This window comes from Haloglomus halophilum, from assembly GCF_024298885.1.
Lineage (GTDB): Archaea > Halobacteriota > Halobacteria > Halobacteriales > Haloarculaceae > Haloglomus > Haloglomus halophilum.
Genome location: NZ_CP101166.1, coordinates 840436 through 896151, shown reverse-complemented (window position 1 = coordinate 896151; position 55716 = coordinate 840436). Strand labels below are relative to the sequence as shown.

The 55716-nt window shown below is 69.8% G+C and carries 55 protein-coding genes (1 of these 55 only partly in view); 35 read left to right on the top strand and 20 right to left on the bottom strand.

Going from position 1 to position 55716, the window contains the following annotated elements; all coding sequences use genetic code 11:
* Together NL114_RS04490 and NL114_RS04485 are read left to right on the top strand one after the other, a co-directional pair.
* Positions 1 to 1118, top strand: partial view of a replication factor C large subunit gene (locus tag NL114_RS04490; RefSeq protein ID WP_254823603.1) — the 3' portion only. The gene continues 352 nt to the left of window position 1, outside the view; only the last 1118 of its 1470 coding nucleotides appear in the window; its start codon lies off the left edge, out of view; its stop codon occupies positions 1116 to 1118.
* A 493-nt stretch (positions 1119 to 1611) separates the two neighbouring features.
* The gene (locus NL114_RS04485) at positions 1612 to 2082 is read left to right on the top strand and encodes a hypothetical protein (RefSeq protein WP_254823602.1); all 471 of its coding nucleotides are present in this window, start codon (positions 1612 to 1614) and stop codon (positions 2080 to 2082) included.
* 9 nt (positions 2083 to 2091) lie between these two features.
* Here NL114_RS04485 and NL114_RS04480 read toward each other — a convergent pair whose 3' ends face one another.
* Together NL114_RS04480 and crtID are read right to left on the bottom strand one after the other, a co-directional pair.
* Complete coding sequence (locus tag NL114_RS04480; protein WP_254823601.1) at positions 2092 to 2988, bottom strand: prenyltransferase; 897 nt, start codon at positions 2986 to 2988, stop codon at positions 2092 to 2094.
* A 1-nt stretch (position 2989) separates the two neighbouring features.
* Positions 2990 to 4609, bottom strand: a complete 1620-nt coding sequence (gene crtID / locus NL114_RS04475) for a bifunctional phytoene desaturase/3,4-desaturase (RefSeq protein WP_254823600.1) — start codon at positions 4607 to 4609, stop codon at positions 2990 to 2992.
* A gap of 115 nt (positions 4610 to 4724) precedes the next feature.
* On the opposite strand from crtID, the gene NL114_RS04470 reads away from it, so the two are divergent.
* From NL114_RS04470 to NL114_RS04455, 4 genes are all read left to right on the top strand, one after another.
* Entirely contained in the window at positions 4725 to 5573 is an 849-nt protein-coding gene (locus NL114_RS04470) for an SDR family NAD(P)-dependent oxidoreductase (RefSeq protein WP_254823599.1), read from the top strand.
* Between the two features lie 89 nt (positions 5574 to 5662).
* Entirely contained in the window at positions 5663 to 6100 is a 438-nt protein-coding gene (locus NL114_RS04465; protein WP_254823598.1) for a Rieske (2Fe-2S) protein, read from the top strand.
* Positions 6101 to 6215: 115 nt separating this feature from the next.
* Positions 6216 to 6590, top strand: coding sequence for a translation initiation factor IF-5A (locus tag NL114_RS04460; protein WP_254823597.1), 375 nt, complete (start codon positions 6216 to 6218; stop codon positions 6588 to 6590).
* A 34-nt stretch (positions 6591 to 6624) separates the two neighbouring features.
* A complete protein-coding gene (locus NL114_RS04455; protein WP_254823596.1) occupies positions 6625 to 7437 on the top strand; it encodes an arginase family protein in 813 nt (270 codons plus the stop codon).
* Between the two features lie 85 nt (positions 7438 to 7522).
* On the opposite strand, the gene NL114_RS04450 is transcribed toward NL114_RS04455, so the two are convergent.
* The 3 genes from NL114_RS04450 to NL114_RS04440 are packed head-to-tail and all read right to left on the bottom strand — an operon-like array spanning position 7523 to position 9130.
* Positions 7523 to 7978 (bottom strand): DUF7993 family protein, encoded by a 456-nt coding sequence (locus NL114_RS04450; protein ID WP_254823595.1) that lies wholly within the window; start codon positions 7976 to 7978, stop codon positions 7523 to 7525.
* Positions 7978 to 8418 (bottom strand): DUF2240 family protein, encoded by a 441-nt coding sequence (locus tag NL114_RS04445; RefSeq protein WP_254823594.1) that lies wholly within the window; start codon positions 8416 to 8418, stop codon positions 7978 to 7980. The genes NL114_RS04450 and NL114_RS04445 overlap by 1 nt, the downstream gene beginning before the upstream one ends.
* A gap of 55 nt (positions 8419 to 8473) precedes the next feature.
* Positions 8474 to 9130 carry a helix-turn-helix domain-containing protein gene (locus NL114_RS04440; protein ID WP_254823593.1) on the bottom strand — a complete coding sequence of 219 codons (657 nt, stop codon included), beginning with the start codon at positions 9128 to 9130 and terminating at the stop codon, positions 8474 to 8476.
* Between the two features lie 171 nt (positions 9131 to 9301).
* Here NL114_RS04440 and NL114_RS04435 point away from each other — a divergent pair, with 171 nt between their 5' ends.
* Complete coding sequence (locus NL114_RS04435) at positions 9302 to 10126, top strand: cytochrome b family protein (protein ID WP_254823592.1); 825 nt, start codon at positions 9302 to 9304, stop codon at positions 10124 to 10126.
* Between the two features lie 17 nt (positions 10127 to 10143).
* Here the strand turns inward: NL114_RS04435 and uppS are convergent, their stop codons facing one another.
* Positions 10144 to 11070: a polyprenyl diphosphate synthase gene (gene uppS / locus NL114_RS04430; protein WP_254823591.1), complete on the bottom strand. Its 927-nt coding sequence runs from the start codon at positions 11068 to 11070 to the stop codon at positions 10144 to 10146.
* A gap of 130 nt (positions 11071 to 11200) precedes the next feature.
* Between uppS and NL114_RS04425 the strand changes: the two genes are divergently transcribed.
* From NL114_RS04425 to NL114_RS04400, 6 genes are all read left to right on the top strand, one after another.
* On the top strand, positions 11201 to 11395 hold the full coding sequence (locus NL114_RS04425) for a cold-shock protein (protein WP_254823590.1): 195 nt from the start codon (positions 11201 to 11203) through the stop codon (positions 11393 to 11395).
* A gap of 297 nt (positions 11396 to 11692) precedes the next feature.
* Positions 11693 to 12109, top strand: a complete 417-nt coding sequence (locus NL114_RS04420; RefSeq protein WP_254823589.1) for a DUF5778 family protein — start codon at positions 11693 to 11695, stop codon at positions 12107 to 12109.
* Positions 12110 to 12304: 195 nt separating this feature from the next.
* Entirely contained in the window at positions 12305 to 13411 is a 1107-nt protein-coding gene (gene ahbB, locus NL114_RS04415; RefSeq protein WP_254823588.1) for a siroheme decarboxylase subunit beta, read from the top strand.
* Positions 13412 to 14095 carry a precorrin-2 dehydrogenase/sirohydrochlorin ferrochelatase family protein gene (locus NL114_RS04410; protein WP_254823587.1) on the top strand — a complete coding sequence of 228 codons (684 nt, stop codon included), beginning with the start codon at positions 13412 to 13414 and terminating at the stop codon, positions 14093 to 14095.
* Positions 14092 to 15519, top strand: coding sequence for a glutamyl-tRNA reductase (hemA, locus tag NL114_RS04405; RefSeq protein ID WP_254823586.1), 1428 nt, complete (start codon positions 14092 to 14094; stop codon positions 15517 to 15519). Before NL114_RS04410 ends, hemA begins: the two co-directional genes overlap by 4 nt.
* 83 nt (positions 15520 to 15602) lie before the next feature.
* Entirely contained in the window at positions 15603 to 15761 is a 159-nt protein-coding gene (locus NL114_RS04400) for a DUF7550 family protein (RefSeq protein ID WP_254823585.1), read from the top strand.
* A gap of 6 nt (positions 15762 to 15767) precedes the next feature.
* On the opposite strand, the gene NL114_RS04395 is transcribed toward NL114_RS04400, so the two are convergent.
* Positions 15768 to 17222, bottom strand: a complete 1455-nt coding sequence (locus NL114_RS04395) for a M48 family metalloprotease (protein ID WP_254823584.1) — start codon at positions 17220 to 17222, stop codon at positions 15768 to 15770.
* A gap of 197 nt (positions 17223 to 17419) precedes the next feature.
* Here NL114_RS04395 and NL114_RS04390 point away from each other — a divergent pair, with 197 nt between their 5' ends.
* The 5 genes from NL114_RS04390 to NL114_RS04370 all read left to right on the top strand — a co-directional run bounded on the left by NL114_RS04390 (position 17420) and on the right by NL114_RS04370 (position 21056).
* Positions 17420 to 17803, top strand: a complete 384-nt coding sequence (locus tag NL114_RS04390) for a DUF192 domain-containing protein (protein ID WP_254823583.1) — start codon at positions 17420 to 17422, stop codon at positions 17801 to 17803.
* 76 nt (positions 17804 to 17879) lie between these two features.
* Positions 17880 to 18380 (top strand): MOSC domain-containing protein, encoded by a 501-nt coding sequence (locus tag NL114_RS04385; protein ID WP_254823582.1) that lies wholly within the window; start codon positions 17880 to 17882, stop codon positions 18378 to 18380.
* 25 nt (positions 18381 to 18405) lie between these two features.
* A complete protein-coding gene (locus NL114_RS04380; RefSeq protein WP_254823581.1) occupies positions 18406 to 19230 on the top strand; it encodes a YqcI/YcgG family protein in 825 nt (274 codons plus the stop codon).
* A gap of 25 nt (positions 19231 to 19255) precedes the next feature.
* Positions 19256 to 19828, top strand: a complete 573-nt coding sequence (locus NL114_RS04375; protein WP_254823580.1) for a cysteine hydrolase family protein — start codon at positions 19256 to 19258, stop codon at positions 19826 to 19828.
* A gap of 52 nt (positions 19829 to 19880) precedes the next feature.
* Entirely contained in the window at positions 19881 to 21056 is a 1176-nt protein-coding gene (locus NL114_RS04370; RefSeq protein ID WP_254823579.1) for a nicotinate phosphoribosyltransferase, read from the top strand.
* A gap of 7 nt (positions 21057 to 21063) precedes the next feature.
* On the opposite strand, the gene NL114_RS04365 is transcribed toward NL114_RS04370, so the two are convergent.
* Positions 21064 to 21420, bottom strand: coding sequence for a winged helix-turn-helix transcriptional regulator (locus NL114_RS04365; protein ID WP_254823578.1), 357 nt, complete (start codon positions 21418 to 21420; stop codon positions 21064 to 21066).
* Between the two features lie 105 nt (positions 21421 to 21525).
* On the opposite strand from NL114_RS04365, the gene NL114_RS04360 reads away from it, so the two are divergent.
* Complete coding sequence (locus NL114_RS04360; protein ID WP_254823577.1) at positions 21526 to 21768, top strand: Rdx family protein; 243 nt, start codon at positions 21526 to 21528, stop codon at positions 21766 to 21768.
* 37 nt (positions 21769 to 21805) lie between these two features.
* Positions 21806 to 22723 carry a bile acid:sodium symporter family protein gene (locus tag NL114_RS04355; protein ID WP_254823576.1) on the top strand — a complete coding sequence of 306 codons (918 nt, stop codon included), beginning with the start codon at positions 21806 to 21808 and terminating at the stop codon, positions 22721 to 22723.
* A 92-nt stretch (positions 22724 to 22815) separates the two neighbouring features.
* On the opposite strand, the gene NL114_RS04350 is transcribed toward NL114_RS04355, so the two are convergent.
* The gene (locus NL114_RS04350; RefSeq protein WP_254823575.1) at positions 22816 to 25068 is read right to left on the bottom strand and encodes an NADP-dependent malic enzyme; all 2253 of its coding nucleotides are present in this window, start codon (positions 25066 to 25068) and stop codon (positions 22816 to 22818) included.
* A 187-nt stretch (positions 25069 to 25255) separates the two neighbouring features.
* Between NL114_RS04350 and srp19 the strand changes: the two genes are divergently transcribed.
* From srp19 to NL114_RS04335, 3 genes are all read left to right on the top strand, one after another.
* Positions 25256 to 25534 carry a signal recognition particle subunit SRP19 gene (gene srp19, locus NL114_RS04345; protein WP_254823574.1) on the top strand — a complete coding sequence of 93 codons (279 nt, stop codon included), beginning with the start codon at positions 25256 to 25258 and terminating at the stop codon, positions 25532 to 25534.
* A 28-nt stretch (positions 25535 to 25562) separates the two neighbouring features.
* Entirely contained in the window at positions 25563 to 25790 is a 228-nt protein-coding gene (locus NL114_RS04340; protein WP_254823573.1) for an H/ACA ribonucleoprotein complex subunit GAR1, read from the top strand.
* Positions 25791 to 25869: 79 nt separating this feature from the next.
* Positions 25870 to 26265, top strand: a complete 396-nt coding sequence (locus NL114_RS04335; RefSeq protein WP_254823572.1) for a DUF8147 domain-containing protein — start codon at positions 25870 to 25872, stop codon at positions 26263 to 26265.
* Between the two features lie 126 nt (positions 26266 to 26391).
* Here NL114_RS04335 and NL114_RS04330 read toward each other — a convergent pair whose 3' ends face one another.
* From NL114_RS04330 to NL114_RS04320, 3 genes are all read right to left on the bottom strand, one after another.
* Positions 26392 to 26730 (bottom strand): hypothetical protein, encoded by a 339-nt coding sequence (locus NL114_RS04330; RefSeq protein WP_254823571.1) that lies wholly within the window; start codon positions 26728 to 26730, stop codon positions 26392 to 26394.
* Positions 26731 to 26876: 146 nt separating this feature from the next.
* Positions 26877 to 28235, bottom strand: a complete 1359-nt coding sequence (locus NL114_RS04325) for a ribonuclease catalytic domain-containing protein (RefSeq protein WP_254823570.1) — start codon at positions 28233 to 28235, stop codon at positions 26877 to 26879.
* Between the two features lie 57 nt (positions 28236 to 28292).
* Complete coding sequence (locus NL114_RS04320) at positions 28293 to 28604, bottom strand: DUF7562 family protein (protein ID WP_254823569.1); 312 nt, start codon at positions 28602 to 28604, stop codon at positions 28293 to 28295.
* 126 nt (positions 28605 to 28730) lie between these two features.
* Here NL114_RS04320 and NL114_RS04315 point away from each other — a divergent pair, with 126 nt between their 5' ends.
* From NL114_RS04315 to NL114_RS04305, 3 genes are all read left to right on the top strand, one after another.
* Positions 28731 to 29102 carry a hypothetical protein gene (locus tag NL114_RS04315; RefSeq protein WP_254823568.1) on the top strand — a complete coding sequence of 124 codons (372 nt, stop codon included), beginning with the start codon at positions 28731 to 28733 and terminating at the stop codon, positions 29100 to 29102.
* Between the two features lie 139 nt (positions 29103 to 29241).
* Complete coding sequence (locus tag NL114_RS04310) at positions 29242 to 30474, top strand: PGF-CTERM sorting domain-containing protein (protein ID WP_254823567.1); 1233 nt, start codon at positions 29242 to 29244, stop codon at positions 30472 to 30474.
* A gap of 204 nt (positions 30475 to 30678) precedes the next feature.
* Entirely contained in the window at positions 30679 to 34386 is a 3708-nt protein-coding gene (locus NL114_RS04305; protein WP_254823566.1) for a PAS domain S-box protein, read from the top strand.
* Positions 34387 to 34398: 12 nt separating this feature from the next.
* On the opposite strand, the gene NL114_RS04300 is transcribed toward NL114_RS04305, so the two are convergent.
* The 3 genes from NL114_RS04300 to NL114_RS04290 all read right to left on the bottom strand — a co-directional run bounded on the left by NL114_RS04300 (position 34399) and on the right by NL114_RS04290 (position 37014).
* Entirely contained in the window at positions 34399 to 34692 is a 294-nt protein-coding gene (locus NL114_RS04300) for an SUI1 family translation initiation factor (RefSeq protein WP_350355398.1), read from the bottom strand.
* A 95-nt stretch (positions 34693 to 34787) separates the two neighbouring features.
* A complete protein-coding gene (locus tag NL114_RS04295) occupies positions 34788 to 35870 on the bottom strand; it encodes a geranylgeranyl reductase family protein (protein ID WP_254823565.1) in 1083 nt (360 codons plus the stop codon).
* Between the two features lie 160 nt (positions 35871 to 36030).
* Positions 36031 to 37014: a WD40/YVTN/BNR-like repeat-containing protein gene (locus NL114_RS04290; RefSeq protein WP_254823564.1), complete on the bottom strand. Its 984-nt coding sequence runs from the start codon at positions 37012 to 37014 to the stop codon at positions 36031 to 36033.
* 187 nt (positions 37015 to 37201) lie between these two features.
* On the opposite strand from NL114_RS04290, the gene NL114_RS04285 reads away from it, so the two are divergent.
* Together NL114_RS04285 and NL114_RS04280 are read left to right on the top strand one after the other, a co-directional pair.
* Positions 37202 to 38662: an ATPase domain-containing protein gene (locus tag NL114_RS04285; RefSeq protein WP_254823563.1), complete on the top strand. Its 1461-nt coding sequence runs from the start codon at positions 37202 to 37204 to the stop codon at positions 38660 to 38662.
* 23 nt (positions 38663 to 38685) lie between these two features.
* A complete protein-coding gene (locus tag NL114_RS04280) occupies positions 38686 to 41628 on the top strand; it encodes a PAS domain S-box protein (protein ID WP_254823562.1) in 2943 nt (980 codons plus the stop codon).
* 113 nt (positions 41629 to 41741) lie between these two features.
* Here NL114_RS04280 and uvrA read toward each other — a convergent pair whose 3' ends face one another.
* On the bottom strand, positions 41742 to 44771 hold the full coding sequence (gene uvrA, locus NL114_RS04275; RefSeq protein ID WP_254823561.1) for an excinuclease ABC subunit UvrA: 3030 nt from the start codon (positions 44769 to 44771) through the stop codon (positions 41742 to 41744).
* Between the two features lie 116 nt (positions 44772 to 44887).
* On the opposite strand from uvrA, the gene NL114_RS04270 reads away from it, so the two are divergent.
* The gene (locus NL114_RS04270) at positions 44888 to 45475 is read left to right on the top strand and encodes an LURP-one-related/scramblase family protein (protein ID WP_254823560.1); all 588 of its coding nucleotides are present in this window, start codon (positions 44888 to 44890) and stop codon (positions 45473 to 45475) included.
* 59 nt (positions 45476 to 45534) lie between these two features.
* On the opposite strand, the gene NL114_RS04265 is transcribed toward NL114_RS04270, so the two are convergent.
* Together NL114_RS04265 and NL114_RS04260 are read right to left on the bottom strand one after the other, a co-directional pair.
* Positions 45535 to 46002, bottom strand: coding sequence for a MaoC family dehydratase (locus NL114_RS04265; protein WP_254823559.1), 468 nt, complete (start codon positions 46000 to 46002; stop codon positions 45535 to 45537).
* A 179-nt stretch (positions 46003 to 46181) separates the two neighbouring features.
* A complete protein-coding gene (locus NL114_RS04260; protein WP_254823558.1) occupies positions 46182 to 46949 on the bottom strand; it encodes an SDR family NAD(P)-dependent oxidoreductase in 768 nt (255 codons plus the stop codon).
* Positions 46950 to 47076: 127 nt separating this feature from the next.
* On the opposite strand from NL114_RS04260, the gene NL114_RS04255 reads away from it, so the two are divergent.
* The 5 genes from NL114_RS04255 to NL114_RS04235 all read left to right on the top strand — a co-directional run bounded on the left by NL114_RS04255 (position 47077) and on the right by NL114_RS04235 (position 52378).
* Complete coding sequence (locus NL114_RS04255) at positions 47077 to 47838, top strand: TIGR00266 family protein (protein WP_254823557.1); 762 nt, start codon at positions 47077 to 47079, stop codon at positions 47836 to 47838.
* A gap of 109 nt (positions 47839 to 47947) precedes the next feature.
* Positions 47948 to 48106, top strand: coding sequence for a hypothetical protein (locus NL114_RS04250; RefSeq protein WP_254823556.1), 159 nt, complete (start codon positions 47948 to 47950; stop codon positions 48104 to 48106).
* A 211-nt stretch (positions 48107 to 48317) separates the two neighbouring features.
* Positions 48318 to 49298 (top strand): ROK family protein, encoded by a 981-nt coding sequence (locus NL114_RS04245; RefSeq protein ID WP_254823555.1) that lies wholly within the window; start codon positions 48318 to 48320, stop codon positions 49296 to 49298.
* A gap of 62 nt (positions 49299 to 49360) precedes the next feature.
* A complete protein-coding gene (locus NL114_RS04240; RefSeq protein ID WP_254823554.1) occupies positions 49361 to 50824 on the top strand; it encodes an LVIVD repeat-containing protein in 1464 nt (487 codons plus the stop codon).
* Positions 50825 to 50848: 24 nt separating this feature from the next.
* A complete protein-coding gene (locus tag NL114_RS04235; protein WP_254823553.1) occupies positions 50849 to 52378 on the top strand; it encodes an LVIVD repeat-containing protein in 1530 nt (509 codons plus the stop codon).
* A gap of 68 nt (positions 52379 to 52446) precedes the next feature.
* On the opposite strand, the gene NL114_RS04230 is transcribed toward NL114_RS04235, so the two are convergent.
* A complete protein-coding gene (locus tag NL114_RS04230) occupies positions 52447 to 53907 on the bottom strand; it encodes a ribonuclease FAU-1 family protein (protein ID WP_254823552.1) in 1461 nt (486 codons plus the stop codon).
* Positions 53904 to 54281 (bottom strand): DUF7532 family protein, encoded by a 378-nt coding sequence (locus NL114_RS04225; RefSeq protein ID WP_254823551.1) that lies wholly within the window; start codon positions 54279 to 54281, stop codon positions 53904 to 53906. Before NL114_RS04225 ends, NL114_RS04230 begins: the two co-directional genes overlap by 4 nt.
* A gap of 255 nt (positions 54282 to 54536) precedes the next feature.
* Between NL114_RS04225 and NL114_RS04220 the strand changes: the two genes are divergently transcribed.
* On the top strand, positions 54537 to 55694 hold the full coding sequence (locus NL114_RS04220; protein WP_254823550.1) for a PrsW family intramembrane metalloprotease: 1158 nt from the start codon (positions 54537 to 54539) through the stop codon (positions 55692 to 55694).
* The last annotated feature ends 22 nt before the right edge of the window (positions 55695 to 55716 follow it).

The window sequence follows — 55716 nt, the reverse complement described above, 5'->3', positions numbered from 1 at the left end:
CGATGACCGACCTCGTGAAGGAGGCCAACCAGCCGGTCGTCCTCATCGCCAACGACTTCTACGAGATGTCGCGTGGCCTCCGGAACGCCTGCAAGGACATCGAGTTCAGGGACGTGGGCAAACGCTCCATCCTGCCGGTGCTGCGCGACATCTGCCGGAAGGAGGACATCCAGTACGAGGACGCCGCGCTGGACCGCATCGCGAGCACCAACGACGGCGACCTGCGCGGCGCCATCAAGGACCTCCAGGCCGCCGCCGAGGGCCGGGACCGCATCACCGTCGACGACGTGTCGACGGGCGACCGCGACCGCACGCAGGACATCTTCTCGCTGCTGGACGCCGTCCTCAAGGAGCAGTCGCCCGAAGAGGCGCTGCAGACGGCCTACGACACGGACGAGACGCCGGACGACCTGCTCCAGTGGGTCGAGGACAAGGTCCCGACGGTGTACGAGGGCGACGAGGTGGCCGACGCGTACGGCTACCTCGCGAAGGCGGACCGCTGGCTCGGACGCGTGCGTGCGACGCAGAACTACACGTACTGGCGCTACGCGACCGACAACATCGCGGCGGGTGTCGCGGCCGCCCGGACCCGCGACCGCGGCGGCTGGACGCGCTACGGCGGCGCGCCCTACCGGTCGTACCGGGACTCGACGCGGGACTACATCGCCGAGCGCATCGCCGAGTCCGCCGGGGTGTCGACGGCGACCGCTCGGCGTGAGATCATGCCGTTCCTCGCGGTGATGACCCACCACTGCAAGAATCGCGAATTGACGGTGTTGATGGCCGCGCGCTACGAACTCGACGCCGAACACGTCTCCTTCATCACGGGCAGCGGCGAGTCGACGAACAAGGTGCAGGACATCGTCGCCGACGCCGAGGAACTGCGCGAGCAGGAGGCCGTGGAGCATTCGGGCGGGGCCTTTGCGGGTGGCGTGGCGGAGTCGGAGATGGACGGGGAGGAGGGTGACGATGCCGACGGCGAAGACGAGGAAGTCGCGCAGGCGACGCTCGGTGGCGGTGACGATGGCTCGGGCGACGGGGAGGAGGAGGGCCGCGAGGCCGACGCGGAGGCCGCCGAGGACGACGACCAGCAGTCCGGGCTAGGCGATTTCATGTAGAGACTGGAATTAAAGTGCTAATTAGCGACATTCAACGATTGGGCCGAATATTTTACTCTAAAATCTCCAATATATCGCTAATTCGGGACATGCGAAGTCTTTGTGTTCTCTGCCAACAATTTCAGCGACAACAACTACGAAGCCCTCGCGCTCTCGGGTCGAGGGCCTCGCTGCGCTCCTCGGGCGCCGGAGGCGCCTGCGGTGCTTGCGTCGGCCGTCTTCCCCGAGAGCGCTCGCCCTTCGAGTCCGCCAGGGGGTTGGTTTCGGATCGAGCGACGCTCGTGGTGGTTCCAGCGGAGTGCTGGTGCCCCCACACCTCCCCGCGCGAGCGCCGTGGTGGCTCCGGCACGCTCGCTAGCGCTCGCGGCCTCCGCCGTGTGGCGCTCGCGCGCTTCCTGTTGTCGGAACCGACGGGAGACTCAGCTTCCCTGCAACGACGAATCGCGTCTCCCCCCGAACAAAGCTTATCCGCAGCGGCCCGCTGGGCGCTCGCATGGACGTGGCGAGGACGAGGCGACTGCTCTCTGGCCGGAGCGAGTTGTCTGGAACGCAACTCGCCGTCGCCGCCTCGCTCCTGTTCTTGACAGGGCTCGCCGTTCATCGGCTCTGGGCTGTCTCCACCCTGTACCTGAGTATCGCGATCGTCCCCATCATCGGCGCTGGCATCGCAGCGTCCTTCGGCTACCGGTCTCGTAGCCCACTCCGGGCGACACTCCTCGGACTGGCACCCTTCCTCGGCTTCGTGAGCCTGGAGACGTACTACGCGCTGTTCGGCACCCCGTTCGTCACCGTCTACGGTGGCCCCGCGCCCGCGAGACCTGGTGCTGGAGACCTGCAACCCATGATGACGAGTTTCGGCTATCCGGGCCATCTCACTCTCGGCGTCGGTCTGGTAGTTGTCCTGCTCGGCTACCTCCTCGGCCGGGTCCGGCGCGCATCCGGGACATCCACCGGGGATGCCTGAGTTCCGTCGTCACCCCACGAACGGGTTCCCGTAGACCAGCACGTACAGCCCGCCCATCGTGATGACCATCCCGGCGAGCGAGTTGATGATGGGATACCACCAGTAGGCCTCGTCCACGTCCACGCGGGCGAAGGTGATGCCGAACACGAGCAGCGGGTACAGCATCAGAATCACGGTAAAGAACGGATGTACGTAGACGAACGCCACCGCCGCCAGGAGCCACATCAGCGCGCAGTAGAGGAAGGTGTTGAACCGCCCGAGGTAGGTCGCGGTCGTCTCGATGCCGGCGGCGCGGTCGGGTTCGATGTCCGGAATCGCGGAGAACGTGTGCATCCCCATCGTCCAGAGCCAGCCGCCGACGATGGCGCCCAGTGGGGGCAGTTGCCCGGCAAGCGCCGTGTACGCCACGACGCCGGGGAGGATGTAGAGGCCGTTCGAGAGCGAATCGAGGAACGGCGTCGTCTTGAAGCGGAGCGGCGGCGCCGAGTACTCCGTGGCGAGGAAGCCGAACAGGGCGAGCACGCCGACCGCGGCGAGCGGCAGGAACGGGACGAACGCCAGCCCCAGCAGCCCCGACACCACCACCGCCGCCACGACGAGTCGAGAGCCCCGATAGCGGACCTCGCGGCCCTCCTTCTTCGGGTTCTCGGCGTCGATGTCCGCGTCGAAGATGTCGTTGACGCCGTAGAGGAAGACGTTCGCCGGGAGCAGGAAGTACGCGAACAGCGCCAGCGCGAGCGGGGCGAACAGCTCACCGACGCTCGTGGCGGCGTACGCCACCCCGACGACGACAGGGCCCGCCAGGTACAGCCAGAACCGGGGGCGCGAGAGCCGCAGCAGGTAGCCGACGGCCGTGTCCTCGGGCGGCAGCACCCGCTCCAGCGCCAGCGATTCCTGCTCGCTCATGCTATCGGTCGGGAACGCTCCCCGCGAGGTCCTCGATGACGCAGTCGGCGGTGTGCTGGCCACTCACCAGACACATCGGGACGCCGATGCCGGGCGTGGTGTACGACCCCGTGAAGTAGAGGCCGTCGACCTCCTTCGAGCGGTGGGGCGGCCGGAGGAACGCGGTCTGGCGGAGCGTGTGGGCCATCCCGAGCGCCGTGCCCTGCATCGAGTTGTAGCGGTCGGCGAACTCCGAGACGGAGAACGACTCCTCGAAGACGATGCGGTCGCGCAACTCGACGCCCGTGTTCTCGGCGAGGTCGTCCAGCACGAGTTCGCGGTACTTTTCGCGGGTCTCCGGGCCGTCCTCCAGGTCGGGCGCGATAGGAACGAGGACGAACAGGTTGCTGTGGCCCTCCGGCGCGACCGTCGGGTCCGTCTCGGAGGGGACACAGACGTAGTACGCGGGGTCGTCGGGCCACGCCGGGTCGTCGAAGATGGTCTCGAAGTGCTCGTCCCAGTCGGTCGGCAGGACGAGCGTGTGGTGCTCGAGTGGGTCCACGTCGCCCTCGACGCCCATGTACAGCAGGAACGCCGACGGGGCGTAGGTGCGAGAGTCCCAGTAGTCCGCGTCGTAACCCCGCTCGTGTTCGGGAAGCAGCTCCTGCTCGGTGTGGGCGTAGTCGGCGTCGCTCACGACGTAGTCGAAGCGCTCGCGGCGCTCGGTCGTCGCACCGCCGTCGGGCGTCGCCTCGACCGCGTCACCGTCGCCGTCGTCGACGGCCGTCGCCGCGTCGCTCCCCGTCTCGGTCCGCGTGGGGAGGCCCGTGTCGGCCGTCTCGCCGACGACGAGTTCGAACCCCTCGCGGCGCGTGATAATCTCCTCGATGGGTGCGCCGGTCTCGTAGGTCACGCCGAGTTCGCCGCCCAGCTCCACCAGCGCGTCGACGACGGCCCCGATGCCGCCGTCGGGGTAGTAGACGCCGAGATTGAAGTCGACGTGGCTCATGATGTTGTAGAGCGCGGGCGTGTTCTTCGGCGCCCCCCCGAGGAACACCAGCGTGTACTGCATGATCTGCTGGAGCTTCGGGTGGTCGAAGTGGTTCGAGACGTAGCCGTCCATCGTCCCGAGCAACTTGAGGCCGACCGGCGCGGCCTTCATCACGTCGAGGTCAACGAAATCCCGGAGCGAGGAGCGGTCCTCGTAGACGAAGTTGTCCATCGCGGTCTCGTAGTGGTACTCCGAGGTATCGAGGTACTCCTGGAACGTCTCGCCCGCGCCCTCGGCGTAGGACTCGAACGTCTCGGCGTTGGCGTCGCGGTCCGGGACCATGTCGACCCGGTCGCCGTCCTTGAAGAAGATGCGGTAGTGCGGGTCGAGCCGCGTCAGCGAGTAGTAGTCCTCGGGCGCTCGCCCGAAGTGGCCGAAGAACCGCTCGAAGACGTCCGGCATCAGGTACCACGAGGGCCCCATGTCGAATTTGAATCCCTCGGCCTCCAGCCGGGAGGCACGCCCTCCGAGCTGCTCGTTCTTCTCGAAGACGGTCACGTCCGCCCCCGCGTCCGCGAGATAACAGGCCGTCGAGAGGCCGCCGAAGCCGCCACCGATCACGGCGATCCGTTCGCCGCCGAGCCCTTGCATAGCTCCGTATTCGGCTGGAGCGGACAAAAGGGGCCCGGTGGCGGCGGTCCGCGACCGACTCCCGCTGGACGGTACTGGGGATACGGTTAACTGACTGGTCGACGGGCCATCGAGGATGAAGGGACTGACCGACAGGACGGCACTCGTGACCGGGGCCGGGTCGGGAATCGGCCGGGCGTCGGCGCTCCGGTTCGCCGAGGAGGGCGCGAACGTCGTCGTCGCGGACATCGTCGAGGGCCCCGGTCGCGAAACGGTCGACCTGATCGAGGATGGCGGCGGGAGCGCGACCTTCGTCGAGGTCGATGTCTCCTCGCTCGAGTCCACCCGCCGGATGGTCGACACCGTGGTCGAGACGTACGGCGGGCTCGACTTCGCGCACAACAACGCGGGCATCCTCACCGACTTCGTGGAGGTGACGGGGATCGCCGAGGAACAGTGGGACCGGCTGATCGATGTCAACCTGAAGGGCGTCTGGGCGTGCCTGAAGGCCGAAATACCGGCGATGCGGCGCCAGGGCGGCGGTGCCATCGTCAACACCGCCTCCGAGGCCGGGCTGGTCGGGATGGGTGGGCTCTCCAGCTACTCCGCCAGCAAGCACGGCGTCGTCGGGCTGACGAAGTCGGTCGCGCTCGAGTACGCCGACCGGGACATCCGGATCAACGCGGTCGCCCCTGGCCCGACGCGGACGAACATCCAGTCCGGCCTGCTGGGGGAGTCCGGCGCGGTCGGCGGCGGCGATTCCCCGTCGCTCCTGGACCGGCTCTGCCGGGCGGTCCAGTTGCTCCGGCTGACGATTCGCACGCTCCGGGCCGACTTCGACACCTCGGCGATGCGGGACGTTCCGATGGACCGGGTCGCCGACCCGGAGGAGATCGCCGGCGTGGTGGCGTTCCTCTGCTCGACCGACGCCTCGTACATCACCGGACACACGATTCCGGTCGACGGCGGCCAGGCGGCCGACTGACCCCCCGCGGGGCATCCCCCGGGGCCGCAGCCGCGAACCCGTCGATATCCGTCGGCGGAGTTTTGTCGATCCCCCCGCAACGCGGCCCCGTGTCCCCCCGCACGCACCTGACGAGCGCCGACGACGTGCCCGAGCAGGGCGGCTGGCTGTTCACCGTCGAGGAGCCGGATGGCTCCCTTCGAGAGGTCTTCCTCGTCGAACTCGACGACGGTATCGCGGCATGGAAGAACTACTGCCAGCACGAGACGGACCAGGAACTCTACCGCGAGGACATCGGCGCCGTGATGCGCGACGGCGGCATCGTCTGTCCGAAGCACGGCTCCGTCTTCGACGCCGCGACGGGCTACTGCGACAACGGCAAGGCCGCAGGTTCGACGCTCGCCGAGGTCGACGTGACCGAGGAACTCGGCCAGGTGTATCTGACCGACGAGGACGTGGCGTTCAGCCACGCCGGACCCGCCGATGCCGGGTCCGAGGACGACGATGACGACGATATGCCCGGCTCCACTTCGCATATGACGTTCTGACCGCCGGAACTCGGGGCCGGTGTTGCTCGTGCTGGCCGCACTCCCTGGGTGAGTGGCGCCAGCCCCGCTCACCCGTTCCGTACCGTTTATACCGGCGCAACCGGAACGCCAGAGCATGGCGCGAGAGCAGACGGAGGTTCGCGAACTACAGGAGGGGAACTACGTGATGATCGAGGACACCCCCTCGAAGATCACGGCGTACAGCACGTCCAAGCCCGGCAAACACGGCAGCGCGAAGGCCCGTGTCGAGGGGACGGGCGTCTTCGACGGGCAGAAGCGCAACTTCACCCAGCCCGTCGACGCGAAGGTGTGGGTCCCCATCATCGAGCGCAAGCAGGGGCAGGTCGTCTCCGCGTCCGACGGTGAGATGCAGGTGATGGACCTCGAGACGTACGAGACCATCACGATGCGTATCCCCGGTAGCGAGGATATCACGGCCGACGACGAGATCGAGTACCTCGAGTACGAGGGCAACCGCAAGCTGGTCTGAGGCCGCCCCGCCGAGCAGTTCCTCTCCTCACACCGTGACCCAGTTCCCCGGCGCGAACGCTGCCCGTTCGGCCGCCGACTACGTCCTCGTCGGCGCGCCGCTGGACCGCTCGACCTCCTTCCAGCCCGGAACCAGATTCGGCCCCGACGAGGTCCGGCGCTACGCCCGGGGCTTCGAGGACTACGACCACCACACGGACGCACACTTCACCGACCGTGCGGTCCACGACGCCGGCGACATCGAGCCGTGGGCCGACACCGACGACTATCTCGGCTTCCTCGCCGACCAGTTGGGTGATGGCCGGGCGGACGGGGCTGTCCCGCTGCTCGTCGGCGGCGAGCACACCGTCTCGGTGGCGGGCGTCCGGGCCGTCGAGCCGGACGTGTTCGTCTGCCTGGATGCGCATCTCGACCTGCGCGAGGACCTTGGTGGCGACCCCCTCTCGCACAGCACCGTCACCCGGCACGCGCTCGACACCGCGGACCGCGCGGTCGTGCTGGGCGCGCGGGCGGGCAGCGAGGCCGAGTGGGACCGGGCAAGCGAGGCGGACGTGACGGTCGTGGTGCCCGAGGACGTATCCGACTGGTCGCCCGACTTCGGGGACGAGTCGGTCTACCTGAGCGTCGACATCGACGCCGCGGACCCGGGCGTCGCGCCCGGGACGGGCACCCCGGAGCCGTTCGGGCTGTCGAGCCGCGAGATGCGCGATGTGGTGCGGGCGGTCGCTCCGCACGCCGAGGGGTTCGACCTCGTGGAGGTCAACGACCGCGACGACGGGCAGGCCGCGGTGCTGGGGGCGAAACTCCTCAGAGAGTTCGTGTTCGCGCACGCCATATCGGAGGACTGAATCAACGCTTCGGAACTGGCGGCGTTTCTCCGCTATATGGGCTCAAAAGCGCGATAATTTCTGATATTCTGATGATATGGGGGACTCACGATTTATCGCTGGCCTCGACCACGGCCCGGAACACCGGGAGCGCCCGCTTCGCCGCGACGCCCGACTCCAGGAACAGCAGCGTCCGCGGCGGCGTCGTGGCCTTCGGCCGCACGCGCAGCCCCGACGCCTCCTCGGCAGCGGCCTCCTGTCCCGCGTTGGCGGCCGCATCAGGCGCCAGCCGGAACTCCACGCGCGCCCGGTCGGTGTGGACGTACACGTCCGCGAGGCGGTCGACCGCCTCGCGCGTCTCCACATCCGGATTGCGTCGGTCGGCCGTCTCGCCGGGCGGCAGGAGCGCCACACCGTAGGCGAACTCGCCGTGCTCGCTCCCCTCCACGTCGCGGACGTCCGTCACCGCGAGGCGACCGAGCGCACCGTGCTCGTGGCCGCGCAGTTCCGCGGCGAGCAGCTGCGCGATGCGCCGGCCGTCCGTGACGCGCTCGTCGACCACTACAGCTCCTCCCGGGCGCGCTCGGCGAGGCCGGCCACGTCGGCACCCTGTCGGTGGGCGTAGAGGACGGCGGCGCCGTCCATCGTCAGCCCACGGTCGGCCTTCAGGCGGTTCATCGCGGCGACGGCCTCCTGCTTCTCGACGCCCTCCCCCGCGAGTGCCGAGAGGATGCGGTCGAACGTCGAGCGCTCCTGGAGCAGCGACTCGTCGGGCTGGAACTCCTCGGGCACCTCCACCGTGGCGGGGTCGAACTGCGCCACGAGCCGGTTCTCCTCGCGCTTCAGCAGGCCCTCGCCGACGCCGATGTCCGCCAGACGGCGGGCCTGGTCGGGGGTGAACCACTCCCAATCGAGCGAGAGCTTCTTGAAGAACGTCCCCTCCGGGAGTTCCGAGGTCCCCTCGCGCTGGAACGGGGCCCCGATGGCGACGCGCAGGCTCATGCAGGCGTCGTGTTCGGCGGCGGGCATATATCGGTCGATGCGCCGGTGGACGTGGTCACCTGGCCAGCGCGGCGAACACCCGTTCCTCGACCCGGCGCAGGTGCTTGCCGACGGCGGACGGTGACAGGTCGAGCGCCCCGGCGATGTCCTCGTGTGTGGCCTCCCGTGGTTCCCGGTAGTAGCCGAGGTCGACGGCCGCGGCCATGATCTCCTGCTGCCGGGTGGTGAGCGTCCGGGCCAGCCGGTCGGTATCCGGTGTGTACTCGCCGGTCTCGACGACCTCGATGTCGAACGAGTCCAGCGATGTCGCCTCCTCGTACAGCGCCCGGAACGATTCGTCCTCGCCGATGAGTGTCATCTGCTGGCTCCCGTCCTGCTGGAACTGCACCGGCGTCTCGACGACGATGTCCTCGCGCTGCTGCCACGCCAGTACCTCCCGGATGGCCTCGTTCGCTTCGAACTGGCTGACCGCCATCCAGCGCTCCTCGCCCGAGACCATGTAGTCGCGGACGGTGGGTTCGGACGCCATGATCTCCTCGTAGCGGTCGCGGTCGCCACTCCCCTCCGCGAGCAACAGGAGCGTCCCGTCGTCGAGGAGTTCGAAGTGATGGACCGCCTCGCGCTGGAGGGAGGGCTCCGCCAGCAGTCGCTCACCGAGTGGGTGGAACCCCGGCTGATCTCGGGGGACCAGTCGGACCGTCAGGTACCGCATACCGTCGGCTAGCCGAGTGCCCGACTTAAAGCCGTCCGGATGACCTCCGACAGGGAATCGTCCCAGCCCCCCGTTTCGATGGACGACGGCGGTACCGCCCTGCCCACGGACCGGCCTTCCACGCCGCCCGCATCGGTCCGTGAACCACAGCTATCACCCACCCTCCAACGAATGACCGACGATTCCGACGAGCAGACGGACCGAGACCAGCCACGGACCGGCGACGACGAGGCGAGCGACGCGAGCCGAGCCTCGTCAGAGGTCCGCTCTGACGGAAGCGGCGTCGTCGCGCCGGACGACGAGACGCCGACCTGGGGCGAGCGCAAGGAGCGCACGCAGGGGCTCTCACAGATCACCTACGAGTACTTCGAGCGGGCGCGCCGCGAGGATCAGGACCTGCGGACGGAGAGCGACTACGTCGAGCGGGACGTGCTGGCGTTCCCGGTGTGGCCCCACGAGATGATCCGGAACCTCGCGCTGACGAGCTTCTTCGTCGGGATGGTCGTCTTCCTCGCAGCCGCCCTCCCACCCCATATCGGGGCGCCAGCCAATCCGAACCAGACGCCGGCGGTCATCCTGCCGGACTGGTATCTCTACTGGTCGTTCGGGCTGCTCAAGCTCGGGCCGCTGAACCCGGACCTGGCGTTGCTGGGCGGGGAGAAGCTGATGGCCGACCGGACCTACGGTGTCGTCGCCAATCTGGTCGTCGTGGGTTTCATCGCCATCGTGCCGTTCCTGAATAAGGGTGCGGCCCGGCGCCCCGTCGAGCAGCCGTTCTGGGCTGCCGTCGGTGTCGCCGGCGTCACGTTCGCGTTCACCATCGCTGCGTACTCCGCGAAGAACCTCGTGCCGGTGGCACCGCACCTGCTGTTCGACCTGACGTTCCTGCTGCCCTTCGTGGGCGGCTTCCTCACCTACGCGGTGCTGAAGTCGATGCGGGAGGGGTACATGTTCGAGCTGAACCGGCGCTACTACCGCCTGCGACCCCCGAAGTAGACACCTGTCGCCGGCGCTCAGTCGGCCGTCTCGATGGCCGCGTCGGCCTCGGGCAGGTCCAGCTCGTGGTCCTCGTCGTCCGCCCGGTCCCGGACCCGACCCAGTACCCGTCGAGCCTCGCCGAGTTCGGCATCGCCCACGGCGCGGAGCAGCGCGACCGCGCGCTCGGCCCGGGTGCGGCGCCACGATGCCTCGCGGGCCTGGTAGGTCCGGACCGCGCGGAGGAAGTCGACGCGGCGGAACTCCGGCCAGTACGGCGAGCAGAAGAAGACGGCGGCCTCGTTGCCGTTGGCGTGCCACGGGAGGAAGTTCGAGGTGCGCTCGTCGCCGCCCGTGCGGATGATGAGGTCGACGGCGCGCGCGGGCCCCTCGTACAGCTGCGTTTCGATGGTTCCGACGTCGATGTCGGCGGGGTCGAGGTCACCGTCGGCCACGTCGCTGGCGAGCGCGCGCGTCGCCGAGAGGAGTTCCGCGCGGCCACCGTAGGCGAGCGCGATGTTGAGGTGGAACTCGTCGTAGCCCGCGGTCCGGCGGTCGGCGTAGTCGACGGCATCGCGGACGCGAGGCGGGAGCCGGTCGAGTTCGCCGATGGCGCGGATGCGGACCTCGTTCTCGTGGACCTCCTCGCGGTCGGCGAACTCCCGGAGCTTGTCCTCGATGAGGTCGAACAGGTCCTCGCGCTGCTCGGGTGGTCGGTCGAAGTTCTCCGTCGAGAACGTGTAGAGGGTGAGCTCGCGGACACCCAGCTCGTTGCACCAGTGGAGCATCTGCTCGGTCGTCTGCGCGCCGGCGCGGTGGCCGTCCGTGGCCTCGTCGCCCGCCTGGCGGGCGTAGCGGCGGTTCCCGTCCTGGATGACGGCGACGTGTTCCGGCGCGCCGTCGAGTTCGCGTTCCAGCAGGCGCTCGTACAGCGCGAGCGCGCGCCGGCGGAGCCACCCGGTCATATGCGAACCGGACGCCCGGCAAGTATGGGTCTTTTGACTGGTCATACCGGGTGTTCATGCCGGACGGGCCGTCGTGGCGGTGCTGACGGTCGCAGGCTTTTTATACAGGCGTATCCACGAGAGAGTTGCAATGGCGACTGGTAAGGTCGTGTTCTTCAACGACACTGGCGGCTACGGTTTCATCGAGACTGACGAGGCGGACGAGGACGTGTTCGTCCACATGGACGACATCGAGGGCCCCGACCTAGAGGAGGGCGAGGAGCTCGAGTTCGACATCGTCGAGTCCGAGAAGGGCCCCCGGGCCCAGAATCCGACCCGCGTCTGAAGGACAGACGACCACGGAGACGTAGCGGCACGGAACTGCGGCGCGGTCGCGCGACTTGTCGCGGGCGCGCAGTCATAGCCGGTGAGCCGCAGCGCTCGCCACTTCAGCTCGTGCTGTCTTCCAGCCCGGCCGATACTGACATCGACCGCTTCCGGCCTCGCCCCGGCCGGCAGCCGACATCGACCGCTTCCGGCCTCGCCCCGGCCGGCAGCCGGCATCGACCGCTTCCGGCCTCGCCCCGGCCGGCAGCCGACATCGACCGCTAGCGGTTTATCCGGCCGTCGCGAACCCAGCGGCATGGAGACCATCGACGAGGACCTCTACCAGCGGACGCGTGCCCTGCTGGAGCCGGGCGATATCGAACTCAACGGCATCATCGTCCACACGGACCTCTCGGGCGAGGACGAGCCCGCGCTCCACCAGCTCACCCTCGACACCGGCAATCGCATCGCCGAGCACCATCCCGACATCGCCCCCGAGGATACCTACGTCTACTCCGGCAACGACGACCCCGATTTCGGCGTCAACCAGCATCAGGGGCTCACGCTGGACGGCGAGGAGTTCGTCTGGGAGTGCCAGCAGTTGCTCCGCGAGGGCCACTACGCCGTCGTCATCTACTACGAGGCCGTCGTCGACCAGGACGGCGTCGTCGCGGCGGTCGAGACCCTCGACCACGTGGACAGCGTTGTCGGCGTCCGCGGCGACGGCGACTGAACAGGGGCGTTGTCGGCGTCCGCGGCGACGGCGACTGAACAGGGGCGTCGTCGGCGTCCGCGGCGACGGCGACTGAACAGGGGCGTCGTCGGCGTCCGCGGCGACGGCGACTGAACAGGGGCGTCGTCGGCGTCCGCGGTGACGACGACCGACGGGAACGCGACGCTTATCCGACTCTGCCCCCGAGTTCCGAGCATGAGCGAGGACGCCGACCCGTCGCTCGACCGGGTCGACCGCGCGATCGTCAACGCCTTCCAGGGCGGGTTCCCTGTCGCCGAGCGCCCCTTCGAGCCCGCTGCGGCTGCGCTCCGCGAGCGCGACATCGACATCGACGCCGACGAGCTGCTGGCCCGCATCCGGGCGATGGACGAGGCCGGCACGCTGACGCGCTTCGGCGCGCTCGTCAACGCCGAGGCCATCGGTGGCGCCGCGACGCTGGTCGCGATGCACGCGCCCGAGGACCGCTACGAGGCGGTGGCCGAGCAGGTCAACGCGCACCGCGAGGTCGCGCACAACTACGAGCGCGAGCACCCCCATCTCAACATGTGGTTCGTCGTCAGCGTCGCCGACGCTGACCGCGTGCGGGAGGTGCTGGACGCAATCGAGGCCGAGACGGGCCAGGAGACCTACAACCTCCCGAAACAGCAGGAGTTCCGCGTCGAGGCGAAGTTCCTGGTCGACGGCCCCATCCCGGAGGGTAACGTGGACCTCTCTCACCTCGGCCCGGACGTGGCGCCGACCGACCGCGACCTCCTCACGCCCCGCGAGCGCGACCTCGTGCTCGCGGTGCAGGACGGCCTGCCTCTCACGGCGACACCGTACGCGGATGTCGCGAGCGAGATCGACCAGCCGGTCGAGTGGGTGCTGGCGACGCTCCAGCGCTTCGACGCGGAGGGGAAGGTCCGGCGCGTCGGCGTCGTCCCGAACCACTACGCCCTGGGCTACACGGAGAACGGGATGACCGTCTGGAACGTTCCCGACGACCTCGTCGACGAAGTTGGGCCCGCCATCGCCTCGCTCGACTTCGTCACGCACTGCTACGAGCGCCCGCGCCACGAGGGCGTCTGGCCGTACAACTTCTTCGCGATGACCCACGGCCGCAGCGAGGCTGAGAGCGACGAGCGCGTCCAGCAGGTACGGGAGCGGATGGCCGAGTTCTGGGATGTCGGCGAGGACGACTGGGACACGCTGTTCTCGACGCGCATCCTGAAGAAGACCGGTATCCGGCTCGACGAGCGCGCCGACGCGAACACCGAGGGCGCTCCTGCCGACTCCGCGGAGACGGAGGTCGGCGACGACTAGATGATTCCGCTCCACCACGATTTCCGCGGGGAGACGGTCCTCGTCTTCGGGGGCGGTCCCGTCGGGGCGCGCAAGGCTCGTCGCTTCGCCCGCGAGGCGCGGGTCGTGGTCGTCAGTCCGGGGTTCGCGGACCGCCGGTTCGAGCCCGGGGCGGCGGACGACGGTGACGGGACGGGCCACGTCGAGTTCGTCCGCGCGGCGCCCACGCCCGACGCGGTGCCCGACTGGTTCGACCGCGTCGAGCCGGCGCTGGTCGTGGCCGCTACGGACGACGCCGACCTGAACGCGGCCGTCGCTGCCGAGGCCGACGAGCGAGGCGTCCTCTACAACCGGGCCGACCGCTCGGGGACCGACCGTCGGCCCGTCGATGAGGTGGTCGTCCCGGCGACGGTGCGCGACGAGCCCGTCGTCGCGAGCCTCGCGACCGGCGGGGCCAGTCCGGCACTCTCGAAGCACCTCCGCGAGCGGCTGGAGACGGAACTCGCGGGCGCCGGCGCGATGGCCGAGTTGACCGGTGACATCCGGGCGGACCTGCAGGAACGCGGGGTCGACCCCGACCTCCGGCGAACCGCCGTCCGGCGGGTGGTTCGCGACTCGAACGTTTGGAAGGCTTTAGGTGAGGGTAGTGCCAACCCCCGGGAAAGAGCCACCGAGGTCGTTACCGAGGTGGTAGGTGACGAATGACTGTTCCAACTGGGTTGGTCTCCGGCGTCAGTATCTCCCACCGGCACGCCAGTCTCGACCACATCGAGCGGGCCGCCGTCGAGTCACAGTGCCGTGGCGTGGAGACGCTCCTCTCCCAGCCGGGCGTCCGCGAGGCGTTCTGCCTCCAGACCTGCAACCGCGTCGAGGCGTACGTCGTCACGGACGACGCGGCGACGGGGCGCGCGGCGCTGGACCGCTACACGGCCGGGCTGGAGGACGCCCGCGTCAGCCTCGACCACGAGGCGTCGCTGGAACACCTCATCCGGGTCGCGTGCGGGCTGGAGTCGCTCGTCCTCGGCGAGGACCAGATCATCGGCCAGGTCCGGCGCGCGTTCGTGACGGCCCGCGAGGCCGGCGGCGTCGGCCCCGTGCTGGAGGACGCGCTCACGAAGGCACTCCACGTCGGCGAGCGTGCCCGTGACGAGACCGGAATCAACGAGGGCGTCGTCTCGCTGGGGAGTGCCGCCGTGGAGCTGGCCGAGCGCGAACTCGGCGACCTCTCGGCCGAGGACGCGCTCGTCGTCGGCGCCGGCGAGATGGGAACGCTCGCGGTTCGGGCGCTCGACGGTGAGGTCGCCTCGCTGACGGTCGCGAACCGCTCGCCCGAGCGTGCCGAACACCTCACCGGCGATGTCGAGGAGACGCCGGCCCGCGCGGTCGGACTGGGGACGCTCCCCGAGGCCACCATGTCGGCCGGGCTCGTCCTCACGGCGACCGGGAGCGACGAGCACGTGCTCGACGCCGAGCACCTCTCGGGGGCGGGCGAGACGTTCGTCGTCGACCTCGCCTCGCCGCGTGACGTGGCGCCCGCCACCGACGGCCTCGAGAACGTGACCGTCCACGACCTCGACGCACTGGAGGACGTGACCGACCGGACCCGCGAGGCCCGGGCCGAGGCCGCCGGCCGGGTCGAGGCGATGGTCTCCGAGGAACTCGACCACCTCCTCAGCCAGTACAAGCGCAAGCGCGCCGACCAGATCATCGCGGCAATGTACGAGGGCGCAGAGCGCGTGAAAGCTCGCGAGGTCGGCAAGGCCGTCTCCACGATGGAGACGGACGGGCTGACCGACGACCAGGAGGCGGCCGTCGAAGCGATGGCCGATGCGCTGGTCAACCAGCTCCTCTCGGCGCCGACCAAGAGTATCCGTGAGGCCGCCGAGAAGGGCGACTGGACCACCATCAACTCCGCGCTCGAACTGTTCGGCCCCGGGATGAAGGTCGACCCCGACGATGTCGGGGAGGGCATCCCCTCGGGTGCCGTCGACGCCGAGGACGTTGCCGCAGGCGCGTTAGACGCCGAGGACGTTGCCGCAGGCGCGTTAGACGCCGAGGACATCCCCGCCGAGATGCGCGAGCAGATGCCCGATGCCGTCCTCGACCGCATCGCGACCGGTTCGGACTGATCCACGCCCGGCGCTCCCCCGTTCGTCCTCCGACGCCGACCACGGACCGATACTGGCAAGTGCGCCCCGACGGAGGCTCGGATATGGCAGACGACCACGACCACGGTCACGAGGACGACGACGAGGGCCGCACGACCGCCCCGCAGAGCGCGTACACCGCCCGGCAGGTCGCCATCGGCTTCGTCGTCGCGCTGGTGGGCCTCGCGCTCGTCTTCGGCGTCCCGCTCGCGCTCACGCTGTAACGCCCGCTACCCGTCCTCACGGTCCGCCTCGCGGTCCGTCGTGATGACGACCCGCCCGTCCCCTTCGCGGACGGTCGTCGTGTCGGCGTCCACGAACCCCGGTGTCCCGAGCAGCAGCACCGCCGTCCGGCCGTCCGTCCGGCGGAGGCGGTAGGCGATGGGCCGCCCGTCGAGCGTCGTCGCCCACTGGCGGCCGGTCCGGTCGTCGGCCAGCGGACCCGTCCCGGTCCGTTCGTCGAGGTAGTCGGCGAGGGCGTCGTCGAACTCGCTGGCGTTCCCCTCGTCGTCGAACCGCAGCACCCACGCGTAGCCCCGGGCGCCGCTCTCGTTGTTGAACGCGATGCGGGTGTCGTTGCCCCAGCCGGCCGCGGCGCGGGCGGCCCGCTCGTCGCGGAGTTCGGTACCGAGCGCCACCCGGACGAACGCCTCGCCGACGCGGCCCCGCGCGGGTGCGAACGTCTCCTGCCAGACGCCCTCGGTCTCGCCGCGGAGCGTGACGTTCAGGGGGACCGGCTCGTCGCGGACGCCGGGGTGGAGCACCTGCTCGCTCGTCGTCGGCGGGTCGGCGTACACGGCGGACAGGTCGGCGGGGGAGTCGACGGTCGCCGTCAGATACCGGTAGCCGAACCAGTACGGCGCGAAGGCGTAGCGCGCGGCGCCGTCGCTGTTCCGGTAGCGTCGCTCCAGGTCGCGAGCCGGCCGCGGGCCGGGAGCCGACCGGTTCACCATGTAGGCCAGCCAGTAGCGGTCCTCGACGTAGCTCGCGCCACCCTCGATGACGGCGGTGCTGGCGAAGCGGCCGTCCGGCCCCGACGCCGTGGCCGCCGTCACGCGGCCGATGTCGCCCCGTCGGAACTGGACGGTGTGGGCGAACTCGTGGGCGAGGACGTGTTCGAGGAACGCCGGCCGGTCGGTGAGGTTGCGGTTGACGTACACCGTCCGGGGGCCCGCGACGAAGGCGACGGCCTCGACCTCGGTCACGTTCCGTTCGAGGCCGAGCAGGCGCTGGAACTCGGGCGGCCGCGTCGTGTTACCGGTCGTGTCCAGCAACTGGACCGCGTTCGGCCGCGGGGCGTCCGTCCCCAGGAGTCGGCTCGTTCGGTCGTACACCCGTGTCGGGTCCAGCGGCAGCTCGCCGCCCTGGACCGCGATGGAGTCCCCGTCGCTCCCGCCGAAGAGGCCGCCGAGCCCGCCGAGCCCGCCCGGCTCCTGCGTGGTGGGCGGCGTCGGCGTCTCGATGGCGGTGGCCGTCGGCTCGGGGAACGTCGGGGTCGACGACGACGCGGTCGGCGTGGCCGTCCCGGTGGCGGTCGATGTGGACCCACTACCGTCCGCGGGCGTGGCCGTCGGTCCGGATGTCGGCACCGTGGTCCCGGTCGTCCCGGGGCCGTCGTACCCGACGCTACATCCGGCCAGGACCAGCAGGAGGGCACAGCAGACGGCGGGGAGGGCGGGTCGCACTGTCGGGCCGGACGGCCGCCGGCCGCTAAACCCTTCGCCCGCTAGCGGCGTGATTCCCGACAGCGGGCGCCCGAGGTATTATCCGATAAACGGTCGCTTAAACGGATAATGTCTCTGTTTCGGGGCGAAACATGCCGACTCGCTCGAAACTCGAGGTCTCCGCAACCTATTTGTCCCGACCTCGCGATGTTTCCGCCGTGCGCGTCGTCCACGAACCGGCGAGCGGGTCCGAGCGGACGCTAGCGACGACCGTCGAGTTCGCGGATGGGCTCTTCTCGCAGGGTATCGGCCTCATGTTCCGTCGCTCGGTGCCGGACGACTTCGCGCTCGTGTTCCGCTTCGGCCGCGTCACGACGCGGGGCCTGCACATGGTGTTCGTCCCGTTCGACATCGACGCGGTGTGGCTCGTCGACGGCGAGGTGCAGGCCGTAGAGCGGATGCGGGCGTGGCGCGGAACGGGCCGTGCGAAGGCGGACACCGTCCTCGAACTCCCGGCTGGGGCCGCCAACGGGGTCGAACCGGGTGATACGGTCCGGGTGCTGGACGAGGACGGGCGCGACGTGACCCACGGCGACGGTTGAGATGGCGACGAACCGCGGGTGAGTCGGTGTCACACGGTGGCGAAACCGTCAGGTCGGGCGCGTTCCAGTTCCAGGTATGACCAGTGACGGAATCGTCCGCGCCATCCACGTCGCGCCCGAGTCCGGCGCGCCGGTCGAGTCGCGCGACGCGGTGATGGCCGCGGCCGACGCGGGCCTCCGTGGCGACCGCTACTTCGACGAGACGGGGACCTTCGCCAGCCGCGAGGGAAGCGACCTCACCCTCATCGAACGGGAGGCCCTCGATGCGGTCGAGGCCGACTACGATATCGCCCTCGAACCGGGCATCCACCGGCGCAACGTCACGACCGAGGGAATCGCCCTCAACCACCTCGTCGGCGAGCGGTTCCGGGTCGGGGACGCGGTCTGTGTGGGCGTCGAACTCTGCGAACCCTGCTCGTATCTGGAGCGCCACCTCGAGCGCGAGGGGGTCCGCGAGGCCCTCGTCCACCGTGGGGGGCTCCGGGCACGCATCGTCACGGGCGGGACGGTCGCCGTCGGGGACGCCGTGACGGGGCTCACGGCCGGCGACGGCGGGCCCGACGGACCGGAGAATTGAATCCGCCCGGTCCACAACGAGCGGTATGAACGAGCCGGGGTTCCAGTCCGTCATGGACCAGGACACCCTCGCCGAGCGGGTCGAGGCCGGCGAGCTGCCCGACTGGGTCGAGCGGCACTGGCGAACGTTCCACGAGAGCCTCACCGGTGAGCACGAGGGCGAGTCGTTCCCCTGCTTCTTCGGCGCCGAATCGGTCGCCAACGGCGAACCGCTGTACACCGCGGTCCCGTCGACGAGCGAGCGCGACGCGCTGCTGTCGTTCCGCGACTCGCTGCTGGAGTACCTCGACGTGTACGCGGACCGCGAGGGGCGTGCCTCGTTCGTCGTGTTCTTCCGCCCCGAGGCGGACATCGAGGCGGAGGCCGACTACCACGAGGCACTCTGGCACGTCCTCGAGGTGTTGCACGTCCACGACCCGGAGCCGTGGCCCGACGACATCCCGACGGAGACGGACAGCCGGTTCTGGGAGTTCTGTTTCGGCGGCGAACCGATGTTCCCGACCTGCCGGGCGCCCTTCTACGACACGTATCGCTCGCGCTACTGTCCGGTCGGTCTGGAGATCACCTTCCAGCCACGGACGCTGTTCGATGGCATCACGGGCGACACGGAGGCCGGCCAGCGCGCCCGCGAGACCATCCAGAACAACCTCGAACGGTACGACGGCGTCTGCCCGCACGCCAACCTCGGGGACTGGGGGGTCCCCGGCGACCGCGAGTGGCACCAGTACATGCTCCCGGAGGACGAGTCCCAGGCGCCCGACGCGTGCCCGGTGACGTTCTCCCGCGAGCACCCGAAGGTCGACCAGCGGTTCGACCCCGTGATGCCTGCCGCCGGGGCGGCGGACGATTAAGTTCCCTCGTCCCGAGATGACCGGCATGTCCCGTGGCGCGCTCGCGGTACCTGACGATGCGGTGCTCGTCCTCGTCGATTTCCAGGTGGGATTCGACGAGCCCCGTTGGGGGGAGCGGAACAACCCCGACGCGGAAGCGAACGCTCGCGACCTGCTCGCGGCGTGGCGCGAACGCGAGCAGCCCGTGGCCCACATCCGACACGACTCGATGGACGCGGACTCGCCGCTGCAGCGCGACACTCCGGGGTTCGCGTTCAAGCCGGGGCTCTCGCCCGACGACGCGGAGCCGGAGTTCGTCAAGTCCGTCAACGGCGCCTTCGTCGACACGGACCTGGAGTGGTGGCTCCGCGACCGCGGCCGCCGGACGCTCGTCCTCGCGGGCCTGACGACCGACCACTGCGTCTCGACCACCGCCCGGATGGCCGAGAACCGCGGGTTCGATGTCGTCCTCGTCGCCGATGCCTGCGCCACGTTCGACCGCTCCTACGACGACGAGCGGTTCGACGCCGAGACGGTCCACCGGACGGCACTTGCGCATCTCTCGGGCGAGTTCGCGACGATTGCCGACACCGCGGCGGTACTCGACGCGCTCCGGTAGCGTCGCCGCAGGAGTCCCCACCTTTTTCGACGCGCCACGAGTCCCGACGGGCATGACCGAGGAACCGGACCACGGGACCGACCACCCGTTCGATATCGTCCCGCCCGCCGCCATCCGCGACGGTACCGCCACCGACGCGTACTTCCTCCGGACGGAGACGGCACTGGACGGGGCCGACCGGAACCCCCACGTCGTCGCCGAGGTGACGCTCGGGCAGTTCCCCTCGGGCGACCCGCACCTGTTCGCCGGCATCGAGGACGCCATCCACCTGTTCGAGGGGCTGCCCGTCGACGTGCACGCGCTCCCGCCGGGGACGTTCTTCGACGGCGGACCCGTCGTCCGCATCGAGGGTCCGTATCGGGATTTCGCCCGGCACGAGACCTCACTCCTCGGATTCCTCTCGCAGGCGACCGCGTTCGCCACCGCCGCGCACGAACTCCGGCGGGCCGCGCCCGGCACCCCGGTCGTCTCCTTCGGCGCGCGCCACCTCCACCCGTCGCTGGCGGCCGTCCTGGAGCGCTCGGCGCTGCTCGCGGGCCTCGACGGCTTCTCCCACGTCGCCGCTGGCGAGGTGCTCGGCCGGGAGGCGACGGGAACGATGCCACACGCGCTGGTCATCTGCTTCGGCCGCGGCGAGCAGGAGGCCGCGTGGCGCGCCTTCGACGAGGGCGTCGGCCCCGATGTCCCGCGGACGGCGCTCGTGGACACCTACAGCGACGAGGTCGACGAGGCCATCCGCGCCGCCGAGGCCGTCGACGACCTGAACGGCGTCCGCCTGGACACGACGGGCTCGCGCCGCGGCGACTTCCGGCATATCTGCCGGGAGGTCCGCTGGGAACTCGACGCTCGCGGTCACGAGGACATCGACATCTTCGTCTCCGGCGGCCTCGGCCCGGCCGACCTCCGCGAACTGCGCGACGTGGCCGACGGCTTCGGCGTCGGCGGTGCCATCAGTGACGCCGACTCGGTCGACTTCGGGCTTGACCTCATCACCGTCGAGGGCGAGCCGGCCGCCAAGCGGGGGAAGCTCTCGCTCCCGAAGCAGGTGTACCGCACCCCGGACGGCGCGCATCATCTCGGACTCGCTCGCGAGGACGGGCCGGCGGACGGCGCGCCGTTGCTGGAGCCGGTCGTCGAGGACGGCGAGATAGCTGCCGCCTTCGACCTCGACGAGAGCATCGAGCGCACCCGCGAGGACGCCGCACTGGTGTTCGGGGACGAGGACTGAGGCCGGGTCAGGCCGTGCCGTGACGCTCGCCCCACTCCCGGAGCGCCTCGACGGCCGGCTCGAGGTCGCGTCCAGCCGCGGTGAGCCGGTACTCGACGCGATGGGGGCGCTCCGAGACGGTCCGGCGTTCGACGATGCCGGCGTCGGTGAGGTCGTCCAGCGTCTCCGAGAGGACCGTCCCCGAGACGCCGTCGACGGCGTCGGAGATGGCCGCGAACCCACGGGGACCGTCCAGCAGGACGGCGACCACGACGGGGCTCCACTTCCGGTCGAGTACGTCCAGCGCGCAGGTCAGGCCACACCACTCGGCGTCGGCGCACCAGTCGGCGAGGCAGTCGGTGCGGCGGTCGGTTTCGGGGGACACGCCCGGACGAAGGCCGGCAGCTCCGTGATGGTTCGGTACGCGACCGTAACCGGGTCAGCGCACCCTGAGCGCGGATTGAAGACGACAGGTCCACAAGACCCGCCCGTGACCCGCGTCGAGATCGAGTACTGTGTGCCGTGTGGCCATCTGGACCGTGCTGCCGACCTCCAGCGCGACCTGCTGGCGCTGTTCGGCCAGCAACTGGAGACCGTCGCGCTCCGCCCCGGCGACGGGGGTGTCTTCGTCGTCCGCGTCGACGGCGAACAGGTCTTCGACAAGTCGACCGACGAGTACGACGAGGCGGCGATAACCGAGACCGTCCGCGAGCGCCTGCAGGCGGAGACGTGAACCGGGGGCCGTGGCAGCCGGGGCCGGAGAGCGCCCGATGAGCCTCGCGACCCGCGCCGCCCGACTGGTCGACGACTACCTCGTCGGCTGGGTGGCGCTCGCCGTCGGCGTCGGGTTCGCGATACCGGAACTCGGGGCCGTCACGGCGTTCTCGACGCCCATCCTCGCCGCGATGGTCGGGGCGGTCTCGCTCACGCTGTCGGTCGGCGCCTTCCGCGCGGTCGACCGCCGGGCGCTTGCGGTGGCGCTGGTCGTCCAGACCGGGATGGTGCTGGCGGCGTTCGCCGTCGCGCGTCTGCTCGGGCTCGGGCCGGCGCTCACCGTCGGGTTCGTCGTGCTGGGCGCGGTGACACCCGAACTCGTGACGCCCGTGATGACCGAACTCGCCGACGGCGATACGGCGCTGGCCTCCGCAGTCCTCGTCCTCGTGGGGCTCGGCAGCGTCGCCCTCGTCCCCGGGGCGGTGACGCTCCTCGTCGGCGACGCTGTCGCGTTCGACACGCTCCGTATCGTCCGCGGGCTGGCGCTGGCGGTCGTGCTGCCGATGGTCGTCGCCGTGGGCCTGCGGACCCGGTTCCCGGAGCAGGTGGGACGGTACGACCAGCTCTACCCGTCGGTGGCCGCCGTCCTCGTGGTCGTCATCATCGGCGGCGTCACCGCGGAGAACGCCGGTCTCGTCCGCGCGGGTGGCTCGCAGATCGGCGCGGTCGCGGTGGGGGCGCTCGCGCTCAACCTCGGCGGCTACACCGCAGGGTGGCTCGCCAGCGCCCCGTTCGACCGCCCCGCCCGAATCGCGACGACGCTCTCGGTCGGGATGCGCGACTTCGCGGTCGCGGCCGCGCTGGTCGTCTCGGCGGGCTTCCCGCCGGCCGCGGCACTCCCGGCGGTGGCGTTCGGGGTCATCGAACTCGTGACGAGCGCGGGGCTGGCGCGGTGGTTCCGGCGAGGACTCTGACATCTGTCATGTACCGCAATCTCGACAGTTGCGGTTCGGGTAAGGGAGTGCCCGGCGGATAGGAGACGTGACAGCCGACCTGTGCTGTCTTCTCAGTCCTCCTGTGCGTCGACGACGGCCACGCCGGCGAGGTTGACGATGTCCTTGACCTCGTCGCCGCGCTGGAGCACGTGGACCGGCTTGTCCATGCCGACGAGCATCGGGCCGATGGCCTCGGCGCCGCCGAGGCGCTGGAGCAGTTTGTAGGCGATGTTGCCCGCTTCGAGGTTCGGGAAGACGAGCACGTTCGCGGGCTCGTCGAGGTCGGCGAAGTCGTAGTCGCCCTCGAGCATCTCCTCGACCACGGCGGTGTCGGCCTGCATCTCGCCGTCGACCGGGAAGTCGACCTCGTCGTCGCCGTGGAGCATCCGGGCGGCCTCGCGGGGCTTGCGGGTGCCCTCGTTGTCGACGGAGCCGAAGTCCGAGTACGAGAGGAGCGCGGCCCGCGGCTCGATGTTGAACCGGCGGGCGAGCTTCGCGGTCTGCTTGGTGACCTCCGCGAGCACCTCCTCGTCGGGCTCCTGGTTGACGGTCGCGTCGGCACAGAAGACGACGCGGTTCTTGAACGTGAGCATGTAGACGCCGGCCGCGTAGTCGGCGTCGTCGGCGGTGCCGATGACCTGGAGCGGCGGGCGCAGGGCGCTGGGGTAGTGGTGCATCAGGCCCGTCAGCATCGCGTCGGCGTCGCCCATCTCCACCATCACGCTGCCGAGGTAGTTGCCGTCCTGGATGAGCTCGTCCGCCTCGCGGCGGGTGATGCCCTTCCGGCGGCGGAGCTGGTGGAGGCGCTCGGCGTACGGGTCGAGGTTCCCCTCCTCGGGGTCGACGATCTCGGGCGAGAAGTCCAGGCCCAGCCGCTCGGCGGTCGCCCAGATCTCCTCGCGGTCGCCGACGAGGACCGGCTCGGCGATACCCTGCTCCTGGAGCTGGAACGCCGCCCGGACCATCTTCTCGTCGTCGCCCTCCGCGAGGACGACCCGCTTGGGCTCGCTCTTGGCCTTGTTGAGGACGACCCGCATCATCTCGCGGGACTTGCCCAGTCGCGCTTCGAGGCGCTCGACGTACCGCTCGTGGTCGAGTTCCTTCCGGGCGCTGCCGGACTCGACGGCGGCGTCCGCGACGGCCGGCGCCACCTCGAACAGGACCCTCGGGTCCAGCGGCTTCGGGATGATGTACTCGGGGCCGAACTGGAGCGGTTCGTCGCCGTACGCCTTCACGACGGCGTCGGGCACGTCCTGCCGGGCGAGGTCGGCCAGCGCCTCGGCGGCGGCGACCTTCATCTCCTCGTTGATCTCCGTCGCGCGCACGTCCAGCGCGCCGCGGAAGATGAACGGGAAGCCCAGCACGTTGTTCACCTGATTGGGGTAGTCCGAGCGCCCCGTCGCCATGATGACGGTGTCGTCGCGGGCCTCCTTCGCGTCCTCGTAGCCGATCTCCGGGTCCGGGTTCGCCATCGCGAACACGATGGGGTCCGAGGCCATCGACTGGACCATCTCCTGACTCACGAGGCCGCCGATGGAGAGCCCGACGAACACGTCGGCGCCCTCCATGGCGTCCGCGAGGTCGCCCGCCGGGCGGTCGGCGGCGAACTCCTGCTTGAACTCGTTGACGTCGCCCGCGTCGGCGCGCTCCTGGGTGATGATGCCCGAGGAGTCACACATCGTGATGTTCTCGCGGCTGGCGCCGAGCGAGACGTAGAAGCGCGCCGTCGCGATGGCCGAGGCGCCGGCACCGGAGAAGACGATCTCCAGCTCGGAGAGGTCCTTTCCGGCGATGTCGGCGGCGTTGACGAGCGCCGCGCCGGAGATGATGGCGGTCCCGTGCTGGTCGTCGTGGAAGACGGGGATGTCCATCTCCTCGCGGAGCCGTTCCTCCACCTCGAAGCACTCGGGGGCCTTGATGTCCTCCAGGTTGATGCCGCCGAACGTCGGCTCCATCGCCGACACCGACTGGATGATGTCCTTCGGGTCGTCCTGGTCGAGTTCGATGTCGAAGACGTCGATGTCGGCGAACCGCTTGAAGAGGACGCCCTTCCCCTCCATGACGGGCTTGGAGGCCTGCGCGCCGATATCGCCCAGTCCGAGGACGGCGGTCCCGTTCGAGACGACCCCGACCATGTTCCCCTTCGCGGTGTAGCTGAAGGCGTCGTCCGGGTTGTCGCGGATCTCGCGGCACGGCGCGGCCACGCCGGGCGAGTAGGCCAGCGAGAGGTCACGCTGCGTGTTGGTCGGCTTCGTCGTCGAGATCTCCAGTTTGCCGGGAGGGTCGCGTTCGTGATATTCGAGCGAATCCTCGTCGAGTCCCATACCGACGTGGCGTCGGAAACGGGTAAAAAGCTATCCGAACGGATGGGGGGCGGCGGGTTCTGCCGTCGCCGACAGGTGTATCGGCAGGCGGTTCACCCGGAACCGTCCGCACAGGACCCGCGTCTGCGGCCGACGGCCGGCGCGCGCCTTCGGAAACCCATTTACCGCGGCCCCCACTCCCCCCGGTATGGTCGAGAACGTCCTCTACCCCGCCTACTTCGACGCCGCCTACTCCCGCGGGGAGGGTCGCCGGGTCCCCCAGGACCTCGCGGTCGAGGAGCCGACGGTCGACGAACTCGCGCAGGCCGTCCAGCAGGTCGGCTACGACGCCGTCATCGAGCGCGACAAGACGTACGCCCGCGAGTTCGAACCGCGGGGGCGCGTCCTCGTACAGAACGCCGACGACGCCGGCAAGTCCGACCTGCTCGGCGCCGTCGCCGCGTACCTGACGGCGTTGCGGGAGTGAGCGCGGTGTTCAGGATGCGAGGTGAGCGATGAGACGACTCGGCGAGGTGGTCCGGACGGCCCAGGGGCTGGCCATCGTCCGCTGTCCCGACGCGGACCACCCCGATATCGGGACGATGGTGCTTGACGAGGACCTGGAGACGGTCGGCCGTGTCGTCGACGTGTTCGGTCCCGTCGAGCGGCCGTACCTCGCCGTGACGCCCGACGACGACGTGGCGCTCCCCATGCTCGTCGGTGGGCCGGTGTATGCGCGGTAGACGCACGCTGCCGCCCGTCAGTCCCCGTCCGCTGGGAATCACCTCCGGGTAGATATCCTCGGGACGCGTCGGTACACACATGAACAGCACCCGTCGAATCGCCCTCGGAATCGGAACCGCCGTCACGACCTTCCTGCTGGCCGCGGTCGTGGTCATCGAATCCCTCGGCGGCGGTGACGCGCCCGGAATCGGCATCCTCGGGGTCCTCGGTGGCCTCGTCGCCGGCCTGCTGGCGGGCGCACTCGTCGTCGCATCCGCCGACCGTCTCTCCGGGGTAGCGACGGCGGCACTGGCCACCTACGCGACCCTCGGCCCCGCGTTCGTCGCGATTGCGGGCCTGAGCTACGCCAACGTCCCCGGCGCCGACGCGGTGTTCACGTTCCCGGTTCACGTGGGCACGAGCGTCGTCCTCGCGGTCGTCGCGGGCCTCCTCGCTGTCTACCTGGGTCGCCGTCCGAGTCCGGTGGCGGCGTGAGCTAGCCGGAATCCTCGGCGCGGAATCCTCGACGTTCTGTGGTGGTCTCCGAACAGTACGTTTCGGGAGTGCTTTCGAACGGTACACCGTCGCTGTCCGGTGTAACTCGCTCCTCTGGACCGATGGTCAGACGATGTCGGCGGACCGTCCGGCCACGCGCTCGTAGGCGAGTTCGAGTGTGAAGGCGACGCCGATCGAGACCAACCCCACGGTTTCGACGCTCCACCCCTCGCTCACGAACCTGGCGACGCCGAAGACGCCGCAGTAGACGCCGAGGAGCCGTCTGTACGACGGGATGGTCTCGCGGATGGCGACGGGGACACCGGCCGAGAAGAGGACGACACCGAGTACGAGCGCCAGCGCCACCGGAAGTGCCGGCCGCACGACCACGAGCATCGCGACGAGCACCAGCGCGACGAACGCGGTGAGGAGACTCAGGTGGTCGAATCGCTCGATGAAGGGCATACTGGGAAACGCGACTCACGTGGTGAAAAGTGTTAGCTCCGTACACCCGCCTGACGGCTGGCTCACCGAGTTCCGTGTCTGACTGCTCGGCGCTCGACAGGGCCGATACAGTGTTTCAGCGCGGATTCGGCGTCGCGGAACGGCCCTCAGTTGAACGCTTCCGGGCTGACCTCGCTCTTGCGCCGGTCGAGGTCCTCGTCGGGGTCGGGGTCCTCGACGACCTCGACGCCGCGGTTGTTGATGGCGTGGGGGTCGAGGCCGACCTCCTGGAGGAAGTCCTTGTAGATGCGCTCGACCGTCTCGCCGTCCTTCTGCTTGCTGGAGGCGTGGTCACACAGCGACGGGAGCGAGTGGTCGCCGGGCGTCTCGTTCTGGTAGATGATCCAGTGGTTGACCAGGTCCGAGAGCCGGCGGATGGGGGAGGTGAAGTGGCCGTAGATCTCGAAGTTGAGCGCGTGGTGGCCGCCGAACGGGTCGGCCATGTACTTCGCGCGCGGCATCACCTTCATCACGGCCCACTGGATCTTGTTCAGCTGGCGGCCCGGCGCCTGTTCGAGGGTCGCGTTGACGGCCTTGCGGGGGTCGTCCCACGCCTCGCCGGGGATGGAGACACCGTCGAGGTCCTGTATCTCCTGCAGGGCCTCGTCCCACTCCTCGGGGGTGGGCTGCGGGTGGACGCGGAACATCGCCTCCAGCCCGCGGACCCACTGGAGTTCGTGCGTGACGGCCTTGTTGGCCTTCAGCATGCACTCCTCGATGATGGTGTGGGCGCGGTCGCGCTTCGGGTTCAGCACCAGGGAGCCGTCCGCCTTGCGCTGCTCGTGGAGCGCCTCGGCCAGCTCGTAGGCCAGCGACAGCTCCTCGTGAAGGTCGGCGTCGGGCTCGTCGAGGCGGTTCTCGGCCTGCTTGTAGGTCAGTCGCTCGTCGGAGTGGACCACCGATTTGTAGATGTCGATGGACTCGTTCGAGAGCGTCTCGGCGTCGATCTTCATCTCGACCGTGTGGGCGAGGCGGTCCTCGTTGGGGACCAGCGAGCAGACCGTCTCTGCCAGTACCGGCGGGAGCATGTGCATCGTGTAGCCCGGAAGGTAGACCGTGTTGGCCCGCTCGACGGCCTCCTGCCACATCGCGGTTCCCGGGTGGACGTAGTGGGTGACGTCGGCGATGTGGACGTGGAGGTAGTAGTAGTCCTCGTCGCGGCGGATGGAGATGGCGTCGTCGTAGTCCTGCGCGTCGGCCGGGTCGATGGTGCAGGTGGTGAGGTCCCGGCAGTCCGTGCGGTAGTCCTCGCCGATCTCCGACTGTATCTCGCTCTCGGTGTCGGTGGTCCGCTCGCGGGCCTCGCTGAGGACCTCGCTCGGGAACTCGTCGTTGAGGTCGAACTCCTCGAAGAGGGACTCCCGCTTTGCAGCGAGCGCGTCGGCGAGCGCCTCGTCGATGCGGACGGGGCCCTGCCCCTCCGCGGTCCCGGCCTGCGCCTGCTCGTCGGCGTCCGTGTCGCTCATGCAGGCGGGTAGGAGAAACGGCTAGTTAGTCCTGTTGGGCGGGCGCCGACGGCGACCCTATCGCTCGCGCTCGTGCTCGCTCTCGGCTTCGCTTTCGGCCTCGCCGGTCGCGAGTTCGGTGTAGCGGCGGAGGAACGCCGTCCGGTCGTCCTCGCCGGCGCCGCTCTCGACGAGGACGGTCTCCAGGTCCCCCCGTGGCTGGTGGCAGATGTCGCTGTGACACTCCTTGCAGAGGTACTCGAACTCCTTGTCCGCGCGCTCCCAGCGGTTGCCGTGCTTGTCGTACTCGCGTGCCGCCGTTCGCGGCACCTCCTCGCCGCAGGCGATGCACGTGACCTGCGTCCGGTCACGGTCTCGGCTGCCCCACATTCCTGTCCGGGGGTTGCCCTCGGTCCTACTTAGACCTTCGCGCGCACGAGTCCGTGTGCAGGTACCCGAATAGGCCATCGACCGCGGGCCCCAGAACGTATCCGTCGCCCGCGACCACGTCGGCGTATGGACGAGGAACTCGGAACGGCGACGGTCGTCTACGAGCATCCCGACGAGGGCACCGTCGAGCGCTCGCTCGAGAACGAGAACGTGGCGTACTTTCAGGACCACTGGATCCTCAAGATCGACGAACGCGACGGCGAGGACGTCGTCCGGCGGATTCCCGCAGAGCGGGTGTACTACGTCGACCGGACCGTCGAGGCGTTCGAGGACGAGGTGGCGACGCTGCGGAACCAGGTCGAGTCGTTCGCCGACGACCTCCGCGAGACGCTGCTTGGTGGCGGAACCGACGATGACGGCCGCGCGGCGACCGATGACGAGGAAGCCGACGAGCCGGTCACCGTGGACGTGACCGAGGCCGAACGCGACGGCCGGTGAGGCCGGACCCGGATCGTTCCCCGGCTGATTCCGGATACTGCGGCTTCAGGGGTCCTGACCGGTGGTATCGGGGGGCACGCGGCCGAAATGCGGCCGGGGAGCCCGCGGATATTTAGGTTCCCCCCCCGTCGGGGCGGATATGCAACGCGCCGTACTGCTCAGTGTAGTCCTCGTGGTTGCGGCTGCGGCACCGTTCGTCGGCACGGCGACGGCGGCGACACAGGAGCAGGTGACGCTGGACGTGAAGGTGGTGAACGAGGCGGGGGACCCCGTCAGCGGGGCGACGGTCAACGCGACGTGGGATGGCGGGAGCGCGAGCGAGACGACGACCTCCAGCGGTCGGACGCTCATCGACGTGCCCCAGGGGGAGGATATCGAACTCACCATCCAGGACGACACCTACGTCCGTAACTTCCCCAAGATTGTTACGAACGCCGAGGCCCAGGACGTGACCATCGAGGTCGCTGAGAAGGGGTCGGCGGCACTGACGTTCACCGAGGAGGGTGATACCGCGGTCCGGAACGCGACGGTGTTCATCCGGTCGGGCCAGCGCGTGGTGGTCTCGGGGCAGACGAACGCGAACGGCCGGTTCTCCAGCGGCACCATTGAGCAGGGCGACTACACGCTCATCTTCCGGAAGGACGGCTACTACCGGAACGAGACGTCGCTGTCGGTGCCCGGGGGCGTCATCCGCTCCTACGAGATGCGCCAGGGGAGCGTGAACCTGGAGTTCCGCGTCTCCGACGACCACTTCGACGACCCGCGGCCGATCTCCGACGCTGCCGTCACGCTCGAGGGGACCGGCACCCAGCGAACGACCAACGGCCGGGTCACGTTCACGGTTCCGGTCAACACCCAGCAGGAGGTGGATATCACGAAGGAGGGGTACCAGACCGTCGAACGGACGGTCACCGTCGGCGAGTCCAGTCAGACCGTCCGCGCGACCACCCAGCGGACGCCGGAGCTGAACCTGACCGCCGATAGCACCCGCGTGCTCGTCGGGAACCGGGTCGGCGTCTCCGTCCTGAACGCCTACGACGAGCCGGTCAACGGCGCCACCATCTCGCTCGACGGCGAGACGCTCGGCCAGACCGGGACCAACGGCCAGTTCCGGTTCCGGGTCGAGCAGACCGGGAACCTGACGCTGGTGGCCCAGTCCGGGTCGCTGAGCTCCGAGGAGGTCGTCGTCCGTGGACTGGAGGTCGACGAAGCGACACCGACGCCGACCGCGACGCCGACGGCCACCGCGACCGCGACGCCGGCCGAAGAGACGCCGACGGCCACCCCGGCCGTCGGACTGCCCGGGTTCACCCCGGTCGCCGGCGTGCTGGGACTACTGCTGGCGGCGCTGCTGCTGCGCCGGCGCGACTGATACGTTCGTAGGGGATTTCAGGGTTCTCCGGGCCGATAGGAATTTATGGTGTCAATCAGTCTCTAGCTACTAGGCTGATGGGCACTCCCTCTCGCTGCCCCTCGACGGCCGGTCCCGCACTCGGCGGACTCGCCAGTCCCGACCATACACGAGAGGGCGGCACTGCGACCGGGTGCCCACCACTGTCCTCGGTGGGTGGTGGCCGTGAGTGAACGGTCGGGTCCGGCCTGGTCGTCCGACTCGGGACAGCGAACGACCGGCGAGGGGCCGGCGTCCGAGCGGATCCTGCTGTTGCTCGAGCCGGGGCGCGACCGGGAGCTGTTCGCCGAGCGGCTCGACGACCGCGAGGTCGTCGTCGGTGACCCGGACGAGCCGCTCCCCGAGTTCGACCTCTGCCTCATCGATACGGCCACGTACCCGGCGGCCGCCGAGGCGCTGGCCGAGCGGAAGGCCGAGACCGGGCCCCATCTCCCGATGTTGCTCGTCGTTGGGGCCGACGAGCGGACGACGGTCGTCCGGGAGACCGCCGACATCGCCGACGACGTACTCCCGCTCCCGACCTCCGAGCCGGTCCTGCGGAGCCGGGTCGACTCGCTCCTGCGGGCGCGCCGGGACTCGCTCCAGCTCGACGCCGAGCGCGAGCGGTTCCGCACGCTCGCGGAGACGGCCCCGAACGCCATCCTCACCATCGACGACGACGGTGTCGTCCAGTACGCCAACCCGGCCGTCGAGCAGGTGTTCGGCCACCCGCCCGAGGCCGTGGTCGGCGAACTGCTGACGATGCTGATGCCGCCCGGACTCCGAGAGGCGCACGCCGAGGGGCTGGCACGCTATCTGGAGACCGGCGAGCGGTCGCTGGACTGGACCGGGGCGCGGCTCCCTGGCCAGCACGCCGATGGCCACGAGATCCCCCTGCTGCTGGCGTTCGCCGAGCACCGGACCGGGGGCGAGCGACGCTTCACCGGCATCATCCAGGACGTCACCGAGCAAGTGGAGCGCGAGCAGGAACTGGAGCGGACGGTCGACCTGCTGGGGAAGACAGAGGCCATCGCCGATGTGGGTGGCTGGGAGATCGATGCGGAGACACTGGAGGTGCTCTGGACGGACCAGGTGTACGAGATACTCGGGCTGCCCAAGGCCGACGAGCCGCCGCTGGAGGAGGCGTTCGAGGTCTACCACCAGGAAGACCGGCCGGTCATCGAGCGCGCCGTCGAGACGGCCTTCGAGACGGGAGAGGCGTTCGACGTGGACGTTCGTGTCGTGCGGGCCGACGGCGAGATCCGGTGGGTGCGCGTCATCGGGGAGCCCGTCACGGCCGAGGACGAGGTCGAGACGCTGCGGGGGACCTTCCAGGACATCACGGAGCGCCGGGAGCGCGAACAGGAACTGGAGCGGACGGTCGACCTGCTGGACCGGACCCAGTCGATGGCCGATGTCGCCGGCTGGGTGGTCGACGCCGAGACACTGGCGCTCACCTGGACCGACCAGCTGTTCGAACTCCTCGGCCTCCCGGCCGGCGAGGAGCCACCCCTGGACGAGGCGCTGGAGTTCTACCATCCGGAAGATCGGCCCCGTATCGAGGCCGCCATCGAGGCCGCAATCTCGGGGTTCGAGCCGTTCGACCTCGACCTCCGCGTCGTGCGGGCCGACGACGAGGTCCGGTGGGTACGGACGGTCGGCGAGCCGGTCGTGATCGACGGCGAGGTCGAGACGTTCCGCGGGACCATCCAGGACATCACCGAGCGCAAGGAGCGCGAGCAGGAACTCGAGCGCTACGAGACGGTGCTGGAGACGGTCCCGGAGGCGGCGTGGGTGCTCGACGAGACCCTCGAGGTCGTCTTCACCGACAGCAGCGCGGCGAGATCTGCCGGGCTGACACGGGAGGACCTTCTCGGGAAGCCTGTCGAGGCGTTCCGAGAGACGCTGTTCTCCGACACCGAGGACTACACGGAGTACGTCGAGGCGCTCGAGGCGATACTGGCCGGCGAGCGGGAGAGCGCCGAGGTGGTCACGGAGCTGTCGATCCAGGGCGGGGCAGCAGTCATCGAGATCGGGCTCTCCCCACTGACGTACGACGGGGATATCGAGGGTGTTGTCGGGCTCGCACGCGACATCACGGCCCAGGAGGAGCGCAAGCGGGAACTCGAGCGGACGGTCGACATGCTCGACCGGGCCGAGAACATCGCCGATGTCGGCGGCTGGCAGTACGACCCCGCAGCCGACGAGCTCACATGGACCGAGCAGGTCTCCCGTATCCATGGTCTCGCCCCCGAGAAGGACGCTCCCGACGTGGAGGCGGCCATCGACTTCTACCACCCCGAGGACCGGCCGGTCATCACCGAGGCGTTCGAGCGGGCGCTCGAGGAGGGCGAGCCCTACGACCTCGAGCTCCGGATAATCCGGCCGGACGGCGATATCCGGTGGGTCCGGACCATCGGTGAGCCGGAGGTCGTCGACGGGCGGCGGATGCTGCGCGGCGCCATCCAGGACATCCATGCCCGGAAGAAGCGCGAGCGGGAGCGCGAACGGACCGTCGAGCAACTCGAGCAGACGCGCGACATCGCGGACGTGAGCGGCTGGGAGTACGACCCCGACACCGGGGATGTGTGGTGGGACGAGAAGGTGTGGGATATCTACGGCCAGGTGCCGTCGTTCGAGCCGACCGCGGAGGCGGTGCTCGACCTGTACGAGCCCCACTCCCGGGAGCGGATGCAGGCGGCCATGGAGCGGGCCGTCGTCGAGACCGAGCCGTTCGACGTCGAGATCGAGCTCGACACCGAGCCCCCACGCTGGGTCCGGGTCACCGGTGACCCCGAGGTCGAGGGCGGCAGGACAACGGCCGTTCGGGGCGTCGTTCGGGACATCACCCAGCGCAAGCGCCGCGAGGAGTTCCTCGAGCGCCACGAGCGCATCGTCGAGACCGCCAGCGAGCCGATCTACACGCTCGATGCCGACCTCCGCCTCACGCTCGCCAACAGCGCGCTCGCCGACATGCTCGGCCGTGAGCGCGAGGCACTGATGGGTGAGCACATCTCCTCGGTGTTCGACATCGGTCATGCCGAAGCGCTCGGCGACGCCGCGACGAAGCTCTACGCCCGGGACGAGAGCGATCCCGTCACCATCGAGACGACCGTCACCGACGACCTGGGGCGTACCCGTCGCTTCCAGACCGCCGTCTCGCCGAAGATGGATGCCGAGAGGTTCCACGGCCTCGTCTGTGTGGGCCACGACGTGACCGATGTCACCGAACACGAACGCCGGCTCTCGGTGCTCGACCGGGTGCTCCGGCACAACCTCCGCAACAAGATGAACGTCGTCCTCGCGCGGGCCCAGAGCGTCCAGGAGACGGCCGTCGACGAGGCGGTTGCCGAGGCCGGGGCGTCCATCGAGACGGCGGCCGAGGAGCTGCTCGGTCTCGGCGAGGCCGCCCGCTCGTTCCACGACGCGCTCGATCCCAGTCAGACGGAGCTGCTCGGTGTCGAGGATATCGCCCAACACGCCGCACACGTGGTCGAGGCCGCGCGACTCAGCTACGACGACGTGGCCATCGAGGCCGACCTGCCCGAGACCGCGACGGCGACGGTGCACGCGGAGTTCGAGCTGGCGCTGAGCGAACTCGTCGACAACGCCGCCACCCACGGGGGTCCCGGAGCAACCGTGCGGGTCGAGGTCGAGACCGTCGACGACGAGGTGGTCGTCCGGGTTCTCGACGACGGACCCGGCATCCCGGAGCTGGAGCGGCAGGCACTCCTGGCGGGCGCAGAGACGCCGCTCCAGCACGCCACCGGGCTCGGACTCTGGTTCGTCCAGTGGACGGTCACGAACAGCGGAGGGACGATGCACATCGGCGACCGCGAGGAAGGGGGCGCGGTCGTCGAACTCCGACTCCCGACCGGCGACCGGGACGGGTGACGAGCGGGTGGGTCAGCCGTCGACGGTGAAGCCACGTTCGCGCAGGAGCGCCGGCACGCGGTCGGCGTGGTCGCCCTGCAGTTCGATGCTGTCCTCGTCGACGGTACCGCCGGTGCCGAGGGCGCGCTTCAGTTCGGAGGCCAGCGCGGCCAGGTCGACGTCGTCGAAGCCCTCGACGATGGTGACTGGCTTGCCGTAGCGCCGCTTCTCGAGCCGGATGCGGAGGCTCGCATCCGCTCGCGCGAGGTCGTCGTCGATGCCCAGCTCTGCCGGTAACCCGGCGATGTCGGAGGGGTCCTCTGCCACGCCCGAACTACGCACTCGGCACTGATAAGCTGGCGTCGGTCGTGCTGGGGGTCTGCAATACCAGTTACCTTAGGTAACCTGGTTCTGGTTCGAAGCTACCGACCCAGCAGCGCGCGCAGTTGCTCGCGCGAGAACAGTGTCGAGGGTTCGTCCATGTGGACGCCGATCTCGCCGGAGAACGCCCGGAGGCCGGCCCGCTGGATCGGCTCGGGCACGGAGTAGCCCCCGCGAACGAGGTGGCCGAGGCGCTGCTCGGTCCGCAACTCGTCGCGCCACGCACGCTCGTAGTCGCCCAGCGTCCCCGGCGCGTCGGGGTCGACCTCGCGGGCGGCGTGGTCGGCCGCGCGCATCCCGTAGAGGATGCCGCCGCCGGTGAACGGCTTGGTCTGGGCGGCGGCGTCCCCGACGAGCAGGGAGCGCCGGCCGGTCACGCGTCGCGGCGGGCCGACGGGGATGAGCCCCGAGCAGCGCCGGTCCAGCGTGACGCCGTAGTCCTCGCAGAGCGTCTCGAACCGGGCGCGCTCGTCCTCGCCGGGCGAGACCGCGAGGCCGTACTCGACCCCGGCGTCGCCGCGGGGGATGCGCCACGCGAAGAAGCGCGGGACGGTGAGGTGGACGTCCACGAAGTCCTGGGCGTCGGGGTCCTCGTCGAAGCCCAGCACCCCGTGGAGGAACTCGTCCGGTTCGGGGAGGCCACACTCGTCGCGGACCCGCGAGCGCGGGCCGTCCGCGCCGACGACCATCCGGGCCTCGTGGCGCTCGGTGCCGTCCGGACCGCGGGCGGTGACGGTCACCCCACCCTGGCGCTCGTCGACCGCGGTGACGGTGTGGTGGTCGCGGACGTCGGCGCCTGCCTCCGCTGCGGCCTCGGCCAGGGTACGGTCCAGTCCGACCCGGTCGATGGCGTTCGAGATGGGTCCCCCGCGGTAGAACTCGTAGGCCGTCGAGTCGGCGCCGCCGAGGTGGAACCGCGCGCCCCGGATGGCGTTCTGGAACAGCTCCTCGCGGGCGCCGTCGGGGACGTAGTCCCAGATGTCCAGCGAGACGTGCCCCGAACACGCGAGGGGCTTTCCCACCTCGCCCTGCTCGAGGACGAGCACGTCGCGGCCCCGCTCGGCGGCGCTCCGGGCGAACCGGGCGCCCGCGGGCCCGCAGCCGACGACGACGAAGTCGTGCATCTGGACGGTGGTCGGTGACTGGCGGCTAAGTAGCTTGTTGCTCCGGGTCGACGGTGGACGCGAACGGTGCTGCTGTCTCGGCAGATTTCGATTCGAAATCTGGATTTAGATGGAAAATATCTGGAATATTTGTGCTGCATCCGTCTCAACTGTTCTAAATCTATATTACGCTGATTGCTCTCGGAACGCCCCACTCCCCCGACAGTACCTGCTCGAACGACGCTCCTGCATCCGTCGACCGGAACAGGCCGCGGTCGTTCAGGGCCAGCAGTTCGTCCGGTGCGGGTGCCGCCAGCACTGCCCGGCACACGCCCTCCCCGACGGGCAACCCCGCGCCGAGCGTCTCCCCGTCGAAGCGCTGCCAGGCCTCGTCCTCCTCGCGCCGGTAGACGTGGGCATCGGCGTTCGCCACGCGGTGGGCGGCGTACGCGCCGTGTGCGGCCGAGACGTACACCCTGTCGGGGTCGGCCGGGTCGATGGCCAGTCCCCAGACGTAGCCGTGCTCGAGCCCGGCGGTCGGGTGGTCCCAGGTCGCACCCGCGTCGTGTGACTCGGCGTAGCCGTCGCCTGCGGCCGCGTACACCCGGTCGGGCGCGTCCGGGTGCGTCGCGAGCGCGTGGTTGTCCCGGCGGGACCCTGGTGGGCGCTCGGTCCAGTCCCGTCCCCCGTCCTCGCTCCGGACGAGCGCACCGGCCTCGATGCCGACGGAGAGCCGTGCCGGGTCCTCGGGGTGGACCGCGAGCGTCCGGACGTGGTGAGTGTCCGGCCGTGGCGGGAACGACCACTCGTCGGCCGAGGGCAGATCGGTCAGGGGCGCACACGCACGCCACGTCTCCCCGCCGTCATCGGAGCGATACACGGCGCTCGGTTCGGCGCCGAGGGAGACGACCTCGGGGTCGCTCGGCGCGATTGCGAGGGCGGTCACGCGCTCGGGGAGCGTCTCGGGCGCGACGCGCTCGAAGGACTCGGGGCCATCGTCGCCTCGCTCGGCCCGCCACAGGCCGTCGTCGAACGTCCCCACGAGGACCGCTTCGGTGGTCGCCGCCAGGCACTCCGGGGTGTGACTCTCGAGGAGGGCTGTCGCTTCGCCCGTGTCGAGGTCGACGACGAGCAGCCGGTCGTCCAGCGCGAGGAGTGCGTCCATGTGCGTCGATGGGGCGGCCAGGCACATGAGGCTGCCCGCCCCCGCGACGCCGTCCAGTCGCCCGGTTGAGTGGATGATATCTCCCGGTCATGGCCGGTTCCTATCGCTCAGATATCTAGGTGAAAACACCACGAGGGCAGGTGGTTAGCCACTACACTTATCAGCGACTGTGAACGACTAGCAATCTATGTCCGGACCGGAATCTTCCAGCCGGGTCTCGACCGGTATCTCGGGGCTCGACGAACTCACTTGCGGGGGGCTTCCAGGGGGACGTGCCTACATCCTCCGGGGCGGCCCCGGCACAGGCAAGACCATCGTGGCGCTTCACTTCCTGACCGCGGGCGTCGAGGCGGGCGACGACCCGCTGTTCGTCGCGTTCGAGGAGCCGGCCGCCGACCTCCGGCAGAACGCGGCCGGGCTGGGGTTCGACCTCGACGGCGTGGAGATCCTCGACCTGAGTCCGAGCGCCGACCGGTTCCTCGAGGACCGGAGCTACACCGCCTTCGAGCCCTCCGAGGTCGAGGGCCACGAGCCCGCCGAGCGCATCGTCGAGGCGGTCCGGGAGCGTGACCCGAAGCGCGTCGTCATCGACCCGCTGACCGGCTTCCGGCTGCTCGCGCCCGACAACTACCAGTTCCGTCAGGAGATGGCCTCTCTTACGGCGTTCCTGAAGAACCGGGACGTCACCGCGCTGTACACCACACAGCCCACGCCGAACAGTCCCGACGACGACCTCCAGTTCCTCGGTGACGGGATTCTCACGCTCTCGCGGAGCGACACCGGCCGGCGCATCGAGGTCGAGAAGCTCCGCGGGTCGGATTTCCGCGGTGGCTCGCACGCGATGCGCATCCGCAACGACGGCATCCACGTCTTCCCGTCGCTCGTACCCGGCGACTACGACCGCGAGTTCACCCGCGAGACCCTCTCCTCGGGCATCGCCGAGCTCGACCAGCTCCTCGGCGGCGGCTTCGAGCGCGGGACGGTGAGCGTCATCACGGGCCCGTCGGGCGTGGGCAAGACGACCACCGGGACCCACTTCATGAAGGAGGCCGCCGCTCGTGGCGAGCGCTCCACCATCTACCTGTTCGAGGAGGCCACCGAGCAGTTCACGTACCGGTCGGAGGCCATCGACATCCCGGTGGACCGGATGATGTCGGAGGGGAACCTCGGCGTCGAGGAGATCGAGCCGATGGACCTCTCCGCCGACGAGTTCGCCCACCAGGTCCGGATGGACGTCGAGGAGAACGGGACGGAGGTGGTGATGATCGACGGGACCGCCGGCTACCGGCTCTCGCTCCGTGACGAGGACGGCCTGCTCGAGCAGCTCCACACCCTCTGTCGGTACCTCCGGAACGTCGGGGTCACCGTCATCCTCATCGAGGAGCAACAGTCCGTTGCCGGGGAGTTCTCGGCGACACAGGAGAACATCAGCTACCTCGCCGACAGCATCCTGTTCCTGCGCTACCTGGAGCTGGACGGCGAGATTCGGAAATCCATCGGCGTGCTGAAGAAGCGTCTCGGTGGCTTCGAACGGACGCTCCGCGAACTGGAGATCGGCGAGGACGGGCTGCACGTCGGGGACCCGATGACCGACCTCCGGGGCATCCTCACGGGCACCCCCGAGCGGGTCGACGAGTCGGACGACTGACAGCGATAACTGGGCCAATGGGAATGAGAGACGCCGCCGCTGTGGGGGCCCGCTCCGACGAGCAGCTCCGGGTCCTGGTGCTGGTCTCCCACGGGCGCGACCGGGAGCTGTTCGCCCAGCAGCTCGCCGACGGCTACGACGTGGTGACGGCGGCGCCCGACGAGGAGTGGCCGGCGTTCGACCTCTGCCTCGTCGATTCGGACTGGTACCCGGAGGTGGCGACGAAGCTGAGCGGCCGGCGGGCCGCGGCCGAACCGGTCCAGCTCCCGGTCCTGCTCCTCCTCCGCGGCCAGGCCAGCAACACGCCGTGGCTGTCCGACGCGCTGGGCGTGACCGTCGACGACGTGGTCGAGCTCCCGACGGGGAAGCTCGAACTCGACGCCCGGGTCGCGTCGCTCGCCCGCGACCGCAAGATGTCGGTCGCACTCGCGGACCAGCGCGACCAGCTCCGGCTGTTCCAGCGCGCCATCGACGAGGCGGCCGTCGGGATCTCCATCACCGACTACCGGCAGCCGGACAACCCCATCGTCTACGTCAACGACCGCTTCACCGAGATCACGGGATACGACGAGGCGGCGGCCACCGGCCGGAACTGTCGGTTCCTGCAGGGACCCGAAACGACCTCCGAACCCGTCGCCGAACTGCGGCGTGCCATCGACGCCGGCGAGTCGACGCGGGTCCAGCTCCTGAACTACCGGCAGGACGGGTCCACGTTCTGGAACCGGTTGACCGTCGCCCCCGTCCGGGACGAGGCGGGGACCATCACTCATTTCGTCGGCTTCCAGGAGGACGTGACCGAGGAGCTGGAGCGGGAGCGCCGCTACGAGGCCATCCTCGACAACGCCGACCAGTTCGCCAGCCTGCTCGAACCCGACGGGACCCTCGTCGAGACCAACGCCGCCGCGCTGGAGGTCATCGACGACGACCGCGAGGACGTACTCGGGGCGTTCTTCCCCGAGGCGGAGTGGTTCGACGACAACAACCGGGATGTCATTGCCGACGCCATCGAGCGCGCGGCCGACGGGGAACTGGTCCGTGGCGAACTCGATGTCGAACTGCCGGACGAGGTTCTGACAATGCATTTCACCGTCAAGCCCGTGACCGGCGGAGATGGGGAGGTGAACCTCCTCGTCGCGGAGGCACGTGACATCACCCCGCTCAAGGAGCGCGAACGGGAGCTCCGCGAGGAACAGGCGGTCACGGAGGCCATCCTCGACGCCGTCCCCGACGTGTTCTACATGTTCGACACGGAGGGGACCTACGTCCGCTGGAACGACCGTTTCAACGAGGTGACTGGCTGTACCGACGAGGTGATCGACGAACTCGGCCCGTTCTCGTTCATCCCCGAACCGATGCGCCCGCGGGTGGCCGAGGAACTGGGCGCGGTCGCCAAGGACCAGCCGACGGCCACCGTCCAGACGGAGATCGTCACGCTCGACGGCGAGCGCATCCCCTACGAGTTCGCCAACGCCCGTGTCGAGGTCGACGGCGAACTGCTGGGCTACGCCGGTATCGGTCGCGACGTCTCCGACCGGGTCGAGCGCGAGCGGGAGCTCCGTGAGGAGCGGGCGTTCGCCGAGAGCGTCTTCGAGGGGCTCCCGGACGTGCTGTACGCGTTCGACCATCAGGGGAACTTCCTCCGCTGGAACGAGCGGCTCAGCGACGTCACGGGCTACTCGCAAGCAGAGATCCCGGAGATGACGCCGCTCGATTTCATCCCCGAGGACCAGCAGGCGAACGTCGCGGAGAGTATGGCCCGTGTGCTCGAGCGGGGTGAGACGGTGACGGTCGAGAGCGCGTTCGAGACGAAGGGGGGTGAGCGCATCCCCTACGAGTTCACCGGTGCACCGCTGGTCGCGCAGGACGGGTCCGAACTCGGGCTGGTCGGTATCGGTCGCGATATCTCCGAGCGGAAGGCCCGCGAGCGGGAGTTGGAGCGGTTCGAGGCCATCCTCAAGACCGCGCCGGACCCGGTGTACGCGCTGGACACAGAGGGCCGGTTCACGCTCGTCAACGACGCGATGGTGGAGTTGCTCGGTCGGGACCGCGATACCCTCGTCGGTTCGCACGCCTCGATAGTCCTGTCCGAGGAGCAGCTGGCGGATGGGCAGGAGGTCGTGGAGGCGCTCACGGAGTCCGAAAGCGGGGTCGAGACCCTGGAGCTAGAGGTCCGAAACGGCGAGGGCACCCTTCGCTCGCTCGAGATCAACATCACGCTCCTCACCGACGAGGACGGCGAGGTCGTCGGCCGAGTGGGGGTCTGCCGCGACATGACGGACCTCCGCCAGAGCGAGAGTCGCCTCTCCGTGTTCGACCGCGTGCTGCGGCACAACCTCCGCAACAAGATGAACATCGTGCTGGCACGGGCCGCGAACATCGAGGCCGGGGCCGAGGACCCCGAGAGCCAGGCCGAAGCCATCCGACGGGCGGGTGAGGAACTCCTGGCGCTCAGCGACCGGACGCGGGAGTTCCGACACAGTGTCTCGCCCGAAAGCGACACCGAACCCGTCGACGTGGCCGCGCTCGTCCGGCGGGTCGCCGACGAGTACCGCGAGCAGACGACGGACGCCACCATCTCGGTCTCGGCCCCCGATGCGGCGTGGGTCAGCGGCCACGATACGCTGGAGGTCGCGCTCGACGAACTGATCGAGAACGCCATCACCCACCACGACAGTGCCGACCCCACCGTCGAACTTCGGGTGTCGGTCGCGGACGACCGCGTCACCGTCGCCGTGGCCGACGACGGACCGGGCATCAGCGAACTGGAGCAGACCGCGCTCGAACGTGGCCACGAGACGCCGCTGGAACACGCCACCGGGCTCGGCCTCTGGTTCGTCCGCTGGACGGTCACGAACGTGGGCGGCGAGATCGACATCCACGAGAACGAGCCACGGGGGAGCGTCGTCCGGCTGTCGCTGCCGCGGGCGAAAACGTCGGCGGAGACGGTGGATGGGTCCGGGTCCTGAAACGGCAGATTATCGGATAATATCTGCGATACCTCTCTGATATCTTTCTGACCGCTTGAACCGGACGGAGAAGCAAAATACCGGGCACCAGTGATTCTCTGCGCTCCGGGACGCTAGTCGTCGCCGGCCGCGGCCTCCGTGTCGGCGTCGGCCTCGCTCCGGAGCTCCGACACGCGCTCGTTGGCGCGCTCGCGCAGTTCCGCCCGCTCGCGCTCGCGTTCGGCGCGCGGCCCCGGCAGGTCCACATCGAGGTGGTCGCGGAGGTACCGCCCCGTGTGCGAGGCGTCCTGCCGGGCGACGTGTTCGGGCGTGCCCTGTGCGACGATCTCGCCGCCGCCCTCGCCGCCCTCCGGGCCGAGGTCGATGATGGTGTCGGCGTTCTTCACCAGGTCGAGTTCGTGCTCGACGACGACGACCGTGTTGCCGGCGTCGGTCAGCCGGTGGAGCACCTCGATGAGCTTGCGCTCGTCGGCGCTGTGCAGGCCCGTCGTCGGCTCGTCCAGCAGGTAGAGGGCCTCGCCGCGGTCCTTCTTGCCGAGCTCCTCGGCCAGCTTCACGCGCTGGGCCTCGCCGCCCGACAGCGTCGTGGAGGGCTGGCCCAGCCGCATGTAATCGAGCCCGACGTCCATCAGGAGTTCGAGCCGCCGGCGGATGCCGGTGTGGCCCTCGAAGAACTCGTAGGCCTCCTCGACGCTCATGTCCAGCACGTCCGCGATGGTGGCGTCCTTGTAGGTGACATCGAGGGTCTCGTCGTTGTAGCGCGCCCCGTCGCAGTCCTCGCAGGGGACGTACACGTCCGAGAGGAAGTTCATGTCTATCTTCACCGTTCCCTGCCCGCCACAGCCCTCACATCTACCCCCTTTGACGTTGAACGAGAAGCGACCCTTCGCGTAGCCGCGCTGTTTGGCGAGGTTCGTCTCGGCGAACAGCTCGCGGATGTGGTCGAAGACGCCCGTGTACGTCGCCGGGTTCGAGCGCGGCGTGCGGCCGATGGGCGACTGGTCGATGAGCCGGACCGTCTCGATGCCCTCGTACTGGATGTCGTCGTGGTCGCCGGGGTTGACGTCCGTGTCGTTCATCCGCCGGACGAGGCCCTTGTAGAGGATCTCGTGCAGGAGCGTCGACTTCCCGGAGCCCGAGACGCCCGTGATGGCCGTGAAGTTGCCCAGCGGCACGTCCACGTCGAGGTCCTTCAGGTTGTGCTGGCGGGCGCCCGAGACGTGGATGTGGCCGTCCGGGTCCCGTCGCTCGTCGGGTACGGGGATGACATCGCGGCCGGCGAGGTAGTCGCCGGTGACCGAGCGCGGCTCGCTCATCACGTCCTCGACGTCCCCGTTGACGACGACCTCGCCGCCGCGTTTGCCGGGGCCGGGCCCCATGTCGATGACGTTGTCCGCGCGCCACATCGTCTCCTCGTCGTGCTCGACGACGACGAGCGTGTTGCCGAGGTCGCGCAGGCCCTCCAGCGTGTCCAGGAGCTTGTCGTTGTCACGCTGGTGGAGACCGATGGAGGGTTCGTCGAGGACGTACAGCACGCCCACGAGCCCGGAGCCGACCTGCGTCGCGAGGCGGATGCGCTGGCTCTCGCCGCCCGACAGCGTCGAGGCCTCGCGGTCGAGCGTGAGGTACTCCAGCCCGACCTCGTCCATGAAGCCCAGCCGCGCGCGGATCTCCTTCAGTATCTCCTCGGCGATGGTCCGCTGGCGCTCCGTCATCTCGTCCTCCATCCCCTCGAAGTGGGCCAGCGCGTCGCCGATGGAGAGGCGGTTGACCTCGGCCAGGGAGGCGTCCGCGACGAGAACGGCTCGCGATTCGGGTTTGAGCCGCGACCCCTCGCAGGCCGGGCACGTGGTCGTGGCCATGTACTTCTCGATGTGGTCGCGGGTCCCCTCGGAGTCGGTCTCGACGTACCGACGGGAGAGGTTCGGGATGACGCCCTCGAACGGTTTCTCCTTGCGCCGGGTGCCGTTCTTCGTCTGTCGCTTGAACACCACGTCCTCGTTCGTCCCGTAGAGGAAGGCGTTCTGCACGTCCGCGTCGAGCGCCTCGAACGGGGTGTCGAGCGGGACCTCGAAGTGCTCGGCGACGGCGTCGAGCCGGGTGCGGTAGTAGGACCGCGAGTAGCTCCACGGCTCGAACACGTCCTTGAGCGGCTTCGAGTGGTCCTTGACGACGAGGTCCGGGTCGACCTCCTTCGTCTCACCGATGCCCTCGCACTCCGGGCAGGCGCCGTGCGGGGAGTTGAACGAGAACGACCGCGTCTCGATCTCCGGCAGGTCGATGCCACAGTGCGTGCAGGCCAGTTCCTCGGAGAAGGTGACGACCAGCCGGTCGTCGTCCGTGTCGGCCGCGTCGTCCTCGTCGCCGGCGAGGTCGCCGGTCGAGCGAGTCTCGCTGCCGAGGTCGATGTCGGCCGGCGGGTCCGGGAGGACGAGTTTGATGACGCCCTCGGCCTCCTCCAGGGCGGTCTCGACGGAGTCGGTGATGCGCGAGCGGGCCTCCGGCGACACCTTCACGCGGTCGACGACCACGTCGACGGTGTGGTTGTAGTTCTCGTCGAGGTCCGGTTTCTCGACCGCGAGGTCGTACTCCTCGCCGTCGACCTCCACGCGGGAGTACCCCTCCGCGACGAGTTCGTCGAACAGGTCCGCGAACGCGCCCTTCTGGTCGCGGACGACCGGTGCGCAGAGCTTGGCGCGCGTGCCCTCCGGCAGCTCGAGGATGCGGTCGACCATGTTCGAGGCGGACTGCTCGCCCACCTCGCGGCCACACTCGGGGCAGTGTGGGGTGCCGACGCGGGCGTACAGCAGGCGCAGGTAGTCGTGGAGTTCGGTGACGGTGCCGACCGTCGAGCGGGGGTTGTTGGCGGCGCTCTTCTGGTCGATGGAGATGGCGGGCGACAGGCCCTCGACGGTTTCGACCTGTGGCTTGTCCATCTGCCCGAGGAAGTTCCGGGCGTAGGCCGACAGCGACTCGATGTAGCGTCGCTGCCCCTCCGCGTAGACGGTCTCGAACGCGAGCGAGGACTTCCCGGAGCCCGAGAGGCCGGTGACGACCGTGAACTCCTCGCGGGGGATGCACACGTCGAGGTCCTTGAGGTTGTGCTCCTCCGCGCCGCGGACCTCGATGTACTCCTTGGTCATTGACGGACGACACGAGCGGGGCGACGGAAACGCTGTCGGTCGCGGCCAGGGGGTGGGACAGCAGCCTCCCCCGGAGCAGGGCAAGTTTCAACAGGTGACTGACTGAATGCTCCGGCATGGGCCCCGAAACCGCGTCGAAGTACGACATCCAGGGTATCGAGTTGAGCGACGACCGCTACACCGTGGTCCAGTCGCTCATCCGGAACAAGTACAAGGCGATGGACGCGTCCGGGAACGTCGTCCTCCGCGGGAAGCAGAAGATGTTCAAGATGAAGGAGGAGTTCCCGTTCACCGACGGGGACGGCACCGACGTGTTCACCGTCAAGGCCGGCGGCATCATCGACGTCGCGGGGAACTACGTGCTCTCGGACGCCCAGACGGGCGAGGACCTCGTCATCCTGGACAACGACTACTCCATCCTGCAGGACACCTGGACGATCCGTGACGCCGAGACGGAGGCCGCGCTGGCGAAGATCGACTCCCGCGGCGCCGCGACGACCATCGCCCGGAACGTGCTGCCGTTCGGCGAGCTCATCCCCCACAAGTACGAGATCACCGACGCGAGCGGGAACCACGTCGGCTCCATCGCCGGCCAGTTCTCGCTGAAGGACACGTACGAGATCACCATCGACGACGCCAGCGACGTGCCCAAGGAACCGATCATCGCGGCGGCGATGGTCATCGACGCCATCCAGGGGAACTGACGCCGGCGCCGGCGCCGGCGTGGTGCGCCCGTCAGTTCTCCGCGGGGGTCGCGCCGCCCTCAGTCCCCGCCGGGCGCCTCGTCTAGCGGCTCGCGCCGCTTCACCATCCCCAGCCCGATCCACGAGATGACCGCCTCGCCGTCCTGGTTGAGCCCGGTCAGCTTCGACCTCATGCGTCCGCGCGTCGGGTCCGTCGGATGGGGCTCCTTCTCGATGACCTCCACCCGCACCGTCAGCTCGTCACCCGGGTAGACGGGCTGTTTCCACCGGAGCTCGTCCACGCCGGCGGCGCCCATGCTGGCCTGGTCGTTCAGCACGCCGTCGACGAGCAGGCGCATACAGGCGCTCGCGGTGTGCCAGCCCGACGCGGCGAGCGAGCCGAAGATGGACTCCTCGGCGGCCTCCTCGTCCGTGTGGAACGGCTGCGGGTCGTACTGCTCGGCGAACTCCTTGACCTCCTCCTCCGTCATCTCGTAGGTGCCGTGCTCGGTTACGTCGCCGACCTCGATATCCTCGTAGTACTCCATGCTCGGTCGGCAGGTGGGGGGAGGGCAAGTGTCTGCCGACGGCGGCGAGGTGGGTAGGTCGGTGGGGGCCCGTGACAGGACCACCCTCGGTGACACCGGTGGGCCTCCCCGGGCTGGCACGCCGACGCCCTGTTGCCGGCAACCGTGGGTAGGAGACCACTTCGGGTCCAGTGTGCCACTCATACCTTCTCGGGCAGCCAGCCGCCGTCCACCTCGACGTTCTCACCCGAGACGTAGTCGGCAGCGTCCGAGCAGAAGAACAGCAGCGGCGCCGCGAGGTCGTCGTACGAGGCCCACCGGCCTCGCGGGGCCTCGTCGGGGAACTCGTCGGAGTTCTCCACGACGTACGGGGAGACGGCGTTGACGGTGACCCCATCGTCCTGCGTGTCGGCCGCGAGCATCCGCGTGAACATCAGGACGCCCGCCTTCGCCACGAAGTACGGGAAGTTCTTCGGCGAGACGAGGCCCTTCTCGCTGGAGGCGTAGCCGAGGTTGACGATACGGCCCCACCCCTGCTCGCGCATCGGGCCGAGCGCGCGCTGCGAGCAGATGGCGGTCCCGTTGAAGTTCGTCTCCAGCACCAGGTTCCAGCGGTCCCAGCCGATCGCCTCCCAGTGGCTGGGCGCGAACGCCCCGACGTTGTTGACGAGGATGTCGACGGTCCCGAGGGCGGCCTCGGCGTCGGCGAACATCGCGTCGACGCTGTCGGGGTCGGTCACGTCACCTTGCACGACGGTCGCCTCGACGCCGCGCTCCCGGGCCTCGTCGGCCACCTCGGCGGCGGCCTCGTCGCTCGTGCGGTAGTGGACGACGGCGTCGGCGCCCGCCTCGGCCAGTGCCAGCAGGAGGCCGCTTCCGAGTCCCGTCGCGCTCCCGGTCACCAGCGCCGTGCGCCCGCTCAGGTCCGGCGCGATATCGGGAACCGGACGGTCGGCATCGGCGGTCATGGCCGTCCTTCGACCGAGGGCGGCAAAAACGCCCGCCCTGCAACGGACCGCTGGAGCCGGAAACCGGGGCGCACTCTGCTATCAACCCCCAGTATTAGTTTATCGTCTCACACGCGGATAGAACGATATGGATTACGAGGTCAAACACCGCCCGTCGGACTCGCTGCTGGTCGTCGAACTCGGCCCCGGCGAGACGCTGGTCGCCGAGGCCGGCGCGCTGGTGAGCCACACGGACGGTCTGACCGTCGAGACGGGGACCCGCGGCGGCGTCTTCGGCTCGCTCAAGCGGATGCTCGGCGGGGAATCCTTCTTCGTCAACACGTTCCGCGCCGAGGATACGAGCAGTGTCTCGCTTGCCGCGCCGCTCCCGGGTGACGTGGTCGCGCTCGACCTGACCGACGAGACCGTCTACGTCCAGTCGGGCTCCTACCTCGCCGCCGGCGAGGGTATCGAGGTGGACACGAAGTTCGGCGGCGCGCGGACCTTCCTCGGTGGTGAGGGACTCTTCCTGCTTCGGGTCTCCGGCACGGGCCCGCTGTTCGTCTCCAGCTACGGCGCGCTCGAGGCGGTCGAACTCGCCGCGGGCGAGACGCTCACCGTCGACACCGGCCACATCGCGGCCTTCCGCGACACCGACTTCGACGTGCGCCGCGTCGGCGGCCTGAAGTCGACGCTGTTCTCCGGTGAGGGCCTCGTCTGTGACTTCGAGGGTCCTGGCACCGTCTGGGTGCAGTCCCGCAGCATCGATGCGCTCCTCTCGTGGCTGGATAGCCATCTCTCGCGGGGGTACACCTCGACCGACATCGGCGGTTCCGGCCACGATACGGGTCGCTCCGGCGGGTTCGTCAGCAGCGGGTCGTCCGGTCCGGGGTTCCGGGTCAAGTTCTGAGCCGGTGCACGTCCACGTCGAACTCGGAGATGGCACGGCGTCTGACGCTGTTATCTCGCTCGGATAACTCCGCTCGGGATATATGGCCCGCTGGACCGTACACGTCTCCATGATGACTCGGACCCAGATGCAGGACACCGACCACATCCGTCGGGCCCTCGAAGAGGTGACAGATTCGAACGCGAGATACCACCTCCGTCAGGCGCTCCAGTACGCGGTCGCGGCCGAGACGGACGACGACCCGAACGCCGACTGCTGCCGACGCTGACGCCCGCCACGCCGCCCCCGATACGCTCCCCTCCTGTTCTTCGTCCCCGTCTCTCCTGCCTCCCTCGTCGGCGCTCTCCCCCCGGCTTCGTTCCTCGTTCTCCCGCTGGCGTCCTCCGTTACCGGTCGCCGTGGCTGCTACTCCGTGACGCCAGCGTGCGCCTGGCCACGACGTGGAAGGGTTGATGTACGCCCGGCGCCCGGCCGTCGGCATGTCGTGCTACGCGGCCGTCGACCTCGGGGCGACGAACACGCGGGCGCTGGTCGCCGGTCCCGATGGGGACGAGCGTGGGCGCGCCCGCCGCTCGACCCCACAGGCCGACGGTGCGACCGTCGCCGCGGCCGTGGTGGCCACGCTCGAGACGGCCTGTGAGGCCGCGGATGTCGCTCCCGGGGACCTCGAAGCCGTTGGGGTCGGGAGCATCGGCCCGCTCGATGCCGACGCGGGCGCGGTCGTCGACCCGCCGAACGTCCCTGCCGAGCGTATCGCCCTCGTCGACGCGCTCTGCGAGCGCACGGATGCACCCGTCACCCTCGAGAACGACGCCGTGGCCGGTATCCGCGGCGAGCGCCGGTTCACCGACTGCCCCGAGAACGCCGTCTACCTCACGCTCTCGACCGGCGTCGGTGCAGGCGTCGCGGTCGACGACCACGTCCTCCGGGGCCGGCGCGGGAACGCCGCGGAGGTCGGCCACCTCACGCTCGTGCCCGACGGCCGTCCCTGCGGCTGTGGCGGGACGGGCCACTGGGAGGCCTACTGCTCCGGGAGCGGCATCGCCGCCCACGCCCGTGACCGCGCGGCGGCCGGCCACGAGACGGGGCTCGACGCCGGGACGCTCGACGCCGAAGCGGTGTTCGAGGCGACCGAGCCCGAGGCCGTGCTGGCCGCCGTCGCCACGGGCCCGGATGGCGTCCCAGGTGGTGTCGAAGACGACCCGCTCGCGACGCGCGTCGTCGCCGACGCCGTGCGCCTGAACGCCCGCGGGGTCGCGGCGCTGGCACACGCGTACGCGCCGGAACTCGTCTCAATCGGCGGTGCCGTCGCGCTGTCGAACCCCGCGCTCGTGGTCGACCCGCTCGCCGGCCTGCTCGACGAGGGGGGCCTCGCGGTGCCCGCGCCCGAGGTCCGCGCGACGCAGCTGGGCGAGGACGCCGTACTCCGCGGCGCGCTGGCGAGCGTGCTGCCCGAGTGATTCGATTCTCCGGTCGACTCCCGACCACAACCCCTACGCCTGCGGGGGGCCTCCTCCCGGCGATGAGACGGCGCAGGTTCCTGCGACGGGCCGGGCTAGCCGCGGGTGGGCTCGGACTGCTCCCCGGCGCTGCCGCGGGTGGCGGGCCAGCCTCGGATGCGGCCGATGCGGAGACGGGGACGCCGACGTTCACGCCGCGCCAGACCACGCCCGTCGCCGAGGGGACGGCGCCGCTGGGCCGGCTCCCGGTCGATGGCCTCCGCGAGGCTGTCCTCTCTCCGGACGGGCGGACCGCCTACTGCGCGACGACGGACGGGTTCGCGGTCGTGGACCTCGCGGACCCGGCCGCGCCGGAGCTGCTGGTCGACGAGCGCGAACCGTTGGCCGACCGCGAGGACCGGCTGTTCGACGTGTTCGACGTGAAGCTGGACGCCGAGAACGACCTGCTCGCGGTCGTCGCGCCGGCGAACCCCGCGGGTCCGGACGTGTTCAAGGGACTGCTCGTCTACGACGTTCGCGACCCGGCCGCGCCCGAGCGCATCACCGTCTACGAGACGGACTACTTCAACCACAACTGCTTCGCGACCGGCGGCCACGTCTACCTCTGTGCGAACCGTGGCGACCGGAACGGTGTGGTCGTTGTCGATGCCCGGTCGGGCGAGCAGGTGGGCGAGTGGTCGCTCGCCGACCGCGACGGGCGCTGGCGGGACGTCCGCCTGCAGAACTGGGTGCTGCACGACCTGTACGTCCACGACGACGTGGCCTACCTGGCGTACTGGGACGCCGGCACGGTCCTGCTCGACGTGCGCGACCCGACCGCCCCGACGTTCCTCTCGCGCATCGGCGGCCGGGAGCCCGGGGAACTCGCGGCGCTCACGAGCGACGAGGCCAACGACGAGGCGCTGGAGCCGCCGGGCAACGACCACTACACCGCCACCAACGACGACGGCACCCTCCTCGGCGTGGGTGTCGAGTCCTGGGACGCCGACCCCGAGGACGACGAGGGTGGGCCCGGAGGTATCACGCTGTACGACGTGTCCGACCCGCGCTCACCCGAGGCACTGGCGGTCATCGAGCCGCCGCCGACGCCGGACCCCTCCTTCTCGGGCGTCTGGACGACCTCGCACAACTTCTCGTTCCGGGGCGACCGCCTCTACACCTCGTGGTACCGCGGCGGCGTCCGGGTGTACGATGTGAGCGACCCCGCCGACCCGACGCTCGTCGCGCGCTGGCGGGACTCGTACAACGCGGGCTTCTGGACCGCGGAACCGGCGGGCGAGCGCGACTTCTTCGTCGCCCCGTCGTGGAAGGGCCGCGACGACGAGGGCGTCTTCGCCTTCGACCGGGCCGCGCTGTACACGTTCTCGGACCCCGACCCGCCCCCACCGACGGAGTCGGCCACGTCGAGCGACGGCCAGCCCGGGCTCGGTCCGCTGGCCGGGCTCGCGGGACTCGGCGCGGGGGCGCTGTCCGCCCTGGCGCGGCGGCGCCGACGTGGCGAGGGGTCACCCGACCACAAAGCTTAGTCCTGCCCGACGGCGAGTGGGGTCGTGAACCGCCGCTCCGTCCTCCGCCGCGGCGCCGCCCTCCCGTTCGCACTCTCCGGGGTCGGCAGTGTGACTGCTGCCACCGCCGGACGCAACCGCCAGGACGACTACGGCCCGCTCGCGGAACTGCGGGTCCCGAAGGCGAAGGAGGTCGTCCTGAGCGCCGACGGCCGGACCGCCTTCCTCGCCGTCACCGACGGGTTCGCCGTCGTGGACCTCTCGGACCCCCAGAACCCCGCGGTCGTCCACGAGAACCGCGAGCCGTGGGCCGGCGAGGGGAACGGCCGCCTCGAACAGATCTACGACGTGAAACTCGACCGCGAGGCGGACCTGCTCGCGGTCGTCGGGCCCGCCAACCCGCGGAACGCGTGGCGCGGCCTCATCGTCTACGACGTGCGCGACCCGACCGCCCCCGAGAAGGTGGCCGTCCACGAGACGGCCTCGTTCAACCACAACTGCTTCGCGACCGGCGGGTACGTCTACCTCCCCGAGAACACGAGCGAGCGCAACTCGATGGTCGTCGTCGACGCACGCGCCGGCGAGGAGGTGGGGCGCTGGTCCATCGCCGATGTGGACGAGCAGTGGACGGAGGTCGGTCCGAACTGGGTCCTGCACGACCTGTACGTCCACGACGACGTTGCCTACCTCGCCCACTGGGACGCCGGGACGTGGGCGGTCGACGTGAGCGACCCGACGGCGCCGGAACTCCTCGCGAAGGTCCGGGGCCGTGATCCCGGGACGTTCGTCGAGATGACGCGTTCGGAGGCCCGGCGGGACTACTCCGAGCCGCCCGGCAACGACCACTACGTCGCCACCAACGACGACGGCACGCTGCTTGGTATCAGCGTCGAGTCCTGGGATACCGATACGAGCGACGATACCGGCGGCCCCGGCGGGGTCACCCTGTACGACGTGCGCGACCCGACCGCCCCCGAGGAACTGGCGTTCATCGAGCCGCCACCGACCGACGACCCGACGCTCGGCGGGACGTGGACGACCTCGCACAACTTCTCGTTCCGGGGCGACCGGCTCTACACCTCCTGGTACGAGGGCGGCGTCCGGGTGTACGACGTGCGCGACCCGTCCGCCCCGGCGCTGCTGGCGCGGTGGCGCGACAGTGACGCGGCGAGCATGTGGACCGCCGAGCCGACCGACCACGGCTTCTTCGTCGGGACCAGCCACCGCGACGGGCCGCGGGCGTCGAGCGAGAGCTCCGCCGACCGCGCCGCGCTGTACACCTTCCCCGACCCGCCGGCCGACGCCGAGCCGCTGCCACCGCCCCCGAGTGCGACCCCATCCGCCAGCGCCACGGCGACCGGGACCACGTCGGGCACGCCGACCGACGCGTCGACGCCGACGACGACCGACACGGCCAGCGCGACACCGACCGAATCGCCGGACCCGGCCGCCGGCGATACCGGTGCGGAGCCGACCGGGACGGCCGCGGCCGGTCCCGGCTTCGGCCCACTCGCCGCGCTCGGTGGGCTGGGACTGGGGGCGTGGCGGCTGCTGCGCTCGGACGACGGTCGATAGTTGATGAGTTAACTTGTCGGGTTCTGCTGAATCGGGTGATAAACTGGGGAATGGTGGGTGTATGACTATTATAGCGCGTTCTCGACCGCGCTTGCCACGCCTCGCGCCTTCTCCGCGAGCGCCTCGCTCACATGGCCGCGCGCGACGGCCTCGTCGAGTTCGTCGTCGTCGACCCGCTCGACGGTCCCGTCGGTGTGTTTCACCACGTCGACGTGGAGGTCGACGTAGCGGGCCGCGTTCGGGAACAGTTCCACCGGCGTGCAGATGTTGACGTAGGTCCCCCGCCGGGTGCCGTCGTCGCCCCGGTAGACCGTCGGGTACCACCAGCGGCCCTCCTGTAGTTTCGTGATGGCCACGTCGCCGGCCTGGCGCTCGACGCCGAGCGCGTCGTAGGTGCCGCCGGCGGACATCTGCCGGCGGACCGTCACCTGCCCCTCGGGGTCGTAGTCGCGCACCTCACCGTGGCCCAGGGTGATGAGGCGGCCGTCCGGCTTCCCGTGGTGGAGCGCGAGCCGGTCGCCCTCCCGGGGCCCGAACTGCCGCGTGACCGCGGCGAACGGGAACGGGTCGTCGGGCTGGAAGCGCTCTCCGGCGACCGCCTCGGCGAAGTCGACGGCGGCGCTGGCGGCGTAGTCCGCGGCCTTCGTCCGGTGGTGGCCGGGCATCGTCGCCGTGACGCCCCGCCGGTGGTCGTCCAGTTCGAAGCGGGACTCCCGGCCGAACCAGCACCAGACCGTCGCTTCGGGTGCAGCGAGCGGGCAGGGCGCGTCGTCCGGGTCCATCTCGGCGGCGTCCGTCACGGTCGCCACGCGGTCGACCGCCCGCCCGAGCGCGTCCGCGAGCGCGTCGAGGCCGGCGTCGTCCGCGGCGCGGTCCCAGCGCGGTGCCCACCCGTCGGGCACGTCGACGGGGAGCATCTCGGCCATCCGGGCGGCCTCGCTGGACCCGCGCGAGCCGCCGCGCCGGAGCTCCACGAGGCCGCCATCGACGACCAGGTCCGTGCCGAGTTCGGCGCGGTCGTCGTCCCACGGGGGGCGGGGGTCCCGGACCTGCACGCGGAGAACGTCGCCCTCCTCGACGTAGTCGTCGGCCGCGCTGTACGGGAGGAATCCCGAATCCGGGCCGCAGTCGACGACGGCGCCGCTCCCCACGTCGTCGGTGACGACGCCCTGGTAGACGGCGCCCGCGGGGAGCGTGGCGTCCCACGCGAAGGTGTCGCGCCCGACGCTCGCGAGCCGCTCGGCGAGCCGCGTGACGGCCCAGGGTGCGCCGGAGACGCCGATTCCCTGGCGCTCGTCGGTGGGTTCGACGGTGGCGGCGGCCGCGGTGACCGGGAACGCCGCGTCGAACCGGTCTCGGATGGGCTCGGAGGCCTGTACGACCCGGGTCGGGACGCCATCGGTCGTCGAGTCCTGCAGTAGCGCGGTCAGCGCGGTCGTGTAGATGCCTCGGACCCGGACCGAGAGGTGGTCGGTCTCCGCGGGCACCTCGGGAGGCCCCCCGGCGTCGCCCGCGCCCTCGCCGCTCATTCCAGTTCCTCGCGGGTCGGCGCGAACCGGACGCGCCCGTTCACGGTCGGTCCGAGGGTCAACTCGACGGTGCCGTCAGGGAGGACGCGGCCGTCCTCGACGGGGACGCCCCAGGTGTCGAACCGGAGCCACCCCCGGAGGTCCGCCGCGTGGGTGTAGGTGTCGAGCCAGCGGACCTCGTGTTCGGGGAACTCGGCGCTGGAGTGGGCCTGGTCCATCGTGGAGTAGACCGTGTCGTGCTCGTCGAAGAACGCCTCGAGGTCGGCCGCCGCATCGGCGACGGCCTCCGCCACGGCCTCGGAGGCCGCCTGTAGCTCCTCGGTCGTCAGGCCGACCTCGCGGAGCGCCGCCTGCTCGCGGGGGTCGAAGTGCATACCGCGGCTTCGACGGGCGGGGACGAAAAGCGTCCGGTGTGCGGTCGCTGCTACGGAGCGACGAATGTGCGGTGGGCGCCCCGTGCCCACGGATGTGCGGTCGCTGCTACGGAGCGACGAATGTGCGGTCGGGGTTCCGGCCCGACGGATGCAGCCGCCCTCGCCCCGGTGCTGCTCGGTTACACGTCTGCCGGTCGTGTACCCCGTAGAACCGTCCAAAACGTTCAGGGTCGTCCCCCGAGTACGCCAGGGTGAATGGGAAACCGCGACCCGATAGAGGCACACGCCGACGACTCGCGTGACCTCTACGACGTCTCCACGTGGGAGCCCCGGTCGTCGCTGGACGGCCTCTCCGTCCGACTGTACCGGGGGATACTGACCACGCTCCGGGCCATCGTCATCCTGCTGGCGGTGCTCATCCTGCTGAGCCAGTTCCTGCTCGGGAGCATCGGCGTGACGTTCGCCCAGGACCCCTACTCAGTCGGGCTGGTGGTGCTGTCGGTCGCGCCCGCGGTCGGTCTCGCCGCGTACGTCTACTTCTCCGATATCACCTCGTCGGAACCGCTCGAACTCATCGTCGGCACCTTCATGCTCGGCATCCTGTTCGCCGGCTTCGCCGCCGTCCTGAACACGGTGCTGGGTCCCGTCGTCCGTGGGGTCCCCGCCGCCTTCGGCGTCCTCGGCGCCGTCGCCGGCTCGCTGCTCTTCTTCTATCTCGTCGTCGGCCCCGTCGAGGAGTCCGTGAAGCTGCTCGCCGTCCGGCTCTACCCGTACCGCGACGAGTCGTTCGACGCCGTCATCGACGGCGCCGTCTACGGTGCTGCCGCCGGCCTCGGGTTCGCCACCATCGAGAACGCGCTCTACATCACGCGCAACATCGGGGCCGCGGGCACCGAGATGGCCCTCGGCGCCGCGCTCACCACCGCCGGCCTCGGCTGGGTCGCCGCCGGCCTCGCGGACCTCTCCATCCCGGTCGTCCAGTCGGGCGCGAGCGGCATCATCGGCATCTTCGAGAGCGGCGGGCGCATCACCGCGCTCCGTGCGCTCGCTGGACCGGGCCACGTCATCTACTCCGCGTTCGCCGGCTACTACCTCGGGCTCGCGAAGTTCAACAGCGAACACGCCGGGCCCATCGTGGTCAAGGGGCTCGTCATCGCCTCGCTCATCCACGCCACCTACAACGTGATGGTCGGGTTCGTCCCCGCGGTGTTCAGCATCGCTGCGAGCCAGTTCCTCGGTGTCGCCATCCCCGACCTCGTGGCGTTCTTCGCGTTCGTCGTCGTCTACGACACCATCTTCGGGCTCGCCCTCTTCCGGAAGATCTCCCGCTACCGGACCCTCTACCGCGAGGTTCGGGGCCGGAGCGACCGCGAGGAGGCCTTCCCGCCCGAGGCGACCGAGTTCGACCCCTGACTCGGTGCCGGTTGGATACGCT

What these genes read in the sequence shown, in the direction of transcription:
- NL114_RS04485 (WP_254823602.1), top strand. Translation starts at nt 1,612, where the DNA reads ATGGACGTGGCGAGGACGAGGCGACTGCTCTCTGGCCGGAGCGAGTTG.
- NL114_RS04480 (WP_254823601.1), bottom strand. Translation starts at nt 2,988, where the DNA reads ATGAGCGAGCAGGAATCGCTGGCGCTGGAGCGGGTGCTGCCGCCCGAG.
- crtID (WP_254823600.1), bottom strand. Translation starts at nt 4,609, where the DNA reads ATGCAAGGGCTCGGCGGCGAACGGATCGCCGTGATCGGTGGCGGCTTC.
- NL114_RS04470 (WP_254823599.1), top strand. Translation starts at nt 4,725, where the DNA reads ATGAAGGGACTGACCGACAGGACGGCACTCGTGACCGGGGCCGGGTCG.
- NL114_RS04460 (WP_254823597.1), top strand. Translation starts at nt 6,216, where the DNA reads ATGGCGCGAGAGCAGACGGAGGTTCGCGAACTACAGGAGGGGAACTAC.
- NL114_RS04445 (WP_254823594.1), bottom strand. Translation starts at nt 8,418, where the DNA reads ATGAGCCTGCGCGTCGCCATCGGGGCCCCGTTCCAGCGCGAGGGGACC.
- NL114_RS04440 (WP_254823593.1), bottom strand. Translation starts at nt 9,130, where the DNA reads ATGCGGTACCTGACGGTCCGACTGGTCCCCCGAGATCAGCCGGGGTTC.
- NL114_RS04435 (WP_254823592.1), top strand. Translation starts at nt 9,302, where the DNA reads ATGACCGACGATTCCGACGAGCAGACGGACCGAGACCAGCCACGGACC.
- uppS (WP_254823591.1), bottom strand. Translation starts at nt 11,070, where the DNA reads ATGACCGGGTGGCTCCGCCGGCGCGCGCTCGCGCTGTACGAGCGCCTG.
- NL114_RS04425 (WP_254823590.1), top strand. Translation starts at nt 11,201, where the DNA reads ATGGCGACTGGTAAGGTCGTGTTCTTCAACGACACTGGCGGCTACGGT.
- NL114_RS04420 (WP_254823589.1), top strand. Translation starts at nt 11,693, where the DNA reads ATGGAGACCATCGACGAGGACCTCTACCAGCGGACGCGTGCCCTGCTG.
- ahbB (WP_254823588.1), top strand. Translation starts at nt 12,305, where the DNA reads ATGAGCGAGGACGCCGACCCGTCGCTCGACCGGGTCGACCGCGCGATC.
- NL114_RS04410 (WP_254823587.1), top strand. Translation starts at nt 13,412, where the DNA reads ATGATTCCGCTCCACCACGATTTCCGCGGGGAGACGGTCCTCGTCTTC.
- hemA (WP_254823586.1), top strand. Translation starts at nt 14,092, where the DNA reads ATGACTGTTCCAACTGGGTTGGTCTCCGGCGTCAGTATCTCCCACCGG.
- NL114_RS04400 (WP_254823585.1), top strand. Translation starts at nt 15,603, where the DNA reads ATGGCAGACGACCACGACCACGGTCACGAGGACGACGACGAGGGCCGC.
- NL114_RS04385 (WP_254823582.1), top strand. Translation starts at nt 17,880, where the DNA reads ATGACCAGTGACGGAATCGTCCGCGCCATCCACGTCGCGCCCGAGTCC.
- NL114_RS04380 (WP_254823581.1), top strand. Translation starts at nt 18,406, where the DNA reads ATGAACGAGCCGGGGTTCCAGTCCGTCATGGACCAGGACACCCTCGCC.
- NL114_RS04375 (WP_254823580.1), top strand. Translation starts at nt 19,256, where the DNA reads ATGTCCCGTGGCGCGCTCGCGGTACCTGACGATGCGGTGCTCGTCCTC.
- NL114_RS04370 (WP_254823579.1), top strand. Translation starts at nt 19,881, where the DNA reads ATGACCGAGGAACCGGACCACGGGACCGACCACCCGTTCGATATCGTC.
- NL114_RS04355 (WP_254823576.1), top strand. Translation starts at nt 21,806, where the DNA reads ATGAGCCTCGCGACCCGCGCCGCCCGACTGGTCGACGACTACCTCGTC.
- NL114_RS04350 (WP_254823575.1), bottom strand. Translation starts at nt 25,068, where the DNA reads ATGGGACTCGACGAGGATTCGCTCGAATATCACGAACGCGACCCTCCC.
- srp19 (WP_254823574.1), top strand. Translation starts at nt 25,256, where the DNA reads ATGGTCGAGAACGTCCTCTACCCCGCCTACTTCGACGCCGCCTACTCC.
- NL114_RS04340 (WP_254823573.1), top strand. Translation starts at nt 25,563, where the DNA reads ATGAGACGACTCGGCGAGGTGGTCCGGACGGCCCAGGGGCTGGCCATC.
- NL114_RS04335 (WP_254823572.1), top strand. Translation starts at nt 25,870, where the DNA reads ATGAACAGCACCCGTCGAATCGCCCTCGGAATCGGAACCGCCGTCACG.
- NL114_RS04330 (WP_254823571.1), bottom strand. Translation starts at nt 26,730, where the DNA reads ATGCCCTTCATCGAGCGATTCGACCACCTGAGTCTCCTCACCGCGTTC.
- NL114_RS04325 (WP_254823570.1), bottom strand. Translation starts at nt 28,235, where the DNA reads ATGAGCGACACGGACGCCGACGAGCAGGCGCAGGCCGGGACCGCGGAG.
- NL114_RS04320 (WP_254823569.1), bottom strand. Translation starts at nt 28,604, where the DNA reads ATGTGGGGCAGCCGAGACCGTGACCGGACGCAGGTCACGTGCATCGCC.
- NL114_RS04315 (WP_254823568.1), top strand. Translation starts at nt 28,731, where the DNA reads ATGGACGAGGAACTCGGAACGGCGACGGTCGTCTACGAGCATCCCGAC.
- NL114_RS04310 (WP_254823567.1), top strand. Translation starts at nt 29,242, where the DNA reads ATGCAACGCGCCGTACTGCTCAGTGTAGTCCTCGTGGTTGCGGCTGCG.
- NL114_RS04295 (WP_254823565.1), bottom strand. Translation starts at nt 35,870, where the DNA reads ATGCACGACTTCGTCGTCGTCGGCTGCGGGCCCGCGGGCGCCCGGTTC.
- NL114_RS04290 (WP_254823564.1), bottom strand. Translation starts at nt 37,014, where the DNA reads ATGGACGCACTCCTCGCGCTGGACGACCGGCTGCTCGTCGTCGACCTC.
- NL114_RS04285 (WP_254823563.1), top strand. Translation starts at nt 37,202, where the DNA reads ATGTCCGGACCGGAATCTTCCAGCCGGGTCTCGACCGGTATCTCGGGG.
- NL114_RS04280 (WP_254823562.1), top strand. Translation starts at nt 38,686, where the DNA reads ATGAGAGACGCCGCCGCTGTGGGGGCCCGCTCCGACGAGCAGCTCCGG.
- uvrA (WP_254823561.1), bottom strand. Translation starts at nt 44,771, where the DNA reads ATGACCAAGGAGTACATCGAGGTCCGCGGCGCGGAGGAGCACAACCTC.
- NL114_RS04270 (WP_254823560.1), top strand. Translation starts at nt 44,888, where the DNA reads ATGGGCCCCGAAACCGCGTCGAAGTACGACATCCAGGGTATCGAGTTG.
- NL114_RS04265 (WP_254823559.1), bottom strand. Translation starts at nt 46,002, where the DNA reads ATGGAGTACTACGAGGATATCGAGGTCGGCGACGTAACCGAGCACGGC.
- NL114_RS04260 (WP_254823558.1), bottom strand. Translation starts at nt 46,949, where the DNA reads ATGACCGCCGATGCCGACCGTCCGGTTCCCGATATCGCGCCGGACCTG.
- NL114_RS04255 (WP_254823557.1), top strand. Translation starts at nt 47,077, where the DNA reads ATGGATTACGAGGTCAAACACCGCCCGTCGGACTCGCTGCTGGTCGTC.
- NL114_RS04250 (WP_254823556.1), top strand. Translation starts at nt 47,948, where the DNA reads ATGATGACTCGGACCCAGATGCAGGACACCGACCACATCCGTCGGGCC.
- NL114_RS04245 (WP_254823555.1), top strand. Translation starts at nt 48,318, where the DNA reads ATGTCGTGCTACGCGGCCGTCGACCTCGGGGCGACGAACACGCGGGCG.
- NL114_RS04240 (WP_254823554.1), top strand. Translation starts at nt 49,361, where the DNA reads ATGAGACGGCGCAGGTTCCTGCGACGGGCCGGGCTAGCCGCGGGTGGG.
- NL114_RS04230 (WP_254823552.1), bottom strand. Translation starts at nt 53,907, where the DNA reads ATGAGCGGCGAGGGCGCGGGCGACGCCGGGGGGCCTCCCGAGGTGCCC.
- NL114_RS04225 (WP_254823551.1), bottom strand. Translation starts at nt 54,281, where the DNA reads ATGCACTTCGACCCCCGCGAGCAGGCGGCGCTCCGCGAGGTCGGCCTG.
- NL114_RS04220 (WP_254823550.1), top strand. Translation starts at nt 54,537, where the DNA reads ATGGGAAACCGCGACCCGATAGAGGCACACGCCGACGACTCGCGTGAC.